Raw genomic sequence first — 57,045 nt, 5'->3', positions numbered from 1 at the left:
ACGTCACCGTGTACGACCGGGTCTCCCCCGCCGCGCCGAAGGTCAGCGACGCCGGCTCGACCACCGCATCGATGCCAGGGACGTCGATGGATGCGGTGAAGGTACCCGCCTGCGTGGCGGTCACGGTGCGCGTCACCGTCTGGGGCGTGGAGAGCGATCCGATCGCAATGGAGGCGAGGTTCAAGTCGCTGCCGTCGATCGGTTCGACCCCGAAGTCCTGGAGGCCTTTGCCCTGCAGGAACGCCGCCCAGTCCGCCGACCCGTTGAGGTAGAGCAGCCCGGGCTCGAAGAACCGGGTGGGGTCGACGTGTCCGGCGCCCTGCGCGAACGGATCGGTGGCCGTGGAGCCGTCGTCGTTCACGGTGTCGTACGCGGTGGTCATCATCGCCGACTTGATCTCGGCCGGCGTCGCGTTCGGACGCTCGCCCAGATACAGCGCGGCGAGCCCGGCGACGTGCGGGGCCGACATCGACGTGCCCGACTTGAAACCGAACGTCGGGTCTTCGCCGGCGCGGTTCTGGGTCGCCGCGAGGATCGCCACGCCGGGTGCGGTGATGTCGGGCTTGAGGATGTCGCTGCCGTCGGCGAGCATCGGCCCGCGGCTGGAGAAGCCCGCGACCACCGGGGTCGGGGTCTCCACGCCCGTGACGTTCTCGCCGATCAGGGTGGCCGTGGCATCCGGGGTGTTCCGCACGTACTCCAGCAGCGCGGCACGGAAGGTGTCGGCGATGTGCACCGTCGGCACCGAGTGGAAGTCGTTGTCGAGCGAGGACGGCGTGACGTTGACGAGGATCATGCCGATCCCGCCCGCCTCCTCCACGGCCTGCGACTTCTCGATGCGGGCGTTCTCGCCGCGGTCGCACACGACGATCTTCCCCGCGGCCTCCGCCGGGTCGAGCGCGCCGATGTAGCACAGCGCGGCCTGGGCCGGATCGGCGCCGTCCGCGACGATGTCGCCGGCGTAGACCACCGGACCGGTGATCTCCTCACCGACCGGCACGGACACGGATGCGCCGGCGGCCTCGAAGCCGTTGGGCAGCTGCACCGTGCCCTCGTAGGTGGGGACGGTGGATGCGGCGACCGTGGTGTACCACGGCGATGCGTGGTCGGCGGTCGCGGCGCCGGGGCCGTCGTTGCCGGCGCTGACGGAGACGAAGATCCCCGCGGCGGCAGCGTTGAAGAACGCACGGTCTTCGGTGGCGAGGGTCGTGGTGGCCGCGCCGCCCCCGATGGAGTAGTTGATGACGTCGACGCCGTCGCTCACGGCCGCGTTGATGGCGGCGAGCAGGTCGCTCAGGGCGCAGATGTCGTCGGTGTTGTCCAGCGGGTCGGGCCCGGCGTAGCAGGCCTTGTAGGAGGCGACCTTCGCCCCCGGCGCCACCCCGGAGATCTCCTCGAAGTCGATGCCCTCGACGCTCGCGGCGATGGCGTGGTTGCCGGCGGCAGTGCCGGCGGTGTGCGATCCGTGGCCGTCCCCGTCACGCGGGGAGAGCACGTCGGCGGAGAAGTCGTAGCCTGCCGCCGCGGCCCCCGAGCTGAAGTACTTCGCGCCGATGAGCTTGGTGGAGTAGTCCCCGGCGTCCCACTCGTCGCCGGTCACGCGCTCGCTGCGGAACGTCGTGCCGTCGCCCTTGGCGAAGACGACCTCGTTGCCGTCGAGGTACGGCTCCGCGCCGGGCGAGGTGCCCAGGGGCTCGCCTGCGAACGACGGATGCTCCGGCGCGATGCCGGTGTCGATGACGCCGACGACCGTGCCGGCGCCCGCTGCATCCGGCCCACCGACCGCTTCCCACACGCCGCCGTCGCCTTCGAGCCCGAGGAACTCGGTGGAGGGGACCGCGTCGGGGTGGCGGATCTCGTCGGGAACCACCGCGGCCACGCCCTCCGTGGCCGCGAGCTTCGCCGCCTGCTTTGCGCTCAGCTGGGCGCTGAAGCCGTTGGCCGCCAACGTGTACGAGTACTCGCGGTCGGCCCCGACCTCTGCGGCGACCTCCTGCTGACGGCCGTCGAGGAACTCGGTGTACTCCTGCACCTCGGGGGCGCGCGCGTCGAGCTTGTCGCCCTCGTCGGGCTGCGTCGCCCGCAGGTCGGAGACACCGCCGTCGTAGGTCGCCGCCGGCGCCTCCTCCAGCAGCACGATGTACTGACCGCCGGGGGAGTCGAACGGAACGGGACTGGTCACCTCCCCTGCCGCGACGGCGCCATAACCGGCGGTGGCGGACAGGCCGGTCAGGAGCGCGGCAACCGCCACGACCGCGACCGAACGCAGGGGTCGACCCATAATGCGCTCCAGACGGGGGATGTATCGAGCGAAGTGCGCGACGCCTCTGCCACGCGTCGCACAAACATAGCTCACAGGGCAATCCCAGCCAATGGTCCTCCGGCATGAATATCGCCGCCGGCTCGGGCGGGCTCTCAGACGCCGGGGGTACGCTGAACGCGTGGCCGCGGCATCCCGACTCCCCACGCGCGTCCTGCTGATATGCGCGGCGATCGGCGTCGCAACCGGGCTGCTCTCGGCCGGATGGGCGGTGCTGCACGCCATCACCGCCGTGAGCGCCGTCGCCCTGTACGGCCTCGTGCTGGGCTTCCACGCCCTGCCCGGCGTCATCGCGCAGGAGATGCTGCGCCAGCCGTGGGTCGCCCTCATCACGCACGCGATCGCCGCGATCGTGGGATCGGCCATCGCCCCGACCATGCTCGCCGGGTACATCCTCGCCGCCGTCGTCTTCGGCGGCGTGCAGGAGGGGGTCGCCGCGCTCACCCGCTACCGCCACTGGGAGCCGTGGCGCTTCTTCCTCTCGGCAGCGGTGACCGGCCTGCTGCTGGCCGTGCCGATGTGGTTCGCGTTCGACGTCGCCGCCTTCCCGGTGTGGGTGCAGGTGGCCTTCGTGGCCCTGTTCCTGCTCGGACCCGTCGCGTGGACCGCCGTCGGACTCGCGGTCGGCGCGGGCCTGCGCCGCGCCGGCGTCGCCCGCACCGCGACGCGGCGGTGACCGGAATCTCCGGCGCGCCGCTCCTGCGGGTTCGCGACGTGGCGATCACCCACGAGGGGGCCGAGGTCGCCACCCCGGCACACGTCGCGTTCGACGTCGCCCCCGGCGAGGTCGTGCTGCTGCTCGGGCCCAGCGGCTCGGGCAAGTCCACCCTCGCGCTCGCACTGAACGGCCTCATCCCGCATGCCGTGGCCGCGACGGTGACCGGCTCGATCGAGGTGGCCGGCATGGATGCGGCGACCACTCCGGTGGCCACGCTCAGCACGCGCGTGGGGATGGTGTTCCAGGACCCGGACGCGCAGATCGTCACCGGGACGGTGCTCGACGAGGTCGCCTTCGGCCCGGAGAACCTGCTGCTGCCGGTGGACGTCGTCCTCGCGCGGGCCGAGGCCGCCCTGCGCCGCGTGGGCCTGTGGGAGCGGCGGGGCGAGAACCCCGACCTGCTCTCGGGCGGAGGACGGCAGCGCCTCGCGATCGCGGCGGCCCTCGCGATGGGCTCGCCCCTGCTCGTACTCGACGAGCCCACCGCCAACCTCGACCCCTCGGGAATCGAGGAGGTGTACGCCGCGCTGGCCGACGTGGTCGCCGCCGGCGACCGCGCGATCGTGCTCGTCGAGCACAACCTCGACGCCGCCGTCGGCCTGGTCGACCGGGTGGTGGTGCTCGACGGAGCGGGGCGGCTGGTCGCCGACGGTCCCGTCGACGACGTGCTGCGCGGTCGCGCGGAGGAGCTGCAGGCGATCGGGGTGTGGCTGCCGACCTCGCTCCTGGCCGCGCTGCGGCTGCGCCGCGCGGGGTACGACATCGATCCGCTCCCCCTCACGCCGGCCGAACTGCGCGCCGCGCTCGAGCGCGCGCCGGTCCCGGCGGCGGCGCCGGTGACGCCGGCGGAAGACGGGCCGACCGCATCCGTCGGTGAACCGATCGTGCGGGTGCGCGGGCTCACCCTGACCCGTGGACGGGGCACCGCCCGCACGACCGTCCTGGACGCCGTCGACCTCGACGTCGCGGCGGGCGCGTTCGTCGCGGTCGTGGGAGCCAACGGCGCCGGAAAGACGACGCTCGTGCAGGCCGTCGCGGGTGTGCTCCGTCCGCCGCGGGGAACGGTGCGGGTCGACGGACTCGACGTGCACTCCGCCGACGCCCGCACCCTGTCGCGGCGCGTCGGCTTCGTCTTCCAGAACCCCGAGCACCAGTTCATCGCGCACACCGTGTTCGACGAGATCGCCCACGGACTGCGGATGCAGCGGCTGGCCGACGACGTCGTCCGGGCGCGCACGGGCGAGATCCTGGAGCGATTCGGTCTCACCCGCTACGCCGGCACGCACCCCTTCCTGCTCTCCGGCGGGCAGAAGCGGCGGCTGTCGGTGGGCACCGCGCTCGTGGGCGGCGCCCGCATCCTCGTGCTCGACGAGCCCACCTTCGGGCAGGATCGCGCGCGGGCCGACGAGCTGCTGACGCTGCTGGACGACCTGCGCCGCGAGGGCACGACGATCGTCGTGGTCACGCACGACATGCAGCTCGTGGCCGATCACGCCGAGCACGCCGTCGTCCTCGCCGGAGGCCGCGTGCTGGCCTCGGCGCCCACCGCCGACGTGTTCGCCGACGACGCCCTCATCGCCCGGGCAGGCCTGCGGCCGCCGCCGCTGCGGGTCGCGCTGCACGCACTGCCGCAGCATCCGGAGCTGTCCACCGTCGCGCGGCTCGCCGACCTTCCGGGCGCGACCGGATGAGCGCGCGCGCGGACCCGTACGCCGCCCCCCTCGCCGCCGGCCGGCTGCGCTTCCTGTCGCACCTGAACCCGCTCGCCAAGCTCGCGGCGCCGCTGCCGGCGATCGTGCTGCTGCTGTTCGCGCGTGACCTCGTCACACCGCTCGCCTTCCTCGCGCTCGGGTGCACCGTGCTGCTGGTGGGCGCGCCCTGGACGCGACGCCTGGGCATCGCGCTGGGCGTCGTCGTGCCCCTGGGGGTGGTCGCCGTCGGCCTGACGTTCTCCCTGTGGACGGATGCGAGCCGCGTCGACGACACCGCGGCGCTGGTGCAGCTGGGCGGGTGGACCTGGTACGCCGGCGCGCTGGAGAGCGGGTTCTCCACCGCTCTGCGGCTGGCCGCCATCCTCGTCCTCGCCCTCATCGGCGGGATGACCACGACGGGGCCCGACCTCGTCCGCGCCCTCGTCCAGCAGCTGCGCGTGCCGTACCGGATCGGGTACACCGCCCTGGCCGCGTTCCGTTTCGTGCCGCGCTTCGGGTACGAGCTCGACGTCATCCGCCAGGCCCATCGCGTCCGCGGGGCCCACGGCGGCCGCGGCCCCTTCGCCGCCGTCGCGCGATGGATCGGGTACATGGTGCCTCTCCTGGCGAGCGCGATCCGTCACGCCGAGCGCGTGGCCCTCGCGATGGATGCACGCGCGTTCGGCGCGTACCCCGAGCGCACCGAACGCCACGTCGTGCCCTTCCGCACCCGCGACGCCGTGTTCGTCGCGATGTTCTGGGCGGTCACCTTCGCACTGTTCTGGGCGGTGCGGGCGGCATGGAGCGCCTGACGGCGCATCCTGCCCTGATGGCGGGCGGCATTCCCTAGAATCGGCCCGATGCCTCGACCGGCGCGGAGGGGGGGGCCATGGCACGGCGCCGCAGAACCGTGGCCCGGCATGCCCGCCTGACTTCGCCCAGCATCGGCGGGCAGCTGCTCACCCTGGTGGCCGTGGCCGTGGCGGTCGTGCTCGTGGCCGCCGCCGGCACCGTCGCCTACGCGACGTACGACCTCGCCGCGAGCTTCACCGAAGACGCCGTCGTCCTCGAAGACCAGCCGGCGCCGCCGCCGGACATCGGGGCGATCGAAGGCGGCGTGAACCTCCTCGTCACCGGCATCGACGAGTGCGAACCGGAGTACGCCCACTTCTTCGGTGGCCGCTGCACCGGGAAGGATGCTGCCAGCCGGCTGAACGACGTCAACATCCTGCTGCACATCTCCGACGCCCCCAGGCGCGTGACCGTGGTGTCCTTCCCGCGCGACCTCATCCTGCAGGCGCCGGGGTGCACCCGCACCGACGGGTCGCGCTGGGGCGGCGGCACCGTGCAGATCAACGAGCTGTACTCCATCGGCGGCCTCAACTGCGTCGCCAACACCGTCGCCGACGTCAGCGACCAGGAGATCCCGTTCGCCGCAACGGTGACCTTCGGCGGCGTCATCGAGATCACCGACGCCGTCGGGGGCGTGGAGGTGTGCCTGGCGCGGGGGATGCGGGACAAGGAGACGGGCATCGACTGGCCCGCCGGTCCGCGCACCATCGCCGGGATCGAGGCGCTGCAGTTCCTCCGCACCCGCTACGGCGTGGGCGGCAGCGACCTCGCCCGAGTCAGCAACCAGCAGCAGTACATGTCGCGCCTGGCCCGCAAGCTCGTCAGCGAGGAGGTGCTCGCCGACCCCGCGACGCTCTACCGGCTCGCGGCGACGGCACTGCGCAACGTCGATCCGTCCACGTCTCTGAAGCCCCTCACACTCGTGCAGATCGCCCTCGCGGTGAAGGACGTGCCGTTCGAGGAGATCGTCTTCGTGCAGTACCCCACGCTCACCGCGCCGACGGACGCGGACCGCGTCGTCCCGAACTACAGTGCGGCCGAACCCCTGTGGCAGGCGCTGGCCGAGAACCGTCCGATCGAACTCACCGGTGGCGTGGGCGCCAACAACGGCGTCGTCGAGGTCACCCCCGAGCCCACCGACCCGGCTGCTCCCTCGCCGACGGAGACGGCTGCGCCCACCCCGCCCTCCGACGCCGTGGCACTCCCCCCGAGCGTGACGGGCTCGACCGCCGCGCAGGAGACCTGCTCCGCCGGGAACCTCTCCGACTGACCCTGGCGCCCATCCCTCGCGCGCAAAACTCAGGAGATCCGGGCCCCGGACGGCCGCCACGGCACCCCGACCCGGCGTGTCTCCTGAGTTTTGAACAGCGTCGGCCGCCGCCACTGCCGCACGACACCCGCGGACGCCTGCGTGATCAGCGACACCCGCGGCCGCGCCCGCAGCGTCAGCCTGCAGCGGATTCGCCGCTCAGCCACAGCATCCGCCGCACCGGGCGGCTCCGCTGACGGAAAGGGCGGAGCTCAGCGCCGCCCGGCGAGCTGGCGGCCGACGATCTCGCGCATGATCTCGTTCGTGCCGCCGTAGATGCGGTGCACCCGGGCATCGAGGTAGGCCCGCGCGATGGGGTACTCCGTGATGTAGCCGTAGCCGCCGTGCAGCTGCACGCACGTGTCGAGCACTTCACCCTCGCGCTCGGTGGTCCAGAACTTGACCTTCGCGGCCTCCTCGGGCGTGAGCTTGCCCTCGCCGTACAGTGCGATCGCGCGATCGACGTACGCCCACAGCACGTCCACCGTGGTCGCCACATCGGCGAGCCGGAAGCGCGTGTTCTGGAAGTCGATGACGGGTGTGCCGAACGCCTCGCGGCTCTTGACGTACTCGAGGGTCCAGGCCAGGCCGGCGTCGGCGGCCGCCGCGGCGGCGACGCCGATCGACAGGCGCTCGAGCGGCAGATTGCGCATGAGCTGGATGAAGCCGTGCCCCTCCTCGCCGCCGATGAGGTTCTCTTCCGGGACGAAGACGTCGCTGAACGACAGCTCCGCGGTGTCGTGGCCCTGGAAGCCCATCTTGTGCAGCTTCTTGCCGTGCTCGAAGCCCGTCATGCCGTTCTCGATCAGCAGCAGGCTGAACGCATCCGGCCGGTTGCCCTCCCCCGTCTTGACGAAGGTGACGACGAGATCGGCGGTCTTGCCGCTGGAGATGAACGTCTTGGCGCCGTTGACGAGATACCCGCCGTCGACCTTCTTCGCGGTGGTGGTCACTGCACGAAGGTCGCTGCCGGCGCCGGGCTCGGTCATCGCCAGGGCACCGATCACCTCGCCCGTAGCCATTCCCGGCAGCCACTTCTGCTGCTGCTGCGGCGTGCCGAAGTGCGCGAGATAGGGCACGGCGAGGTCATCCTGGATGCCGAAGGCCCCGGCGAGCGAACCGGCACCGGCGCGGATGATCTCCTCCATCACGATGGTGCGGAAGCGGTAGTCCTGCAGCATCCCGGCGCCGCCGAACTCCTCCGGCACCGACAGGCCGATGAGGCCCGACTGACCGGCCGCGAGCATCGTCTCGCGATCGATCTCGCCTTCGGCGTCCCAGCGCTCGCGCGCCTGGTTGGAGACGTAGCGCTTGACGAATTCGCGCACCACGTCGCGGAACGCCTCGTGGTCTTCGTCGTAGATGTCGCGGTCCATGCCGACTCCCTCTCTGCTCCGAGCGGATGCTGTGGGCCACGGCCGATCGACCGTGCTGCCCGAGCGAGTCTAAGCCAGCCGCCCGCGCGTCCGACGTCCGCTGTCGGAACCGCATCCCACCGACGGTGATACCGGGTGCCGCGTTGTGGGATGACGCCAGACGGCCTGCCGGCGGGGTCTACTCCGTGTAGCCGGGGGCCGGCGGAAGGCCGAAGAACTCCTCGAGCGTGGTCCATCCGCCCTCGTGGTACGTGCGCGCCAGGTCGGGCCCGATGTACCGCAGGTGCCACGGCTCGGGCATGTAGCCGGTGACGTCCGTGCGGCCCTCGACGTAGCGCACGATCCAGCCGTGCTCCCACGCGTGCTCGGCGATCCACTGGCCCTGTGCTGACCCGGCGAGGTCGTCGATCGTCGCGCACGACCCATCGCACGGGACGACGTCGGCCGTGAGACCGGACTGGTGCTCGCTGAACCCCGGTCGAGCACTGACGAGATCGGCGCCCGCCACCCCGCGATCTGCGGCGTGGCCGCCGTACGTGCCGCGCTGGGTCGCATACGAACGGTACGCACTCTCCACGGCGATCTCGCCGGCACCGGCGTCGGCCGCCGCCCGCACGAGGGCGCTCAGCGCGCCGGCGGCATCCTCGCGCAGGGCGGTGTCGGCGAGGGTGCGGACACCGTCGGGCGGGCGCAGCGGGCTCGGCTCGGCGTCGATGGGGACGTACGGACGCTGCTTGTTGATGACGACCCACACGCGGGCCGGATCGTCCAACCGGATGCACGGGGCCGTCCCGGCAGCCACCGCGGATCGGAACAGCTCGGGCCCGCCGGCGGCACCGATCGCCGCCGCGTCATCGCCCGCTGCCAGGGCGGCGGTGAGCGCCGGGTCTTCGCACAGCGTCCCGCCACCGGTCGTCCGGCCACCGGTCGTCCCGCCGCCGGTCGTCCCGGGCGACATCACGGGCGTGGGGAGCCCCTCCGCGGGGATGGGCTGGATGAGAGCCTGCACGGTCTCGCGCGCAGGCGCGCTCGGCCGCGCCGATGGTTCGGCGAGGTCGGGGGCCGTGAGGGCGGCGCCGGTGGCCGCCGCCGCACCCGTTGCGAGCACGAGGGCGCCGGCGAGCGCCACGATGACGCGCATTCCGGGGCGCCGGCGCCTGGCGTGCTGCGCGGGAGCCGTCACGCGCGCATGCTCAGCGCGCTCCGCGGCCTCGCGAAGCGCGCGGCGCGTCAGTGCGTGCGGGTCGGGTGCCGTCACGCTCCCATTGTCCCCCAGCCCGCCTCCCACGTCAGCGCATCGCACCTGCTTCGAATCTCGAACCCAGCGTCTTGACACACATTCGCAGTTCTGTTCCCATTGAGGAATGAGATGGCAAGGGCAGCAGCTCGGAGTCGACGACCCCTCCGCCCTGCCGGGCATGGAGCGCATGGACGGCCTGGTCCGCTCCGTCACGACCCCCGAGTTCGCCGGGATGACCTTCCACGAGGTGCTGTGCAAGACGGCGCTGAACCGCGTGCCCGGCGCATCCGCGATGCCGTTCGACTGGACGGTGAATCCGTACCGCGGATGCAGCCACGCCTGCACGTACTGCTTCGCCCGCGGAACCCACGAGTACCTCGACCTGGACGCCGGCAGCGATTTCGATTCGCAGATCGTGGTCAAGGTCAACGTCGCCGACGTACTGCGAACCGAGCTGCGCCGCGGGTCATGGACGCGAGAGCCGGTGATGCTCGGCACCAACACCGACCCGTACCAGCGCGCCGAAGGCCGCTACCGGATCATGCCGCAGATCGCTTCGGCCCTCACCGAGTCGGGCACGCCGTTCTCGATCCTCACCAAGGGTTCGCTGCTGCGGCGCGATCTGCCGCTGCTCACGGATGCGGCGGCCTCGGTGCGCGTGTCGCTGGCGATGTCGATCGCGGTGTTCGACGACGAGCTGCAGAAGTCGGTCGAACCGGGGACGCCGACCGCGCAGGCCCGCCTGGACACCGTCCGCGCGGCCACCGAGGCGGGGTTCCGGGTGACCGTCTTCCTCATGCCGATCCTCCCCCACCTCACCGATTCGGTCGCAGCTCTCGACGACGCCCTGCGCCGCATCAGCGAAGCCGGCGCCGCACGCGTCGTGTACGGCGCGCTGCACCTGCGGCCGGGGGTGAAGCCGTGGTTCTTCGCGTGGCTGGAGCGCGAGCATCCGGAGCTCGTCTCGTCGTATGGGGGGCTCTACCCCGGGGTGTCGTCGCAGGCGCCGAAGGGGTACCGGACGTGGCTGGCGGCACGCGTGCGGCCGTTGCTGCGGCTGCATCGCCTGGACGGGCGCGACGAGGACGATCACCCGCGCGGCCGCCCCGTGCCGGGCCTCGCCGACCGCTCGCTGCGCCCGGCCCAGAGCGACCCGGGCGCGTTGCGGGGGCTCGGCCCGGTGCAGGAGACGCGGCCTCGGGTGGCACCTGCCGCCGCGCCCATGCTTTTCTGACACCCTCGCGTTACCCGCAGACGGCGAAACCGCACCGCACCGGCGAAACAGCGACATGATGTCGCGGTCCGTCGGTGCGATGCGGTCTCGCGGAGTCGGGCTCGCGTCAGGCGGGGACGTCCGCCGCCTCGGCGACCTCGGCCACGTCGGCGGTCGCGCCCACGCGCAGCTGCTCGAGGAGGTCGTCGCCGGGGCGCACCTCGTCGAACGGGGCCTCGATCTCGGCGCGCTGCAGCATCTCGGTCATGCGCCGGCGGCGCTGACGCGGGATGAGCGTCACGACGGTGCCCGCGCGACCCGCGCGGCCGGTGCGGCCCGAGCGGTGCAGGTACGTCTTGTACTCGTCGGGCGCGTCGGCCTGGATCACCAGGTCGATGTCGTCGACGTGGATGCCACGGGCTGCGACATCCGTCGCCACCAGGACACTGACGCGCCCCGAAGTGAGCCGCTCGAGGTTGCGCGTGCGCTTGGCCTGGTTGAGATCACCGTGCAGAGCGACGGCCGAGATGCCCGCATCGTCGAACTGCTCGGCGAGCATCTCGGCGAAGGCGCGCGTGCGCGCGAAGACCAGGGTCTTGCCGTCGCGGTCGACGAGCGAGGTGAGGATCTCGGCCTTGTCGCGGTGGTCGATGACGAGGATGCGGTGGTCGATGGTGCTCGACTCCTGCGTCTCGCCGGCGACTTCGTAGACGGCGGGGTTGACGAGGAACTCGTCCACGAGCGCGGCGACCTCACGGTCCAGCGTCGCCGAGAACATCAGCTTCTGCGCGCCGTCCTGCACGAGGCGCAGGATGCGCTGCATCGGCTCGAGGAATCCGAGCTCGCTCATGTGATCGGCCTCGTCGAGCACGACGATGCGCACGTCGGAGAGGTCGAGCTTGCCCTGGCGGATGAGGTCTTCGATGCGACCGGGGGTGCCGATGATGATGTCGACGCCCTTGCGGAGCGCACCCACCTGGCGGGCCTGCGGCACGCCACCGTAGATCTGCGTGGTGAACAGCCCCACGCTGCGGGCGATGGGCTGCACGGTGCGGTCGATCTGCAGCGCGAGCTCGCGCGTCGGGGCGAGGATGAGCGCCTGCGGCAGGCGAGCGAAGGCACGCTTCTGACCCGCCTGCGAGCGCAGGAGGCTTTCCACGAGGGGTGCGCCGAAGGCGATCGTCTTGCCGGAGCCGGTCCGGCCGCGGGCGAGAACGTCACGGCCCTCGAGGATCGGGGCGACGGTGGCGGCCTGGATCGGGAACGGCGCGGCCGCGCCGAGATCGGCGAGCGTGCGGACGATGTTGTCGCCCAGCCCGAGGCTCGTGAAGGTCACGTCCGAGGTCTCCTCGGTCTGGACCGCCTGGGCCTGCAGCTTCTCGTGCACGACGTCGACGTGCTGCTCATGCGCCTTCGAGGTGGTCGAGGCGTTCCAGTCCGAACGGGCCGGACGCTCTTCGCGGCGGGGGCGGTCGGAGAAGTCGCGCCGGGGGCGGTCGTCGAAGGACCGCGCGGGACGGTCATCCCGACGGGGACGGTCATCGAACGAACGCGCCGGACGGTCGTTGTACGGACGGGCCGGACGGTCATCGCGGGCCGGACGGTCATCGAAGGAACGTGCGGGGCGGTCGTTGTAGGGACGGGCCGGACGGTCATCGCGCGCCGGACGGTCATCCCGACGGGGACGGTCATCGAACGAGCGTGCGGGGCGGTCGTTGTACGGACGGGCCGGACGGTCATCGCGCGCCGGACGGTCATCCCGACGGGGACGATCATCGAACGAGCGCGCCGGACGGTCGTTGTACGGACGGGCCGGACGGTCATCGCGCGCCGGACGGTCATCCCGACGGGGACGATCATCGAACGAACGCGCGGGACGGTCGCCGTACGTGCGGGCTGGACGGTCGTCGAAAGAACGGGCCGGGCGGTCGTCGAACGAACGGGCCGGGCGGTCGTCGGACGAACGACGGGGGCGATCGGTGGAGCGGATGGCGCGAGCCTCGTCGCGGCCGGCGCGCTCCTGCGCGGTCCAGCGGCGCTTCGGCTCGGCGGCGCCGGCCTCGGCGGGGCGGTGGCCGCGGTGGTTCGGGCTCTTGCTTCCGGGGCGCGAGGCGGCAGGCCGCGCGTCGTCGGTGCGGCGCTTGCGGTCCTGGAAAGAGGGCTTGTCGCCGTAGCGCGGCTCGAAGTTCTGGGCGGGCCGGCCGCCGGCCGGCTTCTTGTTCTTGGGCATGGGGAAACTTCCTGGGTTGTATTCGCGCAAACAGCACGCGCCGTGCACGCAGCACGGCACAAACCCGGACATCCGTCGGCCGGGGCCATTAACTCTGATGATCGTCGGAGCGGATTCGCTCCTCCCATCGGCCCCTTGGACTCACAAACCCATCCGCGCGCAGCGCAGTGTCCAAAGCCGACGCATCAACGTTAGCGCACGTGCCTGGGAACATGCCCCGGCGACCTCAGGTGACGGGTGTGGCACCGCTCCCAGGGCACTTTCGCGACGAGAATGGCGCCACGCCGGGTAAATTCCCCGTGACGGGGCCGCTTTGGCCTACTTTCACATGCCCCTCGGGGGATAGCATGACCGTGACGGCATGCCGTCGCGCTGGGGGTTTAGTTTGTGGGCCGTCCGGCGTTCGTTGACCGGCGGGCACATGGGGAGCGCGGAGCTCGGCGGGCAAGGGGCGCCCTGTCCGTTTGGGTGGAGTTACCCGAGAATGAGTGTCGTCGTACCCGTCGCCCGAACGCTCTACATCGCGTCACCACGCGCACTCGCTGCGCGCCTGACGTCGATGCAGCTGGCCCTCGGGGTGCTCGTCGTACTCATCGGCGGCATCCTGCTGTCCGTGCTGACGACCACCGATCCGCTGTGGTGGCACCTGCACTTCAGCCAGCTGGGCACGTTCCGCGACACCTCCGGGGCCCTGTTCAACGGCACTCTCGTCGTCGGCGGCAGCCTCGTGGCGCTCTACGCATATCGCGTGCGCCGCGACCTCGTGCGCCTGGGCGCCGTCGTCGGCCGCCGCGGATCGGGCTGGGCCGCACAGGTGTTCCTCACGACCATCGGCGTCAACCTGGCGCTGGTGGGATGCGTTCCCCTCAACGTGAACCAGTCCATCCACGACAATGTCGCCGCGGGAATGGTCTTGGGCTTCGGGGCTCTCCTGGTGTCCTCACCGGTGCTCCTGCATCGGATGCCCCGGCGACTGCTGCTGACCACCCTCGCCGTCTTCGCGTGCCTGTTCGCCGGCGGATGGCTGTTCGTGGACGGCACCATCAACCTCGCGCTGTTCGAAGTGATCGCCTTCAGCGCGATGTTCGCCTGGTCGGGGGTCTTCACCCACTGCCTCGGCTTGCACGCACCGGCGCCGGTCAGCCTGCCGGCCGCCCCCGCCGCAATCCCCGCCGCGTCGCCGGAGCCGGCGCATCCGGCGCTGTCATGCGCGTCGGGTTTGCAGCCGTCGCGTTCGAGCCGGCTCGCTCCGCGCGCCGCTCGCGTCGCCGGCGCGCCCGCTCGCCCCGCCGGTCGGTATCGTCGGCCAGCCGCTCGGGTCGCCGCTCTCGCCAGCCCTCGACCAGGTTGTAGAGGGTCGGCAGGACCAGCAGCGTCAACACGGTCGACGATACGAGTCCGCCGATCACGACGATCGCAAGCGGCTGGGAGATGAACCCGCCCTGCCCCGTGATCCCCAGGGCCATCGGCGTCAGGGCGAAGATCGTCGCCAGCGCCGTCATGAGAATCGGCCGCAGCCGCCGCGACCCGCCCGCGATCGTCGCATCGTGGGCGCTAAGTCCCTGCTCGCGGTACTGATTGACGAGGTCGACCAGCACGATGGCGTTGGTCACGACGATGCCGATCAGCATGAGCACGCCGATGAGCGATGCGACCCCCAGCGGCACGCCGGTGGCCAGCTGCAGCAGGATCGCGCCGGTGGCGGCGAACGGCACCGAGACCAGCAGCAGGAGCGGCTGACGCAGTGACTTGAAGGTCGCCACCATGACGATGTAGACGATGAGGATCGCCGCCAGCAGCGCGAGCCCCAGCTGCGAGAACGCGTTCGTCTGGTCGGCCAGCACGCCGCCGATCTCGGCGTCGGCGCCGCTGGGCAGGTCGGCCGCCGCCAGCGCGCGGGTGACGGTGGCGGATGCCGCGGTGAGGTCGTCCGTGGACGGGGTGACTGTCACCGTGGCCGTGCGCAGGCCCCGCTGGGTCGTGATGGAGGCGGGTCCTTCGCTCTCACCCACGGTGGCGATGCTGTCCAGCCGCACGGGACCGGCGGCGGTGGGGACCTCCAGCGCCCGCAGCTCGTCGAGGGTCGCAGGCGGGTCGGAGACGGCGAGGTAGACCGTGAGAGAGGTTCCGTCGATCTCCACCGTGCCGACCTGTCGCGGCTGTCCCGCCGCCGAGACCAGTCCGCCGACGGCGACCTCCGACAGCCCCCGCTCGGCCGCCGCATCCCGGTCCACGGCGACGGAGATGAAGGGCAGCGAGGCGGCGAGATTGCTGGACACCTGTCCGACGCCCGCGCGACCGTCCAATTCGGCCACGACGGCGTCGGCGGCCTCCTGCAGCGTCTGCCCATCGGGGGCGCTCACATCGATCGCGATGTCGGTGGACCCGAAACCGCCGCCGGCTGCGGCGACCGTGACGGTTCCGACGTCCTCCAGATCGGCGACGGCCTCCTGCACGCGTTCTCGGACGGCGATCTGGTCGGCGTCGGGGTCGGTCGTGACCGAGTACGTCACGCCGCTGCCGCCGCCGGAGAACGCATCCCGCAGCGCCGATCCGCTAGAGCCGATGGACACCTGCACGGTCTCGATGCCGTCGACCTCGGCCAGAGCCTCCTCGACGCGCTGGGCCGCGGCGTCCTCGGCGTCCAGGCTCGGGGCCGGGCCGATGCTCTGCGTGATGGTGAAGGTGTTCTGACCGGAGTCGCCGAGGAAGTTCGTCTTCAGGAAGGGAGCGGCAGCCCCGGTGCCGGCGAGGACGAGGACGGCGAGCCCCAGGGTGGCCCACGAATGCTTGAGCGTCCACGTGAGCACCGGAAGGTACGCCTTCTGAAGCCGGCTGGGCGGAGCATCCGGCGACTCCGGGTCGACGGGGCGGCCCTCGGCATCTTCCAGCTGCTTCCCCGGTCGCAGGAACCAGTACGCCAGAACGGGAACGATCGTCAGGGCGACGAACAACGAGGCGGTCATCGCGATCGCGACCGTCAAGGCGAACGGCCGGAACAGTTCACCCGTGACATCGCCGACGAACGCGATCGGCAGGAAGACGGCCACCGTCGTGATCGTGGACGCCGTGATCGCCGCGGCGACCTCCTTGACCGCCCGGAGGATCGACTGGAGCTTGTCGGCGTCGCCGACGTAGTGCCGTTTGATGTTCTCGATCACCACGATCGAGTCATCCACGACGCGACCGATCGCGATGGTGAGAGCCCCGAGGGTCAGGATGTTGAGGGAGTACCCGAACGCCTGGATGCCGATGAAGGTGATCAGCACGCTGGTCGGGATCGAGATGGCCGTCACGATCGTCGAGCGCACCGACAGCAGGAACAGCAGGATCACCAGCACGGCGAAGGCCAGACCCAGCAGCCCCTCTTCAGCGAGGGCTTCGATGGACTGCTGGATGTAGGGGGCCTGGTCGAACACGACGGTGAACGTCGCGCCCTCCAGCGACTCCTCGAGGTCGGGCAGGACGGCGAGCACGCCGCGGGAGACGTCGACCGTGTTCGCCGCGGGGAGCTTCGTCACCGCGATCGTCAGCGCCGGCTCGCCATCCACGCGCGACACGCTGGAGACCGGGTCGGTCTCCTCGGCCACGGTCGCGACGTCGCCGATCGTGGTCAGCGCGGCACCGAACTGGCCCGCCTCGCTGGGGACGAGCGGAAGGGCGGCGACGTCCTCGACGGAGGTGATCTTCGCGCCGGTCTGAACGGTGAGGCTCTGGCCGTCCTCGGTGATCTCGCCGCCGGGGAAGAGCACCCCGTTCTGGTCGAGGGCGTCGGTGATGGCCTGCTGCGAGAACCCGCGCTCGGCCAGGCGGGCCTGGTCGGGGGTGATCGTCACCCGCTGGCCGAGTCCGCCCACGATCTGCGCCGCGTTGACACCGTCGACGTCCTCCAGGTCGGGGATGACCGTGCCTTCCAGGGTCGCCTGGGCGTTCTCGGCGTCGTCGAATCCGGTCACGGCGATCTGGATGACGGGGAAGTCGTCGATGCTCGCGGAGATCACGTTCGGTTCGACCGACTCCGGCAGCTCGCTGTTGATGCGGTTGACGGCCTGCGTGATCTTCTGTTCGGCCGTGGCCAGATCGGTGCCGTAGGTGAACGACGCCGAGATGATCGAGGCGTTCGTCGTGCTCGTCGCGCTCGTGGACTCCAGTCCCGGCACGCCCTGAATGGCTGTTTCGATCGGAGTGGAGACGTCGTTCTCCACGACCTCGGGCGACGCCCCCGGGTAGGTGGTCACCACCGCGAGCTGGGGGAACTCGATCGAGGGGATCAGCTCCTGCTTGAGGTTCACCAGCGCCAAACCGCCGAAGACCGCGGCCACGATCGTGATGAGGGCGATGAGCGCGCGGTTCTTCAAGCTCAGGACGGCGAGATTCGACACAGGGGTCCTTCGGACGGAGCGCGGGAGACGATACGGAGGCGTATCGGGGCCTCAGTATCCCATGCGCGGCCTTCCATTCCCCCAGCTGGCGGCAGCCTCCCAGGTGCTGTCACTCCCCGAGGATGAGGCGGCGGATGGCGGCGTCTCGGGAGCCGTCCAGCTCCATGAGCTGACCGCGACGGTAGAGCGAGAAGACGCGCGGATCGATGTAGCTCCCCCGCGCGACGGACGGCGTGTTCCCGAGCTTCTCCGCGGTGGCACGCACGGCGAGGAGCTCCGCCCGCTTGAGATCCGTCTTGGTGTCGACCGTGCCGATGCGAGCCAGGGTCTCGGCGGCGAGGATGGTGCCGCGGAGGGTGCGGAAGTCCTTCGCGGTGAACGAACCGCCGGTCAGTGCGCGCACGTAGGCGTTCACGTCGCCCGGCGTGAGGGGTACACGGCGACGACCGCGGACATAGGCCAGCAGGTGCGCGCGCGGTCGCCCGGCGGCCAGTTCCGTGACGGCGCTGGCGAGATCCTCGTCGTCCAGCTCCAGCAGGGCGCGCTTGCCGCTCTTGGCCGGGAACGACAGGGTGACGTGCGAGCCGTCGACCTCGGCATCCCGGCGCAGGAGGGTGGTCAGCCCGCGGCTGCCGTTGCTGGCGAAGTACCGGGCGGAACCGACCCTGGGCGCCACTTGGTCGAGCAGCCGGAAGGCGACGGCGAGAACCCGCTCGCGGTCCAGCGCCTCGCGGCGGATGGACTGCGTGACCCGTCGCCGGGCGCGCGGAAGGGCCCCGGCGAGTTCGAGGGCGCGCGCGTACTTTCCCTTGTCGCGCTTCTTCGACCACTCCGGGTGATAGAGGTACTGACGGCGACCGGCGTCGTCGGTGCCGACCGCCTGGATGTGACCGCGCTCCGCGCGGGAGATCCAGACCTCGCTCCACGCGGGCGGGATCACGAGGGCATGCGCACGCTCGGCATCCTGGGACGGCGCCGGAAGGCCGCGGTGGTCGATGTAGCGGAACCCGCTGCCGGAGCGAACACGGCGGTACCCCGGGTCCTCGAAGGGGCGGACCCGGATGAGTCGTGCCACGGTCAGTGGTTTCGCAGCATCGAAATGAGCTCGGACTTCTTCTCACGCGAGCAGCCGCTCAAGCCCAGCCCCTCCTGCGACGCGCCGTCCGTGCGCCGGTCCTCGTACATCTCGCGATCCTTGAGATGAGATCCACGTCCCGCAGGCATGGCGGCTCCTTTCGACGCTACGACGGTACGAGGCGCGGAAAACTACTGGGATGGGGTTGACAGGGAACGCCTCTTGCTCCTGCGCGCGCCGCGTGGTAGCACCCAGCGTCGCGACACGTCAACCCCCTGCGTTGCCGGGGGTTCACCAGGCACTGTAGATGGGCGCCGCACACGGCGCCCGACGCCCTGCCCTCCAGCGGGGCGTCGTCCTAGAGAAGGAGTAGACCTCGACATGAACATCGCCCTCCTCATCATCATCGTCGTCGCCATCGTGCTGGCCATCGTGGGCGGTCTGAACACCGCGCTCAACTGGCTGCTCTGGGTGGCGCTGATCGTCGGCGTGATCGCGCTGATCGCATTCCTCTTCCGCGTCATCAGCGGGCGCAAGAGCGTCTGACCCCTGGATGGATCGGTGTACGGGTACACCGGGTCGATCCGCCCTCCGCGATCTGATTGATCGCGACCACGGATGCCACGTCCCTCCCCCCAAGGGACGTGGCATCCGCTCGTTCGCTCACAAGCTTGTGTCGGCGTAGACGCGCAGCGCCGCCCGGACGAACTCCGCCCCGGCCGTGCCGCCGGCGCTGGTGGCATACGTCCGCGCGAATCGGGGGTCGCCGACGTACATGTCGGCCAGTCCCAGGACGTAACCGGCCACGTCGCCCGCCGGCTCGGCCGCCGGCGTACCGGGCACCTCGGTCAGCCACGCCACATGGCGCGCCGCCAGGTCCTGCGCCGCTTCGCCGGCCGGATCGTCGCCGCGCTCGGCCGCGTCGATCCACGCGCGCACGAGCGCGGCGGTGCGCTGGGACCACTCCGACTTCTCCTCGGCCGATCTGGCACGCCACCACGCGTCGGAGCGCTCGTAGGCATCCGTTCCCCAGCGCTGGACGACCTCCTCCCGGTGCTCCGTGTGATCGAATCCGTCGAACATCTCCTGTGCCATCAGGGGCCCACCTTCTCTTCTCTTCTTCAGGGTCTTCTCCACCGCGGCGATCTGCCGCGACAGCCGCTCCTGCTCCCGGCGCAGCCACGCCAGGTGCGTGGCCAGCGCCGATTCCTCCGAACCCTCCCGGGCCAGCACCTCGGCGATCTGAGCCAGACCGAGTCCGAGCTCCCGCAGGAGGAGGATCCGCTGCAGGCGCAGGAGCGCGCCCTCGTCGTAGTACCGGTAGCCGTTGTGCCCGACCCGCGAGGGATGCAGCAGCCCGACGGCGCCGTAATGGCGCAGCGTGCGGCTGGTCGTGCCGGTCAACTGCGCGATCTGCTGAATGGACCATTCCATGTGCGCCCCCTCCGCTCTCCACTGTAGGAGTTGACGCGGCGTCAACGTCAACTTCGGCGTCGCCTCGATGTCGACGTCGCCCGGCACAGCCCCCTCTTGACGCAGACACGATATATCGTGTTACTCTCGCCGGACGCGATATATCGCGATTCCACCCTCTCATCCTCAGGAGTTCTCATGACCCTCGAGAAGTGGCTCATCCACCCGGGCGAGACGCGCGTCATCGACATCGAGACCGTTCGCGCACTCAAGGTCGGCCTCGTCGGCGGCCAGATCGACATCGTCGCCCACGACGAACCGGGCGCCCGGATCGAAGTGCACAGCGTCACGGTGAAAGACCTGCGTATCGAGATCACCGACGACAGCCTCGAGATCGACCATCCGCAGTTGCGGTGGGACAATTTCCTGGAGGTGTTCCGCAACTTCGGGGCCGGCGGGCCGCGCGCGGAGATCAGCGTCGCCGTCCCCCGTGACATCGCCCTCACCCTCGGAGTCGTCAGCGCGAGCGCACTGGTGTCGGGACTGCACACCGACGCGCGGCTCAACACCGTCTCGGGCGACATCATCGTCGACGGCCTGACGGGCGACATGAACGTGAACGCCGTCTCCGGCGACGTGCAGGTGCGCCAGCTGAAGGGCGCCCTCAGCGCCAACAGCGTCTCCGGTGACATCGCGGCGACCGGCAGCGTGTCGAAGGCGTCGATCGACACCGTCTCGGGCGCCATGCTGGTCGACTCGCGCGGTACGGTCCACACCATCGGCATGAACACCGTCAGCGGCAACGCGACCATCCGCCTGGACGACGATCTTCCCGCGAACTACGCGGTGCGCAGCGTGAGCGGCCGCATCCTCATCGACGGTCAGACCCGCTCCGGGTCGGGGCCGACGAACTACACCGGGTCCACCGGCGAACTCAGCGGGTCCTTCGTCGACGTGCGCGCCCACTCCGTCTCCGGAAACGTGACCGTCCTGCGCCGCGGTTCATCCGGGGTGCGCCAGTCCGACCTCGAGGCCGAGGAGGAGTGGTGATGGCCGCCGTCTTCTCCCACGGCGACCTGCGCCTCTACCTCCTGAGCCTCCTGGACGAGTCGCCGCGCCACGGGTACGACCTCATGCAGGCGCTGTCCGACCGCACCGGCGGCACGTACACGCCGTCGGCCGGCACGGTGTACCCCCGCCTGGCCAAGCTGGAGGAGGAGGGGCTGGTGACCAAGTCGGTGGAGGGACGCAAGACGGTGTACGAGATCACCGACGCGGGCCGGGCCGAGGTGGCTGCCCGCACGGGCGAGCTCGACGGGATTCAGGCCGGGCTCGCCGACAGCGTGCGACTCATCGCCGACGAGGTGCGCGGGAGCGTCCGAGACGCGATGCGCAGTCTTCGCGCCGACCTGGCCGCCGCGGCGAAGGAGGAGCGACGCAGCACTCCGGCCACCCCCGCCGACGACGTCCGCACGCGCAGCCGGGAACAGCTCCACCGGGCGGACGCGATCGTCAACGGATTCCGCGCCCGCGTGCGCGCCGACCTGCGCACGCACGTCGCCCGTGGCGGTGAGCTGAGTTCCTCCGTGGTGGACGACCTCGAGGCCGCGCTGGACGACGCGTCCCGCGCGGTCGTCCGCGCCATCCGTGGCTGACGATCAGCTCCAGACGATGTCCTGATCGTCGGGCACCGGATCGCCCAGCGGGACGACGAGCACCGGCCGGTGCTGGCGGTGGCTCAGCCGCGCCGCCACCGAGCCGGTGAAGAACTCCCGCAGCGAGTCGCCGAAGCCGCGTTTGCGGGTGCCCACGACCAGCAGCTTCGCGTCGATGCGCTCGGCCAGGTGCTTGATGGCGAGGGCCGGATCGCCCACCAGCTGGTGCACGCTCCACGGCACGGGGCACTCGGCGAGGGCCGACTCGGCGGCCGCGCGGACCTCGTTCAACTCGACCTCGCCTCCGCCGATGTCGAGGTCGATCGGGGCCGAGTGCACGAAACCATCCGGGTCCTCGTACGTGACGAAGCGCGTGACATCCACATGCGCGATGACCAGTGGCGCCGACAGAAGCCGCGCATAGCGCGCGGCTTCGATCATGACACGGGGCGATTGCCCGGGGACGGCGCCGGCGATCACCGCACCGTGTGGGGCGTCCGCCGCGGCGGCGGCCCGCTGCTCCGGACTGCCGGCTGCTTCGTCCACCATCTGCATCCCCTCGCGCCCGGCCACCGCGCAGAGAGCGCGGGGGGTCACCGTGATATCCTGAATGCTACTCTTACCGGTTCGATCCGGATCCGTGAATGCGTCGGGCCGTGAACAGCCCACGTTGTCGAACATGAGGGGGTCTCGCATGGGGCGTGGCCGTCAAAAGGCGAAGCACACCAAAATCGCCCGTGAGCTGAAGTACGACACGTACTCGGTGAACCTCGCCGCCCTCGAGCGAGAGCTCGGGCACTCCAGCGAAGAGGAGTACGTCGACAAGTGGGCCGACGAGCACGAGGACAAGCTTGAGGGCGAAAAGGCCTGACACCCGCTGAGGGTCAGGCCGGTCAACGACGACGGTCGGCTGCAGCAGTGCTGCGGCCGGCCGTTTCGCTGTGTGCGCGGTGCGGTCAGGACTGCTGGCTGCCCTCGACCCACGCGAGGTACTCGGGCGTCACCGTGCCGGTGACGTACCGGCCGTCGAAGCAGCTCATGTCGAGGTCCTCGACGTCGGATCCCTCCAGGATCGCCGCCTTGAGGTCTTCGACCTCCTGGTACACCAGGTAATCGCAGCCGAGCTCCTCAGCGATCTCCGGCACCGTGCGCCCGTGGGCGACGAGCTCCTGGCGGGACGGCATGTTGATGCCGTAGACGTGCGGGTAGCGCACCGGTGGGGCCGCCGAGGCGAACGTCACCGTCTTGGCACCGGCATCCCGGGCCATCTGGATGATCTCCTTGGACGTCGTGCCCCGCACGATCGAATCGTCGATGAGGAGCACGTTCTTGCCCTTGAACTCGCTCGACATCGCGTTGAGCTTCTGGCGCACGCTCTTCTTGCGCACCGCCTGGCCGGGCATGATGAACGTGCGGCCGACATACCGGTTCTTGTAGAAGCCCTCCCGGTACTCCAGACCGAGTTTGCGGGCCACCTGCATCGCCGCCGGCCGCGACGAGTCGGGGATCGGCATCACGACGTCGATGGTTCCCGGCGGGGTGTACTTCGCGATCGTGTCGGCGAGGCGTTCGCCCATGCGCAGCCGCGCCTCGTACACCGAGATGCCATTCATGATCGAGTCGGGTCGCGCGAGATACACGTACTCGAAGGAGCAGGGCTTCAGTACCGGGGCGGCGGCGAGCTGCCGGGTGTGCAGCGTCCCATCGAGGGTGACGAACACCGCCTCGCCCGGCATCACATCGCGGACCACCTCGAAGCCGGCGTTCTCCAGCACGAGCGACTCGGAGGCGACGACCCACTCATACCCCGCGGCCCCTGAGCCTCGTCCGTCGGTCCCCGAGCCTGTCGAGGGGCCGACCGGACGCGTGCCCAGGATGAGCGGCCGGATGCCGAAGGGGTCGCGGAAGGCGAGCAGCCCGTGTCCGGCGATGAGGGCGATGGCCGCGTACGATCCCTCGACCCGCTCGTGCACACGGGCGACGGCGCGGAACACCTGGTCGGGGTCGAGGTCGGGCTCGGTGATCTCGGACTGCAGCTCGGAACCGAGGATGTTCACCAGCAGCTCGGTGTCGGACGTGGTGTTCAGGTGCCGGCGGTCTTTGTGGAACAGCTGATCGGTGAGCTCGCGTGTGTTGGTGAGGTTGCCGTTGTGCACCAGGACGATGCCGTACGGGGCGTTCACGTAGAACGGCTGCGCCTCCTCCTCGCTGGAGGCGGTGCCCTTCGTGGCATAGCGGACGTGACCGAGACCGATCTCACCGAGGAGCGTGCGCATGTCGCGCGTGCGGAAGGCCTCGCGCACCATGCCGCGCTGCTTGTTGATGTGGAAGACGCCGCTCGCCTCGGCGGTGGCGATCCCGGTGGAATCCTGCCCGCGGTGCTGCAGCAGCAGCAGGGCGTCGTAGATCTCCTGATTGACCGGGCCGCGCCCGACCATGCCGACGATGCCGCACATGGGGTGTTATTCCGCTCCGTTCCCGGGTGTCCCGGTGCTGCCGGCGGTGGCTCCGCCGCTGTCCGCATACGTGCCCACGAGGCGCACCGCGCCGCCGTCGACGCCCTTGGCGCCCTGCTCGAAGAGGCCGTCCGGTCGTGGGCCGTCGTGGACCACACCCACCTGCCAGGTCGCGATGCCGGCGGCGGCGAGCGCCGAGGCCGCCGCATCCGCCCGGTCGGCGGAGACCACGGCGAGGAAACCCACGCCCAGGTTCCACGTCGGTTCGGTGGCGACCAGCGGCATGTCGCCGAGGTCGGCGAGGACGCGGAAGACAGGGGGCGGCGACCACGTCGAGCGGTCGAGGTCGACCCACGTGCCCTGCGGCAGCACGCGGGCGAGGTTGGCCGCGATCCCTCCGCCGGTGACATGGCTCAGTGCGTGCACGCCGGAGTCGCCGGAGAGCAGCCGCAGGAGCGGAGCCGTGTACAGTCGCGTGGGCTCGAGGAGCACCTCGCCCCACGTCGCGCCGAAATCGGCGGCCGGATCGCCGTAGCCGATGCCGCGGCGGGCCACGATGTGGCGCACGAGGGAATAGCCGTTGGCGTGCAGTCCGCTCGAAGCCAGGGCCAGCACGACGTCACCGGGGGCGACCCGCTCGGCGCCGAGCACCTTGTCGGCTTCGACGACTCCGGTCGCCGCGCCGGCGACGTCGTAGTCGTTCGGTCCGAGCAGGCCCGGGTGCTCGGCCGTCTCGCCGCCCACGAGCGCCGTCCCGGTTTCGGAGCATCCGCGCGCGATGCCCGCCACGATCGCCGCGATCCGCTCGGGCACGACCTTGCCGCACGCGATGTAGTCGGTGAGGAAGAGGGGCTTGGCTCCCACCACGACGATGTCGTCGATGACCATGCCGACCAGGTCGATGCCGATGGTGTCGTGCTTGTCGATCGCCTGCGCGATGGCCACCTTGGTGCCCACACCGTCGGTGCTGGTGGCCAGCAGCGGCTTCGTGTAGGCGCGCAAGGCGCTCGCGTCGAAGAGCCCGGCGAATCCGCCCACCCCGCCGAGGACCTCGGGCCCGTGGGTGCGGCGTACCGCCGACTTCATCAGCTCGACCGCTCGGTCACCCGCCGCGGTGTCGACGCCGGCTTCGGTGTAGGGGTTGTGGGACGCCACGCCCTCAGCCTAGCGGCGCTCCCGGACGCCTCGGCGCCGTCGTCCGGCGGGCGTTCTGCGAGCGGAGGAGATGTCGTGAGCGGAGGACGGAACGGGCGTTGTCGGCCCTCCGGTCGCGGCATCCCCTCCCCCGGCGGCGGGTGTGTCCGAGGCGGCGCGTCAGGATGCGCGGTGGAGGCCCTGCGCGACGGCGCGCATGATCACATCCTGGACGCCGGGCCAGTCGCCCACCACCTGGGCGTAGCCGACGCGGATGACGTGGTATCCCCTGAGCATGAGTTCCGCATCATGGCGGATGTCGGCCTCGCGCTGGGCGCCGACGTGCGTGCCGCCGTCGATCTGGAGGATGAGCCGCTCGCCGATGAGGAAGTCGACGCGGTGCCCGTGGATCCACGCCTGCGGCACGATCCGCACGCGCAGCCATCGCAGGCGCCGAGGCACGAACGACTCCAGGCCCGAGTCGGAATAGGGCACGGCCTCCCGCAGCAGCTCGCGCGCCGTCGCACGCAGCGGCAGGCGCGCGAGGACGGCGGAGTCGACGATGCCCTGCCGCAGCGCCGACTCCCAGACGGCGAGCGCCGGCTCGAACGGCTGGCAGTCGGCGACGAGGGCGAGGACGTTCTCGATCGGGTCGGTGAGATGCTCCGGAGGGCGCGGCACGAGCGGCGCGGCACGGTGGACATGGGCATCCGGCAGTGCGATGCGGCCGCCGTGCGCAGGAGCCGCGACGTGCATCCGATCGTTCGAGAGCACCCACAGGCCGGCTCGCGCCGCCTCCGTGACGCACGACAGCACGACCCCCGCCTCTGCCGCCCGCACCAGCGCGGGGTCGGCATCGGGCAGCGCCACCCACACCCGGCGCACGCGGCGCAGCGCGCCGTCGGCGACGGCCTCGGCGAGCACGCGCTCGGAATGCCCCGACCGGATGAGGGCGCGGCTGCGCGCGACGCCGCCGCGCGCGCGTACGGCGCGCAGGAGCGGAGGCCGGAGGTCGCGTGTACGCCGCTGCATCCCCCCAGCATGCGGAGCGCCGTCGGACGTGCGGTGCCGCCGGCGCGGATGGGGGATGACGCGCGCGGATCCCTGCCTGTGCAGGAGAGACGCACCTGCCGGGAGCGGAGGGGATGTCGCGAACGGAGGTGGGGAACCACGGGTTCGGCCCTCCCCTCCCGACATCCCCTCCGCCCGCCGCGCGTTGCGGGAGGAGGGGGCGCGGGGGAGGGGGCGCGGGGCGGGGCGGATGCGGGGTGACCGGGACGATGCGCACAAGGGCAGGAACGCCGGGCGGAGAGGCTCCTAAGATGGGCGGCATGCGGGACGGGAACGGTCCGGAGTGGGTGATCCGCGAGGACGCGGGTCAGCCGGTGCTCGTCGCGCTCTACCTCAGGCAGACCCTCGGCATCCGCTCCCCCGACGAGCTCCCCCACCTCCGCGGGGCTCCCCCTCGGATCGAGCACCACCGGCCCGACGACCTCCAGGCGCTGCTGGAGCGCCAGTGGCGCGCGTACTGGGCGATGACGGTCGAGCCGCAGGCGCATCCATCCCCCGAGCCTCTCGACCTGGTCGACGGATTCCACACGCTCGTCGCACTGCCCGCGTCCGCAGGCGCGTTGCGCAACGCGTTCGCCCCCTACGCCGAGTCTGCGGTGGCGTTCGCCCGGACCGCGCACGAGCGCTACCGCGCCAACGCGAAGCCCGGCGTCTCATACCGGGCGTACGCCAGTGCCATCGCCGAGCACGAACGTCAGGTGGGCCGGCGCGCGCACTCCTTCGAACTGAACGTGCAGGTGCTGCCGCTGTCCCAGCGCGGCGTGTGGTGGATCGGCTCCCTCACGGTGGCCGTGACCGACGGGCTGCGCGGCGACGTCGTCGCCTTCGACGCGGCCATCCACCCGATCATCGCCGAGCTGGCCTGACGGCTCAGCCGGGCCGGTTCACCGACTCGTGGTCGACCCGCACGTCGCGCGTGCGCCTGCCCACGACGCGGTCGAGGATGAGAGCCAGTGCACCGGCGAGGGCGATGCCCACGGGCACGCAGATGAGCGTGACGAACCCGAACACCTGCGTGGTGGAGTACTGCATGCCCGAGTTGGGGCTCTCCATCGCCGTGCCGTCGAACGCGAAGGTGAGGATCATCGCCACCAGCAGCCCGAGCGCTGCGCCCAGGGCGAGGAAGACGCCGTACTTCGGAGAGCGGCGCACGCGCACCGTCTCGATCTCGTCCCGCACGGACGGCGGCTGCTGATCGGACATGCCTCTATTGTCGCACCGCGCTCGGCGGCCGGCTCCTGCATCGGCGTCCTCACGCGGGCGCGGCCGGGGTACGCTGCCGGGCTCAGCCGCTCACGGGCGCAGCGGGAGGAGCTCGGTCAGGTTGGCCCGGACCCCCGAGGCGGCGATGCGGCCCGAGTCGGCAGCATCCGCCCACGACTCCCGGCCCGTCGCCAGGGCGATCCACGTCGCGGGGTCGGTCTCCACCACGTTCGGCGGCGTGCCCCGCGTGTGGCGCGGACCCTCGATCACCTGGACGGCGCCGAAGGGCGGCACCCGCACTTCGACCGTCTGCCCCGGCGCCTTCTCGGCGAGCAGCTGCAGCAGGTAACGGACGGCGGTGGCCAGGTCGGTGCGGGCCGGCGGCGTCCCGGCCGTGCGGGCGTCGGAGACGGCGGCCAGTGCACGACGGCCCTCGGCGGTGTCGATCCTTCGCGGCATGCGTCCACGCTACGCCGCCGCCGCACTCCGCCGCGGTCGGTGAGACCGCACGCGGCGGGCGGAAGCGTGCTGGGTAGGCTGGGCGCGTGCGAATCCTCGTCCTCGGCTCCGGTGCCCGCGAGCACGCCCTCATCCTGGCCCTGCGCGCCGAAGACGCCGACCACGCCATCTTCGCCGCCCCCGGCAACGCCGGCATCGCCGCCGACGCCCACCTCGTGCCGCTGGACCCGACCGATCCGGTCGCGGTGACCGAGTTCGCCGGCACCGAGAGCATCGGCCTCGTCATCGTCGGACCGGAGGCGCCGCTCATCGCCGGCGTGGCCGACGCGCTCCGCACCCGCGGCATCCCGGTGTTCGGCCCCGGGAAGGCGGCCGCGCAGCTGGAGGGGTCCAAGGCGTTCGCGAAGCGGGTGATGGATGCCGCGGGCGTCCCCACCGGCCGCGCCATCCGCGCCCACACGATCGCCGAGGTGGCCGCCGCCCTCGACGAGCTCGGCGCTCCGCACGTGGTCAAGGCCGACGGCCTGGCGGCAGGCAAGGGCGTGCTCGTCACCGACGATCGCGACGCTGCGCTCGCCCACGCCGAGACGTATCTCGCCGTCGCTCCGGTGCTCGTGGAGGAGTTCCTCTCCGGGCCCGAGGTGTCGCTGTTCTTCCTCAGCGACGGCGACAGCGTGCTGCCCCTCAGCCCCGCGCAGGACTACAAGCGCCTGCTCGACGGCGACGCCGGCCCCAACACCGGCGGCATGGGCGCGTACTCGCCGCTCCCCTGGCTCTCCGAGCGCTTCGGCGGCGAGGAGGAGTTCGTCGACCTCGTCACGCGCGAGATCGCCCGTCCCGTCATCCGGCAGCTGGATGCCGAGGGCACGCCTTTCATCGGACTCCTCTACGCCGGGCTCATCCTCACCGACTCCGGCGTCAAGGTGATCGAGTTCAATGCGCGGTTCGGCGACCCCGAGACGCAGGTCGTGCTGCCGCGGCTGGTCGACCCGCTGTCGGACCTGCTCCTGGCCGCAGCATCCGGTCATCTGGAGGACCGCCCGCGTCCCGCCTTCGCCGAGGCGACCGCCGTGACCGTCGTGCTCGCGAGCGAGGGCTACCCCGAAGCGCCCGTGACCGGTCGGCGGCTGACCGGGCTGGAGGAGGCGGGCGCCGTCGACGGCGTGCACCTGGCCCACGCGGCCACCGTGCGCGACGGCACCCACCTGCTCACCACCGGCGGACGCGTGCTCAGCGTCGTCGGCCTGGGCACCACATTCCACGAGGCGCGTTCCCGCGCGTACGACGCCATCGGCCGCATCGGGCTCGAGGGCGGGCGATACCGCACCGACATCGCCGACCGCGTGCTCGAGGCGTGACGGCGCCCACCGGGATAATGGGCCGGGTGACCGACACCCTCGAACTTCCCGGCTGGAGCCATGTGTACTCCGGCAAGGTGCGCGACCTGTACGTGCCGCAGGGCACCTCCGAGGGTTCTCGGCCGACGCGCATGCTCGTGGTGGCGAGTGACCGGGTGAGCGCGTTCGACCACGTGCTCTCCCCGGGCATCCCGGGCAAGGGCACGATCCTCACGACCCTGAGCCTGTGGTGGTTCGACCGCCTGGCCGGCGGCGACGGCGGCCGCCGCATCCCGAATCACCTCATTCCCGACCACGTGCTGGTCGGCGACGCCGCCCTCGAGCTCATCCCCGAGGAGGTCACGGGCCGGGCGATGGTCGTCGCGGCGCTGGACATGCAGCCGATCGAATGCGTCGTACGCGGCTACCTCACCGGATCGGGGTGGGCGGAGTACCGCGAGTCGGGCACCGTGTGCGGCATCCCGCTGCCGGCAGGGCTCGTCGACGGCGACCGGCTTCCCGAGCCGCTGTACACGCCCGCGTTCAAGGCCCCGCAGGGAGCCCACGACGAGAACATCTCGTACGAGCGCAGCGTCGAACTGGTCGGCGCCGACACCGCCGCCGAGCTGCGCGAGCTGTCGCTGGAGATCTACCGCCGCGCCGCCGCGACGGCGGAGCAGCGGGGCCTCATCCTCGCCGACACGAAGTTCGAGTTCGGCCGCAATGCTGCGGGCACCCTGGTGCTCGCCGACGAGGTGCTCACGCCCGACTCGTCGCGGTACTGGGATGCTGCGGCCTGGCGGAGCGGCGGCACCCCCGCCGAGCGCATGGCGAGCTTCGACAAGCAGATCGTGCGCGACTGGCTCGCCGCGCACTGGGACCGCCAGGGAGAGCCGCCGGCGCTTCCCGACGACATCGTGCAGCGCACGCAGGCCCGGTACGCCGAGCTGCTGCAGCGCCTCACCGGGTACTGAAGTCCCACCCGGCCCGGTAGACGCGGCGTAACCGCGCCGAAACGCCGCGTATCGCTAGGGTGACGGAGGCGCTATCCGAGGAGGACTCCGATGCCGGTGTGGAAATTGCATGGAAACGGTCGCACTGTCGAGCCCGGCGCGGTCGTGCGCCCCGATGAGCGGCTGAACTGGCCCGCGACGATCGCGGTGGGTGTGCAGCACGTCGTCGCGATGTTCGGCGCCACCTTCCTCGTCCCGGTGCTGACCGGGTTCCCCGTGTCCACGACGCTGCTGTTCTCCGGCATCGGGACGCTGCTGTTCCTTCTCGTCACGCGCAACAAGCTGCCCAGCTACCTCGGCTCATCGTTCGCGTTCATCGCCCCGGTCACCGCCGCGACCGCGAGCGCGGGGATGGGATCGGCCCTGGCGGGCATCGTCGCCGTCGGCGTGCTGCTGGCCGCGGTGGGCTTCATCGTGCAGTTCGCCGGCATCGGCTGGATCGACAAGCTCATGCCGCCGGTGGTCGCCGGCGCCATCGTCGCGCTCATCGGCTTCAACCTCGCGCCGGTGGCGTGGGACAGCTACCAGCAGCAGCCCCTGCCCGCCACGATCACCCTCGCCGCGATCATCCTCTTCAGCGTGATGTTCCGCGGCTTCCTCGGCCGCATCTCGATCGTCCTGGGCGTCGTGGTCGGGTACCTCGTGACGGTCGTGCTGCAGCTGACCACGGGCGAGCAGCTCATCGACTTCGCCCCGGTGGCGGATGCCGCGTGGATCGGGCTGCCCGAATTCGAGATCGCCGACTTCGCCTCCCCCGGCACGTGGAGCGTCATCGCGATGTTCCTGCCGGTCGTGCTGGTGCTCATCGCGGAGAACGTCGGACACGTGCGGGGCGTGGCGACCATGACCGACGCGTCGGTGAACCGCTCCACCGGACGTGCACTCATCGCCGACGGCGCCGCGACGACGCTGGCCGGCGTCTTCGGCGGCTCGGGCACGACGACCTACGGCGAGAACATCGGCGTGATGGCGGCCACGCGCGTGTACTCCACCGCGGCCTACTGGGTCGCCGGTTCCGCCGCGATCCTTCTGAGCCTCTCGCCGAAGATCGGCGCGGTGTTCAACACCATCCCGCCGGGCGTGCTGGGCGGCGTCACGACGGCCCTGTACGGCCTCATCGGCATCATCGGCATCAAGATCTGGGTCGACAACCGCGTCGACTTCTCGCGCCCGGTCAACCAGTACACCGCGGCGGTGTCGCTCGTGATCGCGATCGCCGGATTCCAGATGGCCTGGGGCGACTTCCAGCTGGGCGCCATCGTCCTCGGCGCTGCGGCGGCCCTGGTGATCTACCACCTCGGGAACCTCGTCGCCCGGCTCCGCCGGACCGGTGCCGACGACGGCGGCCCCATCCCGGCCGTCGGCCAGCTCGGCGGCGACCCCCGCTGATCGCGGCGGCCGGCGTCCTGCGTTCGCGCGGCGCCGGCCGCCGCATCCGCCGCACCGGAGTCAGGCCGACTCGCGCACCACGAGCTCGATCGGCAGGATCGTCGAATGCGCGGCGTCCCTGCCCCCGAGCAGGTCCAGCAGCACCGCGGCCATGCTCACGCCCTGGCCGCGCGAGGGCTGACGGATCGTGGTGAGCGCGGGAGTCACCGCGGTCGCCACCGGCGAGTCGTCGAAGCCGATGAGGGCGAGATCCCCCGGCACCGACACGCCCGCCTCGCGCAGGGTGGCCAGCGCCCCGCGTGCCATGAGGTCGCTTGCGACGAACAGTCCGTCGGGCGCCGCCCCGGAGTCCAGGATGCGGCGCATCGCGTCGGCGCCGCCCTCCTCCGAGAAGTCGCCGTCCTCGACCGCGACGAGGTCGAGGCCTGCCTGCTCGGCCGCATCGCGGAACCCGCGGAGCCGGTCGGTGGCCGCGGTCATGGTCGCCGGCCCCGAGATGCTCGCCAGTCGGCGGTGCCCCTGCTCGACGAGGTAGCGCGCCGCTTCCCGGCCGCCGCCGACGTTGTCGATGTCGACGAAGTAGTCCGACGGTCCGATGCGCACGGGACGGCCGCCGTAGACCACCGGCAGGTCGGCGGCGATCAGGTCGAGGAACGTGTCGCTGGTGTGATGCGAGGCGACGATGACCCCGTCCACGCTGCCGCTGCGCAGGTACGTGGTCGCCTTGTCGTGCGGATCGTCGCTGGCGATGATGAGGTTCAGCACGTACTCGGACTGCGCCATCCGCTCGTGCACGCCGGCGACGATCGACGCGAAGAACGGGTCACCGAAGAACCGGTCGGTGTCTTCGGGGATCACGAAGGCGATCGCGTGCGTCTGCCGGCGCGCGAGCGAGCGCGCCGCGCGGTTGGGCACGTAGTTGAGGTCGGCGATCGCCCGGCGCACCGCATCCAGCGCCGTCGGTGAGACCGCCGTCGATCCGTTGACCACCCGCGACACTGTCGAGCGCGACACGCCTGCGCGCGCCGCGACCTCCTCGATCGTGACGGCTTCCCGCGTCATGAAGCCCATCGCCCCTCCTCGCCGAGCGGGACGCTACGCGTGGGCGGGATCGTCCAGCGCGCGATCGGCGATGATGCGACTGTATCGAAGCCCGGAGCGCTTGATCGACCGCTCCTGGGTCTCGTAATCCACCCGCACGATGCCGAACCTCTTGGCGTAGCCCCACGCCCATTCGAAGTTGTCCAGCAGCGACCAGTAGAAGTAGCCGCGCACATCCACGCCCTGGTCGATCGCGTCGAGGATCGCGCCCAGGTGCAGCTCGACGAACTCGGTGCGTTCGGCGTCGTCCACCTCCACGCGCCCGTCCACGACGACCGGTTCGTCCTCGTAGGCTGCGCCGTTCTCGGTGACGACGAGGGCGACGCCGCGCTCGGCCGTGTACTCCTCGTGCACGCGGCGGAGCAGGCGGGTGAGGCCCTCCGGCTGCACCTCCCAGTTCATCGACGTGCGAGGCAGCCCGCGATCGTGCCAGAAGATGTCCTCCGACGCCGGGAACGGCGACTGCGTGCGGCGCGAGGTCGGCGCGTCGCCGCCGCCGGGGGCATCGGCCGGCGGGCGGCCCCCGACGTACTCGCCGTGGTAGTAGTTGACGCCCAGCGTGTCCAGCGGTGCCGCGATGGTCTCCAGATCGCCCGGTTTCACGGCCGCTTCCAGGGCCGCCACGGCGTCGGGGTCCACGCGCCGGAAGTCGTCGAGGATGTCGCCGGGATACCTGCCGCGGAACACCGGGTCGAGGAACCAGCGGTTGAACTGCCCGTCGATGCGGCGGGCGGCGTCGACGTCGGCCGCATCCGTGGGATCCACCGCGTCGGCGACCGTGAGGTTGAGCGTGATGCCGAGGTTCAGGGAGGCGTCACGTGCGCGCAGCTCCCGGATCGCGCTGCCGTGCCCCAGCAGCAGGTGGTGGGCCGACAGCATCCCCTCGGCTGCGGAGTAGTGACCGGGGGCGTGCGCGCCGGCGGTGTAGCTCAGGAACGACGAGCACCACGGCTCGTTCAGCGTCGCCCAGTCCTGCACGCGGTCGCCGAGGGCGTCGTGCATATCGAGGGCGTACTCGGTGAACCGCTCGGCCGTCTCGCGCACGGTCCATCCGCCGCGCTCCTGAAGCGCCTGCGGCAGGTCCCAGTGGTACAGCGTCAGCCACGGGCGGATGCCGGCATCCAGCAGTTCGTCGACGAGGCGCCGGTAGAAGTCCACCCCCGCCTGGTTCAGCGGACCGCCGTCGGGCCGCACGCGCGACCACGACGTGGAGAAGCGGTAGGTCTGCAGGCCGAGCTCCTTCATGAGCGCGACATCCTGCGGGTACCGGTGGTAGTGGTCGCACGCGATGTCGCCGTCGTCACCGCCCAGCACGGCGCCGGGCACGCGGCAGAACGCGTCCCAGATGCTCGCGCGACGGCCGTCCTCGAACGCGGCGCCCTCGATCTGGAAGGCAGCGGTGGCCGCGCCGAACCGGAAGCTGGAGGGGAATTCGCGCAGTCCGGGGCGCGCCGGCAGGGCGGTCGTGGTCATGGAAGGAGGATCCTCTCGTCGGATGTCGGTCACGCCTCAGCCCTTCACGGCCCCGGCCATGATCCCGCTGATCAGCTGCTTGCCCGCGATGATGAACAGCACCAGGAGGGGGATCGTGGCCATGACCGCGCCGGTGAGGACGATCGAATAGTCGATGTAGAAGCCGGACTGCAGCTGGCTGAGCGCCGTCTGCAGAGTCGGGTTGGAGGGGCTGAGGACGATCAGCGGCCACAGGTAGTCCGTCCACGCCGTCATGAAGGTGAAGAGCCCGAGGATCGCCATCGCCGGCCGGGCGGCGGGCAGTCCGACGGTCAGGAAGGTGCGGAACTGGTTCGCCCCGTCCATGCGGGCGGCCTCGATGAGCTCATCGGGGATGACGTCGACGAGGTACTGGCGCATGAAGAACACGCCGAACGCCGTCACGAGCGTGGGCACGATGACCGCGCCGATCGTTCCGGTCCAGCCGAGCTCGCGCATGACCATGAAGAGGGGGATGATGCCCAGCTGCGTGGGGATCGCCATCGTGGCGATGACGAACACCATGAGGCCGTCGCGACCGCGGAAGCGGAGCTTCGCGAAGGCGTAGCCGGCGATCGTGGAGAACGTCACGACCGACAGGGTGATGATCGCCGATACGAGAACCGAGTTGCCCAGCGCGAGCCAGAACGGGATCGCGTCGAACACGCGCGCGGCGTTGGCGAGGAAGTTGCCGCCCGGGATGAGGGGCAGCGTCTCGCCACGCGTGGCGTTGGTCCCCGACCCGACGACGAACGACCACCACAGCGGATAGGCGCTGCCGATGATGAACGCCGCCAGCAGGCCATAGGTGAGGAAACCGGGGCGGCTGCCGATGCCGGCAGGACCGGCCTCGCGCGGCTTGCGGCCGCCGGCGCGTCGGGGCCTGCGCGGGCGGTCGGGCTCGACCGCATCCACCTGCACGGGGGGAAGGGGTTCGGGGATCGTGATGCTCATACGTCCGCTCCGATCTGGGCGCTGCGGCGCGCAGCCCTGCGCGCGCGACGCGTTGGCCTGCCCTCGCCGGTGGCGATGCGGCGGGCGATGAGGAAGTTGATGACACCGATGCCGACGATCAGCAGGAACAGCAGCCACGCGACGGCCGAGGCCTCACCGAGGTCGCGACGGAAGAACGCCAGCTCCCACAGGAAGAGCACCGTCGTCTGGAACTGCCGGTCGCTGCCGCCGATGCCGCCGGCGGTGGAGACGTCGAACAGGCGTGGCTCGGCGAAGATCTGCAGTCCGCCGATCGTCGCGGTGATCACGACGAAGATCAGCGTCGGACGGATCGTCGGGATCGTGATGGAGAAGAACCGGCGCACCGCACCGGCGCCGTCGAGCGCCGCCGATTCGTAGAGGTCGCGCGGGACGGCCTGCATCGCCGCGAGCAGGATGAGTGCGTTGTACCCGGTCCAGCGGAAGTTCACCATGATCGCGATCGCGAGGTGGCTGAGGAACGTGTCGTGCTTCCACTGCTGGTCGGCGATGCCGATCAGGTTGAGCAGGTTGTTGGCCAGGCCGTCGGCCTCGTTGAAGATGCTCGAGAAGATCAGCGCGGTCGCCACGGGGGTGACGACGAAGGGCAGCAGGACGCTCATCCGCCAGAAGGTGGGAGCGCGCAGGCCTCGGTCGAGGAGGTACGCGATCACCAGGGCGACGGACAGCTGCGGGATGGCCGAGAGCAGGAAGATGCTCAGGGTGTTGGAGATGGAGTTCCAGAACATCCGGTCGCTGAGGATCTCGGCGAAGTTGCCGAAGCCGACGAACTCTCCCTGGCCCTTGAGCAGATCCCACTCGAACAGCGAGACGTTGAGGGTGTAGATCAGGGGGAACAGCCCGACCAGCCCGAAGAGCAGGAAGAAGGGCGCGATGTACAGGTAGGGCGAGGCCTTCTGGTCGGCCTTGGACATCCGCTGACGCAGGGAACGGCGGGGTGCCGGCGGCGGGGCGGCTGTGGCGACGGTGTCGGGGCGGATCGCGGTGGCGGTCATGTCGAATCCTCTCGAGGAAGAAGCATGCGGGGCCCCGGACGAGTCCGGAGACCCCGCATGCGTCAGCCGATCGCTAGCCGACCAGGTCGTTCAGGAGGTCGAGCGACTGCTGCCAGGCACCCTGCGTGTCGGTCTCGCCACGGTCCAGCGCCGACAGCGGCGGGCCGAACACGTTCTCCTGGATGACGGAGTCATCCGGACCCTTGAACTGCGCGATGACGTCCTTGGCGCGCTCGGCGAGGATCGCGCCGGTGGGGGCGTTGTTGAAGAACTCGTTCGGCGTCGCCTCGGCGGCGAGCGCTTCCTGCGCCTCGATCGTGCTGGGGAAGTTGCCCGCGGCGGTGGACTGCTTCACCTGCTGCTCGGGCTGGGTCAGCCAGTCGGCCAGCTCAGCGGCGGCTTCCTTGTGCTGCGAGGACTCGGTGACGGAGAGGAACGCGCCACCCCAGTTGACCGAACCGCCGGGGAAGACGTCGGCGAAGTCCCATCCGGTCGTGGCGTCGCCGCCGCCGGCCTCGGCGTTGCCCTGCAGGACGCCCAGCATCCAGCCGGGGCACACGAAGGTCGCGAAGGTGCCGTCGACGAACGACTTTCCGCCGTTCCAGTCCCACGCCGCCTGCGCGGCCGACAGGCCGTCTTCGGCTGCCGCGCCGAGCAGTTCGAAGCGCTCCTGCAGCTCCGTGTTGCCCTCGACGTTCAGCTCGCCGTCGGCGGTGTAGTAGCCCTCGGGCAGCTGGTTGACCATCGAGTTCCAGACGAACCCGGAGTGGTCGTACCAGGCCTTCCCGGTCGCCTCCTGGTACTGACGGCCCACCTCGAAGTAGTTCTCCCAGTCACCCTCGAGCAGCGTCGCGACCTCGGCGCGGTCGGTGGGGAGACCGGCGGCGGCGAAGGCCGGGCCGTTGTAGCACAGGCCCACCGGACCGATGTCGGTGCCGTAGCCGATGACACGGCCCTCGGGGTCCGTGGCCTGGTCGTACTTCCACTCGACCCAGTCGGACTTGCGGTCCTCGATGCCGTAGTCGCGCAGGTCGACGAAGTTGTCGGAGACCTCCATGATCGCGCCGAGCCAGCCCTCTTCGATCGCGACGATGTCGGACAGGCCCGAACCGGCAGCGAGCTTGGTGAACGCATCCGTCCGCGCGTTGCCGCCCGTGTCGATGTTGGTCGCCTCGATCGTGATGTTCGGGTGCAGTTCCTCGTACTCGTCGTAGAGGTCGTCGTACCCGAAGGTGCCGAAGGTCGTGATCGACAGGGTGATGTCCCCGTCGGAGTCTCCGTCGGCGGCGCTGCCGCCCCCGCCGGCGCAGCCGGCGAGCACGAGAGCTGTGGTGGATGCGACGGCTGCCACGAGGGCGGAGCGTCGCAGGACGCGTGATGACACAGGTCACTCCTTTGTGGATGGTGTACGGACGGCTTCAGCGTGGGAGCGCTCTCACCGGATCGTCGGTCAGCGTATGGGATCGCTCCCACGAAGTCAAGGGAGCGCTCCCACGGCCACGTCCGGCTCGCGCCTGGGCTCGCGCGCATGGCACGTCCGGTCCGCGTGCCCGGTGGTCGCGGCGCGGGCAGCGGCTCCGGGCGTCGCGGCGCGGGCAGCGGCGGGGCCCGTAGGATGGGAGCGCCTGCTTTCCCGCGACTCCTGGAGCTCGAATGCCCACCATCGTCGTCGACGTCATGCCCAAGGCCGAGCTGCTGGATCCCCAGGGCAAGGCGGTGTCGGGAGCACTCGCGCGCATCGGCGTCGAGAGCTTCACCGATGTGCGCATCGGCAAGCGCTTCGAGCTCACGGTCGAGGGCGAGGTGGACGACGACGTGCTCGCCACCGCCCGCCGGATCGCCGACGACGTGCTCTCCAACGCGGTGATCGAAGACGTCGTCGGCATCGAGGTCGTGCCGTGACCACCCGCATCGGGGTCATCACCTTCCCCGGGTCGCTCGATGACCGCGACGCGCAGCGTGCGATCGCGATCGCCGGGGGCGAGCCCGTCGCCCTGTGGCACGGCGACCACGACCTGAAGGGCGTCGACGCCCTCGTCCTCCCGGGCGGTTTCAGCTACGGCGACTACCTGCGGGCAGGTGCGATCGCGGCCCTCGCGCCGATCATGGCGGAGGTGAAGGATGCTGCGGCCAAGGGCATGCCCGTCCTCGGCATCTGCAACGGCTTCCAGATGCTCGTCGAGGCGCACCTGCTGCCGGGCGGGCTGATCCGCAACGCCCACCAGCAGTTCATCCGCCGCGACCAGCGTCTTCGCGTGGAGAACGCCTCGACGGCGTGGACGAACGACTTCGCCGAGGGCCAGGAGATCGTGATCCCGCTCAAGAACGCCGACGGGGGTTACATCGCCGACGCCGAGACCCTCAAGCGGGTCAACGGCGAGGGCCTGGTGGCCCTGCGCTACCTCGGCGTGAACCCGAACGGGTCGATCGACGACATCGCCGGAATCACCAATGAGCGCGGGAACGTGGTGGGACTCATGCCGCACCCCGAGCACGCGGTCGAGCCCGGCTTCGGCCCCGGCACCGCTGTCGCGATGCGCTCGGGGGTCGACGGTCTCGGGTTCTTCTCCTCGGCGCTGTCCGCCGTGGTCGCCGCCGCCGCCTGAGTCCGCCGCATCCGCCGCATCCGGCGGCTTTCGCGCGCCTCTTCGTCGAGAGTGCATCATCTCGGCGAACCGGCACCGAATCCGGTGCACTCTCGCCGATTCGATGCACTTCCGCCGTCGCGCGGACGCGGGAAGCTACGGTGGAGGCGTGACCAGCGTCGTCGTCTCCGTACCCACCGAACAGCTCGCCGCCGACATCCAGCCGCTGCCGGAGGGCGTGGATCTGGTCGTGTGGGATCTGGACTCTCCCGCACCGCGTGACCGGTTCGACATGGTCGTGCCGCCGTACATGGGCCTGGCGACGGTGCTCGAGAACCTGAGCGGCATCGAGGTGGGCCTCATCCAGAGCCAGTCGATCGGGTACGACGGGGTCGACTCCGTGCTGCCGGAAGGACAGGCATTCGCGAACGCCTCGTCGGTGCACGAGGCATCAACGGCCGAGCTCGCGGTCGCTCTCACCCTTGCCGTTCAGCGCGGCATCCCCGGTTTCGTCCGCGCGCAGGATGCCGGGAAGTGGTCGCAGGGCTTCGCTGAGAGCCTCGCCGACCGGCGCGTCACCCTCCTCGGCTACGGCGGCGTGGGGAAGGCGATCGCCGCACGTCTGGCCGGGTTCGAGGTGCAGCTGCGCGCCGTCGCCAGCCGCGCACGCACCGAGGACGGCATCGAGGTCGCCGCGATCGACGACCTGGCCGAGGTCCTCGCCGACACCGAGGTGCTCATCGCGTCCCTCCCCGGCGGCGAGTCCACCACGCACCTGATCGACGACGCCGCACTGTCGGCACTGCCCGACGGTGCATTGGTGGTCAACGTCGGACGGGGATCGCTCATCGACACCGACGCGCTCGTCGACCACGTGCGTCGCGGGCGGATCCGCGCCGCGCTGGACGTCACCGACCCCGAACCGCTGCCCGAGGGCCACCCCCTGTGGGCGCTGCCGGGCGTGCTCATCGCCCCGCACGTGGGCGGCGCCACCACCGCGATGCGCCCGCGGATCGCGCGCCTGGTGCGGGCCCAGATCGAGCGGCTGCACGCCGGTGAGCCACCGCTGAACGTCGTGCTCGGCGGCTGATCCGCCGACGGGCGCTGCCCGCGCGCGCTGCTGCGATCACGGGCCCGCCTCACCGGCGGGCTGCGTCGGGCGGGGTGAGGGTGATGCGCGGCGCGCGGGGTCACGGACGCCGGTCGTGGTCGGCGCCGGTCCACAGATCGCCGCACTCCACCGCCGTCGCGCCCGCGCGGGTGAGGAAGGCGCCGGCTCCCGCGTCGCCCGACAGCTGTGCGCGCAGGTGTCCCCAGTGAACCGAGCCCACGAGCACCGGATGCCCCGGGTGCCCGCCGTAGGTCGACCGCACCAGCGCGTGGCGCGCGTCTTCGCCGGCGGCCGTGCGGATGCGGGTGACCGCGGCGGCGGGAAGGGCGGGCGTGTCCACGGGCACCAGAATCACAGCATCCGCGTCCCCCGCCGCATCCATCCCCGCGGCCAGGGAACGGGACAGGCCCGCCTCCCACTCAGCCGCCACGACGACGCTCGCCGACGGCGGCACCAGGAGCGCGGCCTGCGCGGCGGCAGCCCCCAGGACGACGATGACGCCGTCGCATCCGCCGCCCTGCAGAGCGTCCACCGCGCGCTGCACCCAGGGGGTTCCGCTCGCGTCCGACGCCAGCGCCTTGGGACCGCCGAACCGGCGGCCGGCGCCGGCGGCCAGCACGATCCCGGTCACACGGGGCGAGGCGGAAGCGGCCATCGCGACAGCGTATCCGCCGACCCGCGGCCGTAGCGTGCACGAAACATCATCGGTCTACCGTGTGGCCATGCTCGAGCTGGCCGACTTCCTGCTGCCGGTGCTGCGCGCCGGGGAGCCGGTCGCGGTGGTCACCGTCATCCGTGTGGCCCGCAGCGCCCCGCGCGGGCCGGGCGCGGCGATGGCGGTGCGCCGCGACGGCTCGGTGATCGGGTCCATCTCCGGCGGATGCGTCGAAGGCGACGCCGTGCTGCTCGCCACGCAGGTGCTCGCGACGGGCCGCGGCGTGGTGGCCTCGCTGGGCTTCAGCGACGAGGCGGCCCACGCCGCGGGCCTGGCCTGCGGGGGCAGCGTCGACGTCGTCGTCCACCGCATCGACCCGGGCGATGAGGTGGCACGGACGGTGCTCGACATCGGCGACGGCCAGTCGGCGCGTGTGGGGCTCGTCGTGTCCGGACCGGCGGTGGGCCGTCTGGTGGCGGGTGATGGGCTTCCTGACGGGACGCGCATTCTCGAAGCGGCATATGACGGCGCCGACGTGTTCGTGGTGCAGCGCGACCCCCGTCGACGCTTGGTGATCGCCGGCGCCGGGGAACACGCCATCGCGCTGTGCCGCGTCGCCTCCTCGGCCGGTTTCGCCGTCACCGTGTGCGACGTGTGGGAGCGCCTCGTGACGCCTGAGCGGTTCCCCACCGCGGAGCGCCTCGCCGTGGGAGCACCCGCCGAGCACCTGGACGACCTGGTCGGACCCGATCCGGCGCGGGCGACCGTGTGCGTCCTGAGTCACGACGAGCGGGTCGACGTGCCGACGCTCGCGGCCGCGCTCCGACGGGGCGTCGGCTTCGTCGGAGCGATGGGGGCTCGCGGAACCGTCGCGCACCGCGCGGCCCTCCTGTCGGCTGCCGGAGTCGAGGCGGAGGAGATCGCCCGCATCCACGCGCCGCTGGGCCTGGACCTGGGCGGTTCGTCCCCCGAGGCGACGGCGGTGTCGGCGCTGGCGGAGATCGTCGCCGCTCAGCACGGCGGTTCGGCCCGCCCGCTGCGCGAGCTGTCCGGGCCGCTGCACCGTCGTGCCGCATCCGACGCCTGCCCCCTCCCGTCCGGCGTCCCGGCCCTCGCGCACTCGGTCTAGCCCGCGCATCGCGCTGCCGTTCTCCCCGCGCCCTGCGGCCCGCCCCTGCCTCCGGCCGTCCTGCCTTCTGCCCCGCCTCCCGCCTCCCGCCTCCCGCCTCCCACCCGAACTCCTCAAGAACGGATCGGAATGCGGTGAACCGGGCGCGAATGGGCCACCAGACCGCCGAACTTGAGGAGTTCGGGCAGCCCGTCACCCGCCACGTGACCTGCGGACAGCCCGGTGCTGCTGCGGACGATCGGGCTGCTTGGTGCTCCTACGGGCGGTCGGGCCGCCCGGTGCTGCTGCGGGCCGGTCGGCTTCCGGTGCTGCTGCGGGCCGGTCGGCTTCCGGCGGCAGTCGGGGGCGGCGCCCGCCCGATGCTCCCCTCGGCGCTGTCGCCCGATCCGCCCGCACTCCTCCCCTCACCGCCTCCCCTCACCGCCTCCCCTCACCGCCGCCCGAACTCCTCAAGAAGGGGCCCGAGACCGGCGAAACACCCGTCAGCGCACCAAACCGCCGCCGAACTTGAGGAGTTCGGACAGCCGGGCCCCGGAAGCAACCGGCGTCGGGCACGAATGCGGTAGATCCGGCCCGTCCGGCCCGGCCCGGCCGGGCCGTGAAGGCATCCTCCCCAGCCGCGGCGGACATCGCCGTCCTCCTCTCCTCGGCCTGGCCTGGTCTCGTCGGAACCCTGCCTCGGTTGGCCGGGGGACCACCATCAGGGTGATCGGCGCCGCCGCGATCGGGACCGCACTCGTGCTCGTCGGCATCCGGATGATGACACCTGCCCGGTAGCGGGCCGGCGGGCGCATCCGTCACAGGGGATGTTGATACGGGAAACATCCGGGTAACGGACGGGTGCTTGACTGACGCGCGCCGGCGGATCCGTCCGGCACCGCGCCGGCCGGATGTGCCGGCTCCAGCGCGCGGAGGGGGAATCGTGGACATCCACACCGTCACGAGCTTCCGCCCGGCTCGCACCCGCGCCGACCTGGCGCTCGCGCCCGGCGAGGCATTCCTGGCCGGCGGCACCTGGCTGATGAGCGAGCCGCAACCCGACACCACCGGCTTCGTCGACCTCACCACCCTGGGCTGGCCCGACCTCGAGGTGTCGGGCGACGGGCTGCGCATCGGCGCGACGTGCACGATCGCGCGCCTGGTCGCGTGGGCGCGCGCCGAAGCGCCGGAGGGTTGGCCGGCGGTCGCGGCGATCCCGGATGCGGCGAACGCTCTGCTGGCGAGCTTCAAGATCTGGAACACCGCCACCGTGGGGGGCAATGTCGCCCGCTCCTTCGCGGCGGCAGCCATGGTGGCCCTGACGTCGGGGCTGGACGGGGTCGCCGAGATCTGGACCCCCGGCGGGGAACGCCGCATCCCGGTCGCCGACCTGGTCACGGGCAACGGCACCAACAGCCTCGCAGTGGGCGAGGTGATCCGCGCGATCGAGCTCCCCGCCGCGGCTCTCGCGTCGCGGCTGGTGCTGCGGAAGATCGCCCTCGCCGAGTACGGCCGCTCCGGCGCCGTCGTGACCGGGAGGGTGGATGCCGACGGCGCGGCCGTGTTCGGGATCACCGCCGCCACGCAGAGCCCGACCGTGCTGCGCTTCGCGGACCTGCCGGATGCCCCCACGCTCCGCGGAGCCGTCGAGGCAGCGTCCGGTTACTACACCGACCCTCTCGGCTCGGCCGACTGGCGCCGTGGCGTGAGCGCCGTGCTGGCCGAGCGAGTACGCACCGAATTGGCGGCGGCATGAGATTCGACGTCAACGGCGAACCGGTCGAGGCAGACCCGCACGCCGGCCAGTGTCTGCGGACGGTGTTGCGCGAACACGGCCACACCGAGGTGAAGAAGGGATGCGACGCCGGCGACTGCGGCGCCTGCGCGGTGCTGCTCGACGGCGAGCCGGTGCACTCCTGCCTCATCCCGGCCCAGCGCATGGAGGGCCGCGCGGTGAGGACGGCGGCGGGGCTGGCACCCGGCGACGAGCTGCATCCCGTGCAGGAGGCGCTGGCGACAGGGTTCGGGTTCCAGTGCGGGTTCTGCACGCCCGGCATGGCGGTGACGGCGTCGACTCTGTGCGCGGATGACCTGCCGGACCTCGACCGCACGATGCGGGGAAGCCTCTGCCGTTGCACCGGCTACCGGCCGATCCGCGAGGCGATCACCGCATCCGTCCTCGGGCCGGTGCGCGAGACCTCCCGCGCGGATGAAGGAGTCGGGTCCTCGGTCGTGCCACCGTCCGCCCGCAGGATCGTGCAGGGGCTGGAGCCGTTCACGTTCGACGAGCCGGTCGCCGGCGCACTCACCCTCCGCGTGCTCGGGTCACCGCACGCCCACGCCCGGATCGTCTCGATCGACGCCACCGCCGCCCGGAGCATCCCGGGGGTCGTCGCGATCTTCACGCACGAGGATGCTCCGGCGACGCGCTTTTCGACCGGCCGGCACCAGCACCGCACCGATGACCCCGACGACACCCGCATGCTGGACGATGTCGTCCGGTTCCGGGGGCAGCGGGTCGCCGCCGTCGTCGCCGAGACCGGCGCAGCCGCCGAGGCGGCCTGCCGGGCGATCCGCGTCGAGTACGACGTGCTCCCCGCGGTCTTCGATCCCGAGGAGGCGCGCCGGCCCGGCGCACCGCTGCTGCATCCCGAGCGCACCGCGGACGACCGCGTGCACGAGGCATCCCGCAACGTCGTCGCGTCGATGCACGAGGAACACGGCGGGGATGCCGCCGCCGCCCTTGCCGCAAGCGCGGTGACGGTGAGCGGCACGTGGCAGACCAGCCGCGTGTCGCACGCGCAGCTGGAGACGCACGGAGCGGTCGGCTGGCTCGACGGCGACGGACGGCTCGTGATCCGCGCGAGCACGCAGGTTCCGTTCCTCACCCGGGATGAGCTCGCCCGCCTCCTCGACCTCGACCCCGACCGCGTCCGCGTGCACACCGCGCGCGTGGGCGGCGGCTTCGGCGGCAAGCAGGAGATCTTCGCCGAAGACCTCGTGGCCCTCGCGGTGCTGCGCACCGGCCGCCCGGTCGCGTACGAATTCTCACGGACGGAGGAGTTCCAGCGCACGTCCTTCCGCCATCCGATGCGCGTCTCGGTCTCCCTCGGCGCGACCGGCGACGGGCAGCTCACCGCCATGCGCGTGGAGGTGCTCAGCGACACCGGCGCCTACGGCAACCACGCCATCGGGGTCATGTTCCACAGCGTCGCCGAATCCACCACGGTGTACCGGGTGCCCGTGCGGCGCATCGACGCCGAAGCCGTCTACACGAACAACCCGCCCTCGGGCGCCTTCCGCGGGTACGGGCTCGGGCAGGTCATGCTCGGCGTCGAGTCGGCGATGGACCTCCTGGCCGAAAGGCTCGGGATCGACCCGTTCGAGCTGCGCCGGCGCAATGTCGTGCGGGCAGGTGACCCGCTGCATCCCGACGACGACGCGTTCGAGGAAGACCTCGTGTGGGGCAGCTACGGCCTGGACCAGTGCCTCGACCTGGCCCAGGCGGCGCTGGCCCGCGGCAACGGCGTCGAGCCGCCCTCCGGCCCGAACTGGCGGGTCGGGGAGGGCATGGCGCTCGGGATGATCGCCACCATGGCCCCGCGCGGCCACATCGCGCACACCTCCGTGACCCTGCGGCCCGACGGCACCTTCCTCCTGCGCACCGGCACGGCCGAGTTCGGCAACGGCACCACCACCGTGCTGCGTCAGATCGCCGCATCCGATCTGTCCGCGGGCTTCGACCGCATCGAGCTGCGCACCGCCGACACCGACGCCGTGCGCCATGACACGGGCGCGTTCGGGTCGGCCGGCATCACCGTCGCCGGCAAGGCGCTGCACGCGGCGTGTCTCGCGCTGCGCGAGCGGATGCAGCGGATCGCCGCCGATCTCGCACCGAACGCCGCCCCTCCCGCACCCGACGCCGGCGACAGGCTCCGGGCACAGGTGACCGCCGACGGCGTGCGCATCGGGGAGCACCTCGTCGGGTTCGCCGAGATCGTCGCCGCCGCCGCATCCGAGGAGCGCACCGCCGAGGGGCTGATCGCGACGGGCGCGGAGTTCGGTGACGTGCGCTCGCTGGCGTTCAACGTGCACGCTGCGCGCGTTGCGGTCGACGTCGAGACGGGAACGGTCCGGGTGCTCCAGTCGGTCCATTCCGCCGACGCCGGATTCCTGATGAACCCCGCGCAGGTGCGTGGGCAGGTGGAGGGCGGCGTCGCGCAGGGGCTGGGCAGCGCGCTGTACGAAGAGGTCCACCTCGAGGACGGGCGCGTGCTCAATCCGGTGTTCCGGCAGTACCGGGTGCCGCAGTTCGCGGACATCCCCGACACGGAGGTGTACTTCGCCGAGACCGCCGACACGGTCGGCCCGTTCGGGGCGAAGTCGATGAGCGAATCGCCCTACAACCCGGTCGCGCCCGCCATCGGCAACGCGATCGCGCGGGCTCTCGGCATCCGCGGCTACGAACAGCCCTTCTCCCGCGACCGCGTGTGGCGCTGGGCGGCGCCGCTGCGAGAACCCCCCGACGACGCCGTGGCCATGAGTGCTGCTGTCGGCCCGATAGGTTGAGTTCAACTCGACTGAAGGGGCATCCATGGATCTCGTCGCTCTCGGAGGGGTCGGTCTCCTCGTTCTGATCGGGGTGGGTGCGGCCGTCGTCGCGCTCATCGTCATCCTGATCCTCATCCGCGCGTGGTACCGCGTCGCCCGGGCCGACGAGGCTCTCGTGATCGTGGGTAAGAAGCAGCGCACCTCACCCGACGGCGACTCCTCCCGCATCACCGTCATCACCGGCGGCGGGGCGATCGTGAACCCCCTCACGCAGCGCGCCGAGATGATCTCGCTGCGCGCGCGGCAGATCAAGATGGAGCCCGTCGCGCAGACGTCCAACGGCGTCACCGTCAACGTCAGCGGCGTCGCACTGGTGAAGATCGGCTCCGACCCCGACTCCGTGCGCCGGGCCGCCGAGCGGTTCGCGTCTCAGGATGAGGCGATCGAGCAGTTCACCACCGAGCAGCTGGAGGGCGCGCTCCGCGGAGTCGTGGCCACGCTGACCGTCGAAGAGCTCATGCGCGACCGGCAGCGGCTGTCGGACCAGATCGCCGACGGCATAAAGCAGGACCTGTCCAGCCAGGGCCTCATCCTCGACTCCTTCCAGATCCAGGGCATCACCGACTCCCACGGTTACGTCGGTGCGCTGGGCGCCACCGAGGTCGAGCGCGTCAAGCGCGACGCCGAGGTCGCGAAGATCAACGCCGACCGCGAGATCCGCCGCCGCCAGATCGCCACGGACGAGGCGAACCTCATCGAGCAGACCGCGCTGGACAAGAACACCGCCGCGGCCAAGGCCGAGGTCGGTCGCGCCAACGCCGAGGCCGAGCAGGCCGAGGCCCTCGCCCGCGCCGAACGGCAGCAGGCCGTGCTCGTGCAGGAGGCCCAGAACACCCAGGCCCGCCTCGAATCCGAGGTCAGCCGCGTCGCCGACGCCGACCTGTACCAGCGGCAGCGGCGTGCCGACGCCGACGCCTACGCGAACGTCAAGGCCGCCGAGGCGCAGGCCGAGATCGCCCAGCAGGACGCCAGCGCGGTGCGGGTGCGCGCCGAAGCCGCTGCCGACGCCGAGCGGCTGCGCGGCGAGGCCCGCGCCGCGGCCATCAGCGCCGAAGCCGAGGCGCTCGCGCAGAACCAGGAGGCGCTCCTGGCCCAGCGCGCGCTCGAGGCCCTCGTGCCGCTCATGGCCGAGTTCGCCAAGGGCTACGACAAGGTCGGCTCGATCACGGTCCTCGGCGGCGACGGTGCCAGCTCGCACCTCGCGACCGAGTCGGCCACCGGCCTGCGCGCGTCGTTCGAGGCGGTGCACGCCGCCACCGGCATCGACCTGACCGCGATCATCCAGGGCCGGGCTCTGGGTGAGGGAATCGCCGCCGGAACGCAGGCTGCGGCGGGCGCCGCGACCGCCGCACCCGCCGCGTACGCAGCATCCGTCCCGGAGCCTGCGGCCACCGCTTCGTCGGCCGAGTGAGCACCGCGGGTCCGGAGGCACCCGCCGTCTCCGGACCCGCGTCCACCCGGACACCGCACCCCACGCCGGCCCGACTGCATCCGACCGCCGGGAACGGTGGCCTCAGCCGTCTTCGGCGGGCACGCTGGTCCCCTGCTTGACGACCACCAGCCGGTACCGGCCGCCCGTCGCCGACCACCAGCGGTGCGGCACGCCGCCGACGTAGTAGACCGAGTCGCCGACGGCCAGCCGCAGCTCCTGGTCGCCGAGATCGACGCGCACCTCTCCCTCGGCGACGTAGACGAACTCGTCCTCGCGATGCGTGAACACCTCGCCGGGTTCGGTATTGGCGCCCTCCAGCTCCAGCGGATGCAGCGGCCGGGCGCCGTGCGCCAGCATGCGCGCGTCACCCGGCCCGAAGCTCTCGTCCACGCGCCCCTCGCCGCGCCGGTGCACCTCGATCCGCCCGGCGCTCGGCCCGGGGGCGTCGGCGGCCGCGATGAGCTCGATCGGACTGGTCTGCAGCGCCACCGCGATCCTCCGCAACGACGACAGGCTCGGCTGGGCGAGCCCCCGCTCGAGCTGGCTGAGGAACGGGTGGGACAATCCCGTCGCCTCAGCCAGCTGCACCAGCGTCCGCGCGCGCGCGTGCCGCAGGCGGCGGATCGAGGCCCCGAGGCGGGCGGTCGCCTCGGCTTCCCCCGCGTGGTCGTCGACGGGCGGCGTCGGCACGGTGGGTGCGCTCCTACGCCGGGAGCCGCACTCCCTGCGCCGGCAGGGGTACTCCCTGCGCCGTGGCGTACTCCTCGATGGCCGCGATGTACGCCGCGCGCCGGGCCGGGGTCAGCCAGGCCGCCTCGAACGAGTTGACCGCGAGCTGTACGAGTTCGGTCGGGGTCAGGCCGGCCTGCTCGGCGAGCGCGACGTAGTTGTCGCCCACGTAGGCGCCGAAGTAGGCGGGGTCGTCGGAGTTGACCATGACCCGCACGCCTTCGCGCAGCAGTCCCACGATCTCGTCGGCCTTCATCTGCTCGGTCACGAACGAGTTCGATACGGGGCACGTCGTGAAGCCGAGTCCGCGTTCCTTCGCGAGGGCGACCAGCGCCGGGTCTTCCACGATGTTGGTCCCGTGATCGATCCGGTCCACGCCGATGTCCTCCAGGACGGCGCGGATGTTGTCGATCGAACCGACCTGGTCGATGTCGCAGTGCATCGTCAGGAAGAAGCCCTCCGCCTTGGCGCGTGCGAAGACGGCCGCGAACTTCGTCGGCGGGTTGTCACGCTCGTCCGAGTCCAGGCCGACCCCGAGGATCCACGCCTTGTACGGCAGCGCCTCCATGAGGGTCGCCATGGCGTACTCGGCGGAGAAGTCGCGCAGGAAGCACAGGATGAGCTCCGCGCTGATGCCGAGCTCGTCCTGCGCCCGGACGGCGGCGCGGCGGTAGCCGGTGATGACGTTCTCGAACGGCACGCCGCGGCTCGTGTGCGCCTGCGGGTCGAAGAACATCTCCGCGTGCACGACGCCCTGCTCCTTCGCCTTCAGCAGGTACGCCCACGCCAGATCGTGGAAGTCCTCGGCCGTCTGCAGCACCCGCATCGCGGGGTAGTACACCGCGAGGAAGCTGGTCAGATCGGTGAAGTCATAGGTGGCGCGCACCTCCTCCACGGTCTTCTCGGGCAGCTCGATGCCGTTGCGAGCAGCGAGGGCGAACTTCAGCTCCGGCTCCAGCGTCCCCTCCAGGTGCAGATGGAGCTCGGCCTTGGGCAGGCCGTGGGCGAAAGCGGTGAGGTCGAAGTCGACGGGGGTGGTCATACGGTTCCTTCGGGTCGGACGGGTGAGGTGAGAAAGAGCGCGGGGTGCTCAGGAACGGTCGGCCATCCCCATGCGGGCCAGCACGACCGACTCCACGATCTGCACGAGGTTGTACACCACGAGCGCGGTGCCGGTCACGAGCACGACGGCGGTCCACATGGCGGAGAACTGTGCGGCGGCGATGTAGCCACCCACCGCCCCGCCGATGCCACCGCCCACAGCCAGCCACTCGGCCAGCAGCGCACCGGTGAGCGCGCCGGGCACCGAGATGCGCACGGCGGCGAAGAACTCCGGCAGCGAGCTGGGAAGGGCCACCTTCCGCAGGCGCGTCCACGAGCTGCCGCCGTACACCGAGATGAGGTCGTTCATCTGCGGCGAGGCCGACTTCAGCCCGGACGCGATCGTGACCAGCGCAGGGAAGAGCACGACGATGCCGCCGATCACGGCCACCGAAGCGAACTCGCGGCCGAAGATGAGGATGATCACGGGCGCCATCGCCACCAGCGGCACCGAGCGCAGCAGCATCGCCAGCGGCATGAGCGCGTGCTCGACGCCCTTGCTCAGCTGGAACACGATCGCGACGATCAGCGCCACCGCGAGGCCCGCGCCGAAGCCGACCGCCGCGTGACCGAGGGTCTCTCCCAGCTGACCGAACATCTGCGCCCGGTTCGCCGCGGCGTTGGGCACGGCGAAGAGGAAGTTCCACACCTCCAGCGGCCCCTTGCCGACGTACGGCGAGATCTGGAACACCCACAGCGCCCCCACCCAGATGGCCGTCACCGCGACGAGGGTGAGGACGAAGGTGAGGATGCTGCGACTGAGGGCGCGCACCGTCGCCCTGCGGGATTCACGACGGATGTCCGCATCCAGGCGCGTGGACTGCTGGGCGGCACCGGGGACCACCAGCGTGGAGGATGCCAGGACGTCGGTCATCGTGCGGACCCCTTCGACCAGGGCGCGACGGCGCGCGCCACGACACCGAGCAGGCCGTAGCCGACGAGGGCCACCGCCCCCGATACGAGCGCCACATCCCACACGCGGGCGGCGTTGAGCGCCTGCTGGGCGGAGATCATGGCGGGGCCCACGCCCACCGTGATCTTGCCGAAGAACTCCCCCAGCACGGCGCCGAGGAAGGCGGCGGGCACGGCGATCTGCAGGGCGTTGAGGATGCTGGGAAGCGAGGCGATCAGGCGCACCTTGCGCAGCTGGGTGAGACGCGATCCGCCGTAGACGGTGATCACGTCCAGGCTCGCCCTGTCGGCGGCCTTCAAGCCCAGGAGCGCCCCGACGACGGTCGTGAAGAAGCAGCTGAGAGCGGCGAGGATGACCGCGGTGGGCGAGGGGTCGCCGGCGGCGGGGACGGGCACGATCACGACGATCAGCAGGCCGATCGCCACGATCGGCACGCAGTAGGTGAGGATCGCGACCTGCATCACGACCCCCTCCAGCCGCGGCACGATCAGCACGAGCGCCGCGAGCAGGAGCGCGAGTCCATTGCCCCACGCGTAGCCGATGCCGGCCTCGGCGAGGGTGACGGAGAAGTTGCGGACGTAGAACTCCCACCCCGTGGCGAAGAACTCCCCCACCACCTGGGGCGGGGTCGGGATCGCCTGCGCCCCGCCGGGGCCGACGTTCGCGAACACGGTGGCGGCGAGAATCCACCACAGCGCGACGACGCCCACGACGCCGATGAGACCCGTGAGCCACGCCGGGAGGCGGATGTCCTCCCACTGGATCGCGCGGGCCTTGGCTGCGTCAGTGGTCATCGGCGGCGGCGCCCCCCGCGCCGAAGAGCAGCTCGGATGCGTGATCGACGTACGCGTGGAACTCGGGCGTGCGCATCATCTCCGGGGTGCGGGGGCGGGGGAGGTCGATCGTCATGACCTCTTTGATGCGGCCGGGGCGCGCGCTCATGACCGCGACCTGGTCGGAGAGGAAGATCGCCTCCGAGATGCCGTGGGTGACCAGGAGCGTCGTGGCCGGCTTCTCGGTCCAGATCCGCAGCAGCTCGAGGTTCAGCTTCTGCCGCGTCATGTCGTCGAGTGCGCCGAAGGGCTCGTCGAACAGCAGCACCGAGGGCTTCATGATGAGCGAGCGCGCGATCGACACACGCTGCCGCATCCCGCCCGACAACTGCGCGGGCTTGGCCTTCTCGAAGCCCTTCAGACCGACGAGCTGGATCATCTCGTTCACGTACGCCCTGTCGACGGGCTTGCCGGCGACTTCGAACGGGAGCTGGATGTTGGACTGCACGCTGCGCCAGGGCAGCAGCGCGGAGTCCTGGAACGCGATGCCGAGCTCGTTCGCCTTCCGCAGCTGCTTGGGGCTCTTGCCGTCGACGCGCGTCGTGCCGCTGGTCGGGTCTTCCAGGCCCGCGAGGATGCGGAGGATCGTCGATTTGCCGCATCCGGACGGTCCCAGCAGCGACAGGAACGTGCCCTGCTCGGTGTGGAGATCGGCGTTCTGCAGGGCGACGACGCTCTTGCGTCCCACGCTGAAGACCTTGTTGAGGCCGGTGATCTGGAGGCCGGTGCCCAGGGTGGTCCCCTGGGCACCGGCGAGAGTGGCCGTGTCGGTCACGTGATGCTCCGTTGGACGGGATCTCAGCGCTGGTAGGCGATGAGGTCGGGGTTCTCGTCGTAGATCTCGGCCAGCAGGCTGAGGTCGAACAGGTCTTCGGCGGCGACCTCGATGCCGGCGCCGGCGAGGCTCTTCACGGTCATCTCCTGCAGCTGCTCGGAGATGGTGAACAGGCCGTTCTCCTCCGTCTCGGCGGAGACGACGAGGAGGTTCTGCGCCTCGGATCCGGCGAGGGTCTTGGCCGGGTCGAGGTCGAGGTCCTTGCCGTACACCTCGAGGGCGAGGTCGGCTCCGCCCTGCGCGTCGTTCACGGCGTCGGTCCAGCCGCGGATCTCGGCGACGAGGAAGGCCTTCAGCATCTCCCGCTTGTTCTCGAGCGTGTCGTGCGTGACGGTGACGGTCTCGGCGACGAACGGCAGGCCGTTGTCGGCGAGCTGCAGGTTCGTGGTCGCCAGGCCCGCCATCTCCACCGAGATCGCCTCGTTGGTGATGTAGGACATGAAGCCGTCGACCTCGCCGTTGACCAGGGGCGCCGGGTCGTACTGCACCGGGACGATGGTCAGTTCGCCGGGGTCGATGTCGTTGGCGGCCAGCAGTGCGCTGAACAGCGACCGGTTGGAGTCCTGAACGCCGATCTTCTTGCCCTTGAGGTCGTCGGGCGTGGCGATGTCGCCGCCCTCCGCGAGCGAGAGGACCGTGAACGGGTTGGCCTGGAACGTCGCACCGATGATCTTCAGCGGAGCGCCCTCGTTCGCGATGGCGGTGCCGATGGCCACCGAGTCGCTCAGCGCGATGTCGGCGGTGCCGCTGACCAGTTCGGCCACGCCCGTGGACGGTCCGGGGACGAGGTTGACGGCGTCGAAACCGGCCTCCTCGAAGTAGCCGTTGCTGTCGGCGAAGTACTCGCCGGCGAATTCCTCGTTCAGGATCCAGCTGAGCTGCAGGGTGATCTCGCCGAAGCTCTCGACCCCGTCATCCGAGGGCTCGGAGGGCGAGCCGGAGCCGGAGCCTCCGGCGCACGCGGTGAGGGCGAGGGCGGACAGGGCGACTGCGGCGAGGGCCGCGGTGGCGCGGGGTGCGCGCCGGGAAGAGAAGAACGTCATGTGCTGTGTCTCCAGATGCCAGTGGTGCATTCGGGTAGGGGTCGCGGTGCCGCCCTCGGGGCTCGACGGTGTGCGCATGCTTCGTTCGGCGCGGAGCCGGCCTCGGCATTCGCCACGGTATGGGATGTAGATTTCACCAACACTGGTCCGGTGTTTCGGCGCCGTTACACGTACTCCGGCCGCATCCCTATTGCCTCCCGGCGTGGCCTCCGCCCCTCGGCCGCCCGGCACATGCCGGCGGGGCTTCCGCCGCACGCCCGGCCCCGACTGCCGGCCTCGCCGCCCGGCCCTGCCTCTCGGCCTCGCCGCCCGGCCTCGCCGCCCGGCCTCGCCGCCGGGCACCCCGGCCCGCCCGCCCGACTCCCGCGCCGTCCTCCCGGGTTCCGCTCCGGCCCGCCCTCCCGGTTCCGCTCCGGCCCGAACTCCTCAACATCGGCTCGAATCGGGCGCGGGTCGGCCTATTGCGGGCCTTTGCGGCGCGATTTTGAGGAGTTCGGGGGCGGGAGGCGCCGCAGGGAGGCCCGTGTGGAGAGGCCTAGCCGCCACGCACACCTTTCCCCACCGGCAGGCGGCGTGCGCCGCCCCGGCCTGAACTCCTCAACATCGGCTCGAATAGGCCGCGGGTCGGCCTGTTGCGGGCCTTTGCGGCGCGATCTTGAGGAGTTCGGGCGACCGGAGGCGTCGGAGACAGGCCCGTGGAAGATTGACCGACTCGCCGCCGCGCACACCCTCGCCGGAGCAAGCGCCTCCCCGCCGGGCACAGCGGCATGCGCGCCGCAGCGCCTCCCGCCGGCACAGCGGCATGCCGCCGCTGACCGAACTCCTCAAGATCGGCCCGGAAAGGACGCGAATCGGCTTATTGCGGGGCTATGAAGCGCGATCTTGAGGAGTTCGGGCGGTGCGAGCAAGCGGGAGACGGAGCGGGGACGCCGGCCGGTCAGCGGGGGTGGGCGGTGCGGGCGGCCAGGGCCGGCAGATCGGCGTGCAGGCGGGCGGATGCCTCGGACGCGAGTGGGTTCGTCGAGGCGCCGCCCTCGTCCACGAGCACACCCCCGACGTACACCTGCCGCAGGTTGCGCGGCGTCATCGACAGCACGTAGCTGCGCACGGGGTGCCACAGCGGACCGACGTCGGGACGCCGCGGATCGACGACGACGAAGTCGGCGAACTTACCCACCTCGAGGCTGCCGACGCGGTCGGCGACGCCCAGGATCTCCGCCGAGCCCAGCGTGTGCAGTCGCAGCGCGCGCTCGGGCATCATCGCGAGCGGATCCTTCGTGCGCGCCCGCTGCATCGCGATGCCCATGCGCATGTTCTGCCACGGGTCCGACACGTCGGTGCAGGCCTGATCGTCCAGTCCCATGCCGACCTTCATCCCGGCGCCGATCATCTCCGGCACGAGCGCGACCCCCGAAGCCAGGCGCCCGTTCGAGGCGGGCTGCCACGACATCGACGAGCCGGCGGCGGCGGCTTCGGCGATGATCTCGGGCGTGGTCTGGATGAAGTGCCCGAACATCATCGCCGGACCCAGCGCGCCCGCATCCCGGTACATCGCGAACTTGGACTGCTGCAGCGGCACGGCCTCCGGCGACTCGAGGAAGTGCGCCTGGTTCGTGACGCCGAACCGCCGCATCGCCTCCGCCTCGACCTCCGCCGCATCCGCCCGCGGCGACCACTGCACCTGCCCCATGATCGAGGCGCCCAGGGCGAGGGCGGGGTCCATCGCGCGGGTGTGGGCGACGGATGCGGCGAAGCGGTCGAAGATCTCCTCGTCCGACCCGGCCGTGGCATCCATCCCGATCGCGTCGACGAAGCGGATGCCGGCGTCACGGCAGCCATCGGCCTGACGCGTGTGGTACTCCAGACCGCGCAGGGCCGCCGTTCCGGTGCGGCGTCCGTCGATCATGGGCTCCCACGCCTGCAGCGGGTCGGTGAAGTTGTAGGCGGTGGTCACGCCGTTCGCGAGGAAATCCAGCGCCCCGTGCAGCGTCGACCAGTACGCATCCTCCGGGGTGAAGCCCGCGGTCATGCCGAGCATCGAGTCGCACCAGCCGTAGAGCGTCTCGCTCACCCCGAGGCCCCGCAGGCCGCTGGTGAACAGGTGCGAATGGCTCGAGACGAACCCGGGGGCGACGAAGGCACCGCCGACGTCGAGCACCTCGTCGGCCGTGAGCGGGGGTTCGCCCTCGCCGAGCGCGGCGATGCGACCGTCGCGCACGAGCATCCACCCGTTCTCGAAGTACCCGGGGTCGTCGGTGCCGGCGGGGATGGTGATCAGGCGCGCGCCGGTGACCAGGAGAGACATGCGGATCCTTCGGGTGGGAGCAACGCAGCCGGGCGACCGCGACGTCCGGCACGCTACGAGATGCGGGTTACACGGACGCGGCGGTGTGTTTCCCCGTGGTTACGAAGCCTTCCGGTGGAGCCGGCACGCCTCGGGGCGTTTCGGCGCAGTGCCGCCGGGGCGGTCAGACTAGCGGCTCGGCGGCGAGGTGCAGCACCGACTCCGCCAGCGCACGGATGCCGGCACCCACGTCGGCCGCCGACACCGCCTCGTCCGGGTGGTGGCTGATGCCGTCGGGGTTGCGGAGGAACAGCATCCCGACGTCGGTGATGCCGCCGAGGGCCATCGCGTCGTGGCCGGCGCGGCTGAAGATCTGGGCGGGGCCGTCGGCGCCGGGATCGAGGGTCGCGCCGATGCCGGCGCGCACGACATCCTGCAGCAGCGGCGCGCAGAACACCGCCGGCGCCGAATGCACCTCGCGGGCATGCCAGCGCAAGCCGCGGCGGCCCATGATCGCGTCGAGCTCCCGCGCGATGCCGTGCCACACGCGATCACGCGTGTCGTCGAACTCCCCGCGCAGGTCGAGGGAGAAGTGCGCCTCGCCCGGAACGATGTTGACGGCGCCGGGGAAAGCCTCGAGCTGACCGACGGTACCGATGATGTGATGCTCGCCGCGGCAGATCCGTTCGACCGCGAGCGCCGCCTCGCTCGCCCCCAGGAGCGCGTCGCGCCGCATGTCGTAGGGGGTGCCGCCGGCGTGACGGGCCTCGCCCTCCACCACGAGCTGGAACCTCCGGGCGCTCGCGATCGACGACACCACGGCGAGCGCCTCGCCGCGACGGTCCAGCTCCGGACCCTGCTCGATGTGCGCCTCGAGGTAGCCGACGAGCTCGTCGGGCCGCCGTGCGGCCTCGCCGATGCGGCCGGGGTCGAGTCCGAACTCGCGGAACGCGTGCCGGAGGCTCACGCCGTCGCGATCGGTCAGCGACCACCACGAGTCATCCCACGCGCCCGCCACGGCCGAGGAGCCCAGCAGCGCCTTGCCGAACCGCGTCCCCTCCTCGTCGGAGAACGCGATGACTTCGAGCGCGAAGGGGAAGGGCGCGTAGACCGTGCCGTCGTCGCGGGTGGCGCGCAGCAGCCGTGCGACCTCCAGGGCCATCAGTACGCCGACGATGCCGTCGAACCGACCGGCGTCGGGCACGGTGTCCAGGTGCGAGCCGAGCAGGAGGGCGGGCGCGTCGTGCGCGCCGGCGTGCGGATGCTTCGACGGGCTCAGCGACCGCGCGGGGTCGCCGCCGCTCAGCGATCCGGGGGAGGCCGAACCGGGCCCAGGGTGGAGGCGTCCGACCTGGTTGCCGGCGGCGTCCTGCCACGACGTCATCCCGATCTCCCGCATCCACTCCGCCGCCAGGCGATTGACCCGCGCGTGCTCGGGCGAGAGGTACACCCGCTCGATGCGTCCAGGGGTGGCCGTCACGCGGGCGAGCTCCTCGCACCGTGCCATCACCCGGCGGGCCGCGGCCGCGATCCGGTCGGGCGAGATCTCCAGGCGTGCCCGCACGGGTCAGTCTCCGCCCGGCGCGTCGGTCGCGGCGTACACGTCCTCGGCCGCCGCGACACCGCCGCCTGCGGGCACGGATGCGCCGAAACGGCGCAGCACGGATTCCAGCGCCGCGAGGGTCTGGA

General features: G+C 71.3%; 48 protein-coding genes and 1 pseudogene (2 of these 49 cut by a window edge). 21 read left to right on the top strand and 28 right to left on the bottom strand.

Annotation, left to right across the window (positions count from 1 at the left end):
- Positions 1–2,281 carry the 5' portion of a S8 family serine peptidase gene (locus tag F6J85_RS00785; RefSeq protein ID WP_191906694.1) on the bottom strand. 1,298 nt of this gene lie to the left of the window's left edge, so only the first 2,281 of its 3,579 coding nucleotides appear in the window; its start codon is at positions 2,279–2,281; the stop codon falls past the left edge of the window.
- A 160-nt stretch (positions 2,282–2,441) separates the two neighbouring features.
- Between F6J85_RS00785 and F6J85_RS00780 the strand changes: the two genes are divergently transcribed.
- The 4 genes from F6J85_RS00780 to F6J85_RS00765 all read left to right on the top strand — a co-directional run bounded on the left by F6J85_RS00780 (position 2,442) and on the right by F6J85_RS00765 (position 6,851).
- On the top strand, positions 2,442–2,996 hold the full coding sequence (locus F6J85_RS00780) for an ECF transporter S component (protein WP_150923426.1): 555 nt from the start codon (positions 2,442–2,444) through the stop codon (positions 2,994–2,996).
- Positions 2,993–4,729: an ABC transporter ATP-binding protein gene (locus tag F6J85_RS00775; RefSeq protein ID WP_238707016.1), complete on the top strand. Its 1,737-nt coding sequence runs from the start codon at positions 2,993–2,995 to the stop codon at positions 4,727–4,729. Before F6J85_RS00780 ends, F6J85_RS00775 begins: the two co-directional genes overlap by 4 nt.
- Positions 4,726–5,541, top strand: coding sequence for an energy-coupling factor transporter transmembrane component T (locus tag F6J85_RS00770; protein WP_150923425.1), 816 nt, complete (start codon positions 4,726–4,728; stop codon positions 5,539–5,541). Before F6J85_RS00775 ends, F6J85_RS00770 begins: the two co-directional genes overlap by 4 nt.
- 77 nt (positions 5,542–5,618) lie before the next feature.
- A complete protein-coding gene (locus tag F6J85_RS00765; RefSeq protein WP_150923424.1) occupies positions 5,619–6,851 on the top strand; it encodes an LCP family protein in 1,233 nt (410 codons plus the stop codon).
- Between the two features lie 251 nt (positions 6,852–7,102).
- On the opposite strand, the gene F6J85_RS00760 is transcribed toward F6J85_RS00765, so the two are convergent.
- Both F6J85_RS00760 and F6J85_RS00755 read right to left on the bottom strand, forming a co-directional pair.
- A complete protein-coding gene (locus F6J85_RS00760) occupies positions 7,103–8,266 on the bottom strand; it encodes an acyl-CoA dehydrogenase family protein (protein WP_150923423.1) in 1,164 nt (387 codons plus the stop codon).
- A 178-nt stretch (positions 8,267–8,444) separates the two neighbouring features.
- A complete protein-coding gene (locus F6J85_RS00755) occupies positions 8,445–9,524 on the bottom strand; it encodes a M15 family metallopeptidase (protein WP_191906693.1) in 1,080 nt (359 codons plus the stop codon).
- A 106-nt stretch (positions 9,525–9,630) separates the two neighbouring features.
- Here F6J85_RS00755 and F6J85_RS00750 point away from each other — a divergent pair, with 106 nt between their 5' ends.
- Positions 9,631–10,740: an Rv2578c family radical SAM protein gene (locus F6J85_RS00750; RefSeq protein ID WP_150923421.1), complete on the top strand. Its 1,110-nt coding sequence runs from the start codon at positions 9,631–9,633 to the stop codon at positions 10,738–10,740.
- Between the two features lie 106 nt (positions 10,741–10,846).
- Here F6J85_RS00750 and F6J85_RS00745 read toward each other — a convergent pair whose 3' ends face one another.
- Positions 10,847–12,949: a DEAD/DEAH box helicase gene (locus F6J85_RS00745; RefSeq protein WP_150923420.1), complete on the bottom strand. Its 2,103-nt coding sequence runs from the start codon at positions 12,947–12,949 to the stop codon at positions 10,847–10,849.
- A 361-nt stretch (positions 12,950–13,310) separates the two neighbouring features.
- Between F6J85_RS00745 and F6J85_RS18250 the strand changes: the two are divergent.
- Positions 13,311–14,042 (top strand): annotated as a pseudogene (locus F6J85_RS18250) (DUF998 domain-containing protein); the annotation flags it as partial.
- A 46-nt stretch (positions 14,043–14,088) separates the two neighbouring features.
- On the opposite strand, the gene F6J85_RS00735 reads toward F6J85_RS18250, so the two are convergent.
- Both F6J85_RS00735 and F6J85_RS00730 read right to left on the bottom strand, forming a co-directional pair.
- Positions 14,089–17,331, bottom strand: coding sequence for an efflux RND transporter permease subunit (locus tag F6J85_RS00735; RefSeq protein WP_150923418.1), 3,243 nt, complete (start codon positions 17,329–17,331; stop codon positions 14,089–14,091).
- 109 nt (positions 17,332–17,440) lie between these two features.
- On the bottom strand, positions 17,441–18,406 hold the full coding sequence (locus F6J85_RS00730; protein WP_150923417.1) for a DNA topoisomerase IB: 966 nt from the start codon (positions 18,404–18,406) through the stop codon (positions 17,441–17,443).
- 381 nt (positions 18,407–18,787) lie between these two features.
- On the opposite strand from F6J85_RS00730, the gene F6J85_RS00725 reads away from it, so the two are divergent.
- A complete protein-coding gene (locus tag F6J85_RS00725; RefSeq protein ID WP_147911271.1) occupies positions 18,788–18,952 on the top strand; it encodes a DUF2207 domain-containing protein in 165 nt (54 codons plus the stop codon).
- A 117-nt stretch (positions 18,953–19,069) separates the two neighbouring features.
- Here F6J85_RS00725 and F6J85_RS00720 read toward each other — a convergent pair whose 3' ends face one another.
- Positions 19,070–19,840 (bottom strand): MerR family transcriptional regulator, encoded by a 771-nt coding sequence (locus F6J85_RS00720; protein WP_150923416.1) that lies wholly within the window; start codon positions 19,838–19,840, stop codon positions 19,070–19,072.
- Between the two features lie 177 nt (positions 19,841–20,017).
- On the opposite strand from F6J85_RS00720, the gene F6J85_RS00715 reads away from it, so the two are divergent.
- Together F6J85_RS00715 and F6J85_RS00710 are read left to right on the top strand one after the other, a co-directional pair.
- Positions 20,018–20,869, top strand: a complete 852-nt coding sequence (locus F6J85_RS00715; RefSeq protein WP_150920457.1) for a DUF4097 family beta strand repeat-containing protein — start codon at positions 20,018–20,020, stop codon at positions 20,867–20,869.
- The gene (locus tag F6J85_RS00710) at positions 20,869–21,474 is read left to right on the top strand and encodes a PadR family transcriptional regulator (protein WP_150920458.1); all 606 of its coding nucleotides are present in this window, start codon (positions 20,869–20,871) and stop codon (positions 21,472–21,474) included. Before F6J85_RS00715 ends, F6J85_RS00710 begins: the two co-directional genes overlap by 1 nt.
- A 3-nt stretch (positions 21,475–21,477) precedes the next feature.
- Here F6J85_RS00710 and F6J85_RS00705 read toward each other — a convergent pair whose 3' ends face one another.
- On the bottom strand, positions 21,478–22,071 hold the full coding sequence (locus tag F6J85_RS00705; RefSeq protein WP_238707015.1) for a universal stress protein: 594 nt from the start codon (positions 22,069–22,071) through the stop codon (positions 21,478–21,480).
- 97 nt (positions 22,072–22,168) lie between these two features.
- On the opposite strand from F6J85_RS00705, the gene F6J85_RS00700 reads away from it, so the two are divergent.
- Entirely contained in the window at positions 22,169–22,345 is a 177-nt protein-coding gene (locus tag F6J85_RS00700; RefSeq protein WP_150920482.1) for a DUF3073 family protein, read from the top strand.
- 85 nt (positions 22,346–22,430) lie between these two features.
- On the opposite strand, the gene purF is transcribed toward F6J85_RS00700, so the two are convergent.
- From purF to F6J85_RS00685, 3 genes are all read right to left on the bottom strand, one after another.
- Positions 22,431–23,930, bottom strand: coding sequence for an amidophosphoribosyltransferase (gene purF / locus F6J85_RS00695; RefSeq protein ID WP_150923415.1), 1,500 nt, complete (start codon positions 23,928–23,930; stop codon positions 22,431–22,433).
- Between the two features lie 6 nt (positions 23,931–23,936).
- On the bottom strand, positions 23,937–25,085 hold the full coding sequence (gene purM, locus F6J85_RS00690; RefSeq protein ID WP_150923414.1) for a phosphoribosylformylglycinamidine cyclo-ligase: 1,149 nt from the start codon (positions 25,083–25,085) through the stop codon (positions 23,937–23,939).
- 159 nt (positions 25,086–25,244) lie between these two features.
- Positions 25,245–26,096: an endonuclease domain-containing protein gene (locus F6J85_RS00685; RefSeq protein ID WP_150923413.1), complete on the bottom strand. Its 852-nt coding sequence runs from the start codon at positions 26,094–26,096 to the stop codon at positions 25,245–25,247.
- 299 nt (positions 26,097–26,395) lie between these two features.
- Here F6J85_RS00685 and F6J85_RS00680 point away from each other — a divergent pair, with 299 nt between their 5' ends.
- The gene (locus F6J85_RS00680; protein WP_150923412.1) at positions 26,396–27,001 is read left to right on the top strand and encodes a zinc-binding alcohol dehydrogenase; all 606 of its coding nucleotides are present in this window, start codon (positions 26,396–26,398) and stop codon (positions 26,999–27,001) included.
- 4 nt (positions 27,002–27,005) lie between these two features.
- Here the strand turns inward: F6J85_RS00680 and F6J85_RS00675 are convergent, their stop codons facing one another.
- Together F6J85_RS00675 and F6J85_RS00670 are read right to left on the bottom strand one after the other, a co-directional pair.
- The gene (locus F6J85_RS00675) at positions 27,006–27,338 is read right to left on the bottom strand and encodes a potassium transporter Trk (RefSeq protein WP_150923411.1); all 333 of its coding nucleotides are present in this window, start codon (positions 27,336–27,338) and stop codon (positions 27,006–27,008) included.
- A gap of 90 nt (positions 27,339–27,428) precedes the next feature.
- Entirely contained in the window at positions 27,429–27,797 is a 369-nt protein-coding gene (locus F6J85_RS00670; protein ID WP_150923410.1) for a sterol carrier family protein, read from the bottom strand.
- An 86-nt stretch (positions 27,798–27,883) separates the two neighbouring features.
- Here F6J85_RS00670 and purD point away from each other — a divergent pair, with 86 nt between their 5' ends.
- From purD to F6J85_RS00655, 3 genes are all read left to right on the top strand, one after another.
- Positions 27,884–29,155 carry a phosphoribosylamine--glycine ligase gene (purD, locus tag F6J85_RS00665; RefSeq protein WP_150923409.1) on the top strand — a complete coding sequence of 424 codons (1,272 nt, stop codon included), beginning with the start codon at positions 27,884–27,886 and terminating at the stop codon, positions 29,153–29,155.
- Between the two features lie 17 nt (positions 29,156–29,172).
- Complete coding sequence (locus F6J85_RS00660) at positions 29,173–30,108, top strand: phosphoribosylaminoimidazolesuccinocarboxamide synthase (protein WP_150927072.1); 936 nt, start codon at positions 29,173–29,175, stop codon at positions 30,106–30,108.
- 90 nt (positions 30,109–30,198) lie between these two features.
- Positions 30,199–31,536 carry a uracil-xanthine permease family protein gene (locus tag F6J85_RS00655; RefSeq protein WP_150923408.1) on the top strand — a complete coding sequence of 446 codons (1,338 nt, stop codon included), beginning with the start codon at positions 30,199–30,201 and terminating at the stop codon, positions 31,534–31,536.
- A 60-nt stretch (positions 31,537–31,596) separates the two neighbouring features.
- On the opposite strand, the gene F6J85_RS00650 is transcribed toward F6J85_RS00655, so the two are convergent.
- The 5 genes from F6J85_RS00650 to F6J85_RS00630 all read right to left on the bottom strand — a co-directional run bounded on the left by F6J85_RS00650 (position 31,597) and on the right by F6J85_RS00630 (position 37,500).
- Positions 31,597–32,607: a LacI family DNA-binding transcriptional regulator gene (locus F6J85_RS00650; protein ID WP_420846111.1), complete on the bottom strand. Its 1,011-nt coding sequence runs from the start codon at positions 32,605–32,607 to the stop codon at positions 31,597–31,599.
- 24 nt (positions 32,608–32,631) lie between these two features.
- The gene (locus tag F6J85_RS00645; protein WP_150923407.1) at positions 32,632–34,110 is read right to left on the bottom strand and encodes a GH1 family beta-glucosidase; all 1,479 of its coding nucleotides are present in this window, start codon (positions 34,108–34,110) and stop codon (positions 32,632–32,634) included.
- A gap of 36 nt (positions 34,111–34,146) precedes the next feature.
- The gene (locus F6J85_RS00640; RefSeq protein ID WP_150920469.1) at positions 34,147–35,082 is read right to left on the bottom strand and encodes a carbohydrate ABC transporter permease; all 936 of its coding nucleotides are present in this window, start codon (positions 35,080–35,082) and stop codon (positions 34,147–34,149) included.
- Positions 35,079–36,116 carry a carbohydrate ABC transporter permease gene (locus F6J85_RS00635; protein WP_150923406.1) on the bottom strand — a complete coding sequence of 346 codons (1,038 nt, stop codon included), beginning with the start codon at positions 36,114–36,116 and terminating at the stop codon, positions 35,079–35,081. The genes F6J85_RS00640 and F6J85_RS00635 overlap by 4 nt, the downstream gene beginning before the upstream one ends.
- Before the next feature lie 73 nt (positions 36,117–36,189).
- Positions 36,190–37,500: an ABC transporter substrate-binding protein gene (locus F6J85_RS00630; RefSeq protein ID WP_150923405.1), complete on the bottom strand. Its 1,311-nt coding sequence runs from the start codon at positions 37,498–37,500 to the stop codon at positions 36,190–36,192.
- A gap of 269 nt (positions 37,501–37,769) precedes the next feature.
- Between F6J85_RS00630 and purS the strand changes: the two genes are divergently transcribed.
- From purS to F6J85_RS00615, 3 genes are all read left to right on the top strand, one after another.
- Entirely contained in the window at positions 37,770–38,018 is a 249-nt protein-coding gene (gene purS, locus F6J85_RS00625) for a phosphoribosylformylglycinamidine synthase subunit PurS (RefSeq protein WP_150923404.1), read from the top strand.
- Entirely contained in the window at positions 38,015–38,722 is a 708-nt protein-coding gene (gene purQ, locus F6J85_RS00620) for a phosphoribosylformylglycinamidine synthase subunit PurQ (RefSeq protein ID WP_150920473.1), read from the top strand. The genes purS and purQ overlap by 4 nt, the downstream gene beginning before the upstream one ends.
- 148 nt (positions 38,723–38,870) lie before the next feature.
- Positions 38,871–39,791: a 2-hydroxyacid dehydrogenase gene (locus F6J85_RS00615; RefSeq protein WP_150923403.1), complete on the top strand. Its 921-nt coding sequence runs from the start codon at positions 38,871–38,873 to the stop codon at positions 39,789–39,791.
- Positions 39,792–39,891: 100 nt separating this feature from the next.
- Here the strand turns inward: F6J85_RS00615 and F6J85_RS00610 are convergent, their stop codons facing one another.
- Positions 39,892–40,467 carry a nucleotidyltransferase family protein gene (locus F6J85_RS00610; RefSeq protein WP_150923402.1) on the bottom strand — a complete coding sequence of 192 codons (576 nt, stop codon included), beginning with the start codon at positions 40,465–40,467 and terminating at the stop codon, positions 39,892–39,894.
- Between the two features lie 67 nt (positions 40,468–40,534).
- Between F6J85_RS00610 and F6J85_RS00605 the strand changes: the two genes are divergently transcribed.
- The 4 genes from F6J85_RS00605 (at position 40,535) to F6J85_RS00590 (ending at position 47,597) form a co-directional block, all read left to right on the top strand.
- Complete coding sequence (locus F6J85_RS00605; RefSeq protein ID WP_150923401.1) at positions 40,535–41,596, top strand: XdhC family protein; 1,062 nt, start codon at positions 40,535–40,537, stop codon at positions 41,594–41,596.
- A 922-nt stretch (positions 41,597–42,518) separates the two neighbouring features.
- Positions 42,519–43,331 carry an FAD binding domain-containing protein gene (locus tag F6J85_RS00600; protein WP_150923400.1) on the top strand — a complete coding sequence of 271 codons (813 nt, stop codon included), beginning with the start codon at positions 42,519–42,521 and terminating at the stop codon, positions 43,329–43,331.
- Positions 43,328–46,144 (top strand): molybdopterin-dependent oxidoreductase, encoded by a 2,817-nt coding sequence (locus F6J85_RS00595; RefSeq protein WP_150923399.1) that lies wholly within the window; start codon positions 43,328–43,330, stop codon positions 46,142–46,144. Before F6J85_RS00600 ends, F6J85_RS00595 begins: the two co-directional genes overlap by 4 nt.
- 25 nt (positions 46,145–46,169) lie before the next feature.
- Positions 46,170–47,597 (top strand): SPFH domain-containing protein, encoded by a 1,428-nt coding sequence (locus F6J85_RS00590; protein WP_150923398.1) that lies wholly within the window; start codon positions 46,170–46,172, stop codon positions 47,595–47,597.
- 102 nt (positions 47,598–47,699) lie between these two features.
- Here F6J85_RS00590 and F6J85_RS00585 read toward each other — a convergent pair whose 3' ends face one another.
- The 9 genes from F6J85_RS00585 to F6J85_RS00540 form a co-directional block, all read right to left on the bottom strand.
- Positions 47,700–48,308: a helix-turn-helix domain-containing protein gene (locus tag F6J85_RS00585; RefSeq protein WP_150923397.1), complete on the bottom strand. Its 609-nt coding sequence runs from the start codon at positions 48,306–48,308 to the stop codon at positions 47,700–47,702.
- A 13-nt stretch (positions 48,309–48,321) separates the two neighbouring features.
- On the bottom strand, positions 48,322–49,389 hold the full coding sequence (add, locus tag F6J85_RS00580) for an adenosine deaminase (RefSeq protein ID WP_150923396.1): 1,068 nt from the start codon (positions 49,387–49,389) through the stop codon (positions 48,322–48,324).
- 48 nt (positions 49,390–49,437) lie between these two features.
- On the bottom strand, positions 49,438–50,322 hold the full coding sequence (locus F6J85_RS00575; protein WP_150923395.1) for an ABC transporter permease: 885 nt from the start codon (positions 50,320–50,322) through the stop codon (positions 49,438–49,440).
- The gene (locus tag F6J85_RS00570; RefSeq protein ID WP_150923394.1) at positions 50,319–51,155 is read right to left on the bottom strand and encodes an ABC transporter permease; all 837 of its coding nucleotides are present in this window, start codon (positions 51,153–51,155) and stop codon (positions 50,319–50,321) included. Before F6J85_RS00570 ends, F6J85_RS00575 begins: the two co-directional genes overlap by 4 nt.
- Entirely contained in the window at positions 51,145–51,969 is an 825-nt protein-coding gene (locus F6J85_RS00565; protein WP_150923393.1) for an ABC transporter ATP-binding protein, read from the bottom strand. The genes F6J85_RS00570 and F6J85_RS00565 overlap by 11 nt, the downstream gene beginning before the upstream one ends.
- 23 nt (positions 51,970–51,992) lie before the next feature.
- Positions 51,993–53,072 (bottom strand): ABC transporter substrate-binding protein, encoded by a 1,080-nt coding sequence (locus tag F6J85_RS00560; RefSeq protein ID WP_150923392.1) that lies wholly within the window; start codon positions 53,070–53,072, stop codon positions 51,993–51,995.
- A 937-nt stretch (positions 53,073–54,009) separates the two neighbouring features.
- The gene (locus F6J85_RS00550) at positions 54,010–55,377 is read right to left on the bottom strand and encodes an amidohydrolase family protein (protein WP_150923391.1); all 1,368 of its coding nucleotides are present in this window, start codon (positions 55,375–55,377) and stop codon (positions 54,010–54,012) included.
- A gap of 163 nt (positions 55,378–55,540) precedes the next feature.
- Positions 55,541–56,863 carry a Zn-dependent hydrolase gene (locus tag F6J85_RS00545; RefSeq protein ID WP_150927068.1) on the bottom strand — a complete coding sequence of 441 codons (1,323 nt, stop codon included), beginning with the start codon at positions 56,861–56,863 and terminating at the stop codon, positions 55,541–55,543.
- 60 nt (positions 56,864–56,923) lie between these two features.
- Positions 56,924–57,045: the final stretch of a pyridoxal-phosphate-dependent aminotransferase family protein gene (locus F6J85_RS00540; protein WP_150927066.1), read on the bottom strand. 1,078 nt of this gene lie beyond the right edge of the window; 122 of the gene's 1,200 nt are visible here — the last part of the coding sequence; the start codon falls outside the window, past its right edge; it ends in the stop codon at positions 56,924–56,926.

Origin of the sequence: Microbacterium lushaniae, from assembly GCF_008727775.1 — a bacterium.
In the GTDB taxonomy this organism is placed as follows: Bacteria; Actinomycetota; Actinomycetes; order Actinomycetales; family Microbacteriaceae; genus Microbacterium; species Microbacterium lushaniae.
This window is presented reverse-complemented; position numbering and strand designations above follow the sequence as displayed.

What these genes read in the sequence shown, in the direction of transcription:
- F6J85_RS00770 (WP_150923425.1), top strand. Translation starts at nt 4,726, where the DNA reads ATGAGCGCGCGCGCGGACCCGTACGCCGCCCCCCTCGCCGCCGGCCGG.
- F6J85_RS00765 (WP_150923424.1), top strand. Translation starts at nt 5,619, where the DNA reads ATGGCACGGCGCCGCAGAACCGTGGCCCGGCATGCCCGCCTGACTTCG.
- F6J85_RS00760 (WP_150923423.1), bottom strand. Translation starts at nt 8,266, where the DNA reads ATGGACCGCGACATCTACGACGAAGACCACGAGGCGTTCCGCGACGTG.
- F6J85_RS00750 (WP_150923421.1), top strand. Translation starts at nt 9,631, where the DNA reads ATGAGATGGCAAGGGCAGCAGCTCGGAGTCGACGACCCCTCCGCCCTG.
- F6J85_RS00745 (WP_150923420.1), bottom strand. Translation starts at nt 12,949, where the DNA reads ATGCCCAAGAACAAGAAGCCGGCCGGCGGCCGGCCCGCCCAGAACTTC.
- F6J85_RS00725 (WP_147911271.1), top strand. Translation starts at nt 18,788, where the DNA reads ATGAACATCGCCCTCCTCATCATCATCGTCGTCGCCATCGTGCTGGCC.
- F6J85_RS00720 (WP_150923416.1), bottom strand. Translation starts at nt 19,840, where the DNA reads ATGGAATGGTCCATTCAGCAGATCGCGCAGTTGACCGGCACGACCAGC.
- F6J85_RS00715 (WP_150920457.1), top strand. Translation starts at nt 20,018, where the DNA reads ATGACCCTCGAGAAGTGGCTCATCCACCCGGGCGAGACGCGCGTCATC.
- F6J85_RS00710 (WP_150920458.1), top strand. Translation starts at nt 20,869, where the DNA reads ATGGCCGCCGTCTTCTCCCACGGCGACCTGCGCCTCTACCTCCTGAGC.
- F6J85_RS00700 (WP_150920482.1), top strand. Translation starts at nt 22,169, where the DNA reads ATGGGGCGTGGCCGTCAAAAGGCGAAGCACACCAAAATCGCCCGTGAG.
- purF (WP_150923415.1), bottom strand. Translation starts at nt 23,930, where the DNA reads ATGTGCGGCATCGTCGGCATGGTCGGGCGCGGCCCGGTCAATCAGGAG.
- F6J85_RS00685 (WP_150923413.1), bottom strand. Translation starts at nt 26,096, where the DNA reads ATGCAGCGGCGTACACGCGACCTCCGGCCTCCGCTCCTGCGCGCCGTA.
- F6J85_RS00680 (WP_150923412.1), top strand. Translation starts at nt 26,396, where the DNA reads ATGCGGGACGGGAACGGTCCGGAGTGGGTGATCCGCGAGGACGCGGGT.
- F6J85_RS00675 (WP_150923411.1), bottom strand. Translation starts at nt 27,338, where the DNA reads ATGTCCGATCAGCAGCCGCCGTCCGTGCGGGACGAGATCGAGACGGTG.
- F6J85_RS00670 (WP_150923410.1), bottom strand. Translation starts at nt 27,797, where the DNA reads ATGCCGCGAAGGATCGACACCGCCGAGGGCCGTCGTGCACTGGCCGCC.
- F6J85_RS00660 (WP_150927072.1), top strand. Translation starts at nt 29,173, where the DNA reads ATGGGCCGGGTGACCGACACCCTCGAACTTCCCGGCTGGAGCCATGTG.
- F6J85_RS00655 (WP_150923408.1), top strand. Translation starts at nt 30,199, where the DNA reads ATGCCGGTGTGGAAATTGCATGGAAACGGTCGCACTGTCGAGCCCGGC.
- F6J85_RS00650 (WP_420846111.1), bottom strand. Translation starts at nt 32,607, where the DNA reads ATGGGCTTCATGACGCGGGAAGCCGTCACGATCGAGGAGGTCGCGGCG.
- F6J85_RS00645 (WP_150923407.1), bottom strand. Translation starts at nt 34,110, where the DNA reads ATGACCACGACCGCCCTGCCGGCGCGCCCCGGACTGCGCGAATTCCCC.
- F6J85_RS00640 (WP_150920469.1), bottom strand. Translation starts at nt 35,082, where the DNA reads ATGAGCATCACGATCCCCGAACCCCTTCCCCCCGTGCAGGTGGATGCG.
- F6J85_RS00635 (WP_150923406.1), bottom strand. Translation starts at nt 36,116, where the DNA reads ATGACCGCCACCGCGATCCGCCCCGACACCGTCGCCACAGCCGCCCCG.
- purS (WP_150923404.1), top strand. Translation starts at nt 37,770, where the DNA reads ATGCCCACCATCGTCGTCGACGTCATGCCCAAGGCCGAGCTGCTGGAT.
- F6J85_RS00610 (WP_150923402.1), bottom strand. Translation starts at nt 40,467, where the DNA reads ATGGCCGCTTCCGCCTCGCCCCGTGTGACCGGGATCGTGCTGGCCGCC.
- F6J85_RS00605 (WP_150923401.1), top strand. Translation starts at nt 40,535, where the DNA reads ATGCTCGAGCTGGCCGACTTCCTGCTGCCGGTGCTGCGCGCCGGGGAG.
- F6J85_RS00595 (WP_150923399.1), top strand. Translation starts at nt 43,328, where the DNA reads ATGAGATTCGACGTCAACGGCGAACCGGTCGAGGCAGACCCGCACGCC.
- F6J85_RS00590 (WP_150923398.1), top strand. Translation starts at nt 46,170, where the DNA reads ATGGATCTCGTCGCTCTCGGAGGGGTCGGTCTCCTCGTTCTGATCGGG.
- add (WP_150923396.1), bottom strand. Translation starts at nt 49,389, where the DNA reads ATGACCACCCCCGTCGACTTCGACCTCACCGCTTTCGCCCACGGCCTG.
- F6J85_RS00575 (WP_150923395.1), bottom strand. Translation starts at nt 50,322, where the DNA reads ATGACCGACGTCCTGGCATCCTCCACGCTGGTGGTCCCCGGTGCCGCC.
- F6J85_RS00570 (WP_150923394.1), bottom strand. Translation starts at nt 51,155, where the DNA reads ATGACCACTGACGCAGCCAAGGCCCGCGCGATCCAGTGGGAGGACATC.
- F6J85_RS00560 (WP_150923392.1), bottom strand. Translation starts at nt 53,072, where the DNA reads ATGACGTTCTTCTCTTCCCGGCGCGCACCCCGCGCCACCGCGGCCCTC.
- F6J85_RS00550 (WP_150923391.1), bottom strand. Translation starts at nt 55,377, where the DNA reads ATGTCTCTCCTGGTCACCGGCGCGCGCCTGATCACCATCCCCGCCGGC.
- F6J85_RS00545 (WP_150927068.1), bottom strand. Translation starts at nt 56,863, where the DNA reads ATGGCACGGTGCGAGGAGCTCGCCCGCGTGACGGCCACCCCTGGACGC.